This window comes from Stenotrophomonas terrae (genome assembly GCF_039674165.1).
Classification (GTDB): domain Bacteria; phylum Pseudomonadota; class Gammaproteobacteria; order Xanthomonadales; family Xanthomonadaceae; genus Stenotrophomonas; species Stenotrophomonas terrae_A.
In genome coordinates, this window is record NZ_JBDJMY010000024.1 from 1 (window position 1) to 57,671 (window position 57,671).

General features: G+C 65.4%; 42 protein-coding genes and 2 pseudogenes (1 of these 44 running past the window's edge). 20 read left to right on the plus strand and 24 right to left on the minus strand.

Annotated features, from left to right (window positions below; genetic code table 11):
• Positions 1–255: 255 nt before the first annotated feature.
• Positions 256–2,202 carry a transglycosylase SLT domain-containing protein gene (locus ABE493_RS11785; RefSeq protein WP_346499105.1) on the minus strand — a complete coding sequence of 649 codons (1,947 nt, stop codon included), beginning with the start codon at positions 2,200–2,202 and terminating at the stop codon, positions 256–258.
• Positions 2,203–2,384: 182 nt separating this feature from the next.
• On the opposite strand from ABE493_RS11785, the gene ABE493_RS11790 reads away from it, so the two are divergent.
• Both ABE493_RS11790 and ABE493_RS11795 read left to right on the plus strand, forming a co-directional pair.
• On the plus strand, positions 2,385–2,795 hold the full coding sequence (locus ABE493_RS11790) for an ExbD/TolR family protein (RefSeq protein ID WP_346499106.1): 411 nt from the start codon (positions 2,385–2,387) through the stop codon (positions 2,793–2,795).
• A gap of 139 nt (positions 2,796–2,934) precedes the next feature.
• Positions 2,935–3,810, plus strand: coding sequence for an EamA family transporter (locus tag ABE493_RS11795; protein WP_346499107.1), 876 nt, complete (start codon positions 2,935–2,937; stop codon positions 3,808–3,810).
• An 8-nt stretch (positions 3,811–3,818) separates the two neighbouring features.
• Here ABE493_RS11795 and ABE493_RS11800 read toward each other — a convergent pair whose 3' ends face one another.
• The 4 genes from ABE493_RS11800 to ABE493_RS11815 form a co-directional block, all read right to left on the minus strand.
• Positions 3,819–4,556: an endonuclease/exonuclease/phosphatase family protein gene (locus tag ABE493_RS11800; RefSeq protein ID WP_172837775.1), complete on the minus strand. Its 738-nt coding sequence runs from the start codon at positions 4,554–4,556 to the stop codon at positions 3,819–3,821.
• A gap of 71 nt (positions 4,557–4,627) precedes the next feature.
• Positions 4,628–5,437 (minus strand): thiol:disulfide interchange protein DsbA/DsbL, encoded by an 810-nt coding sequence (locus ABE493_RS11805; RefSeq protein ID WP_346499108.1) that lies wholly within the window; start codon positions 5,435–5,437, stop codon positions 4,628–4,630.
• Between the two features lie 120 nt (positions 5,438–5,557).
• The gene (locus ABE493_RS11810) at positions 5,558–6,205 is read right to left on the minus strand and encodes a thiol:disulfide interchange protein DsbA/DsbL (protein ID WP_346499109.1); all 648 of its coding nucleotides are present in this window, start codon (positions 6,203–6,205) and stop codon (positions 5,558–5,560) included.
• Positions 6,206–6,298: 93 nt separating this feature from the next.
• Positions 6,299–7,084: a c-type cytochrome gene (locus ABE493_RS11815; RefSeq protein WP_346499110.1), complete on the minus strand. Its 786-nt coding sequence runs from the start codon at positions 7,082–7,084 to the stop codon at positions 6,299–6,301.
• Positions 7,085–7,256: 172 nt separating this feature from the next.
• On the opposite strand from ABE493_RS11815, the gene yihA reads away from it, so the two are divergent.
• Positions 7,257–7,907, plus strand: a complete 651-nt coding sequence (gene yihA, locus ABE493_RS11820; protein WP_346499111.1) for a ribosome biogenesis GTP-binding protein YihA/YsxC — start codon at positions 7,257–7,259, stop codon at positions 7,905–7,907.
• Between the two features lie 367 nt (positions 7,908–8,274).
• On the opposite strand, the gene ABE493_RS11825 is transcribed toward yihA, so the two are convergent.
• The 3 genes from ABE493_RS11825 to ABE493_RS11835 all read right to left on the minus strand — a co-directional run bounded on the left by ABE493_RS11825 (position 8,275) and on the right by ABE493_RS11835 (position 10,885).
• The gene (locus ABE493_RS11825) at positions 8,275–9,249 is read right to left on the minus strand and encodes an MBL fold metallo-hydrolase (protein WP_346499112.1); all 975 of its coding nucleotides are present in this window, start codon (positions 9,247–9,249) and stop codon (positions 8,275–8,277) included.
• Positions 9,250–9,349: 100 nt separating this feature from the next.
• Complete coding sequence (locus tag ABE493_RS11830) at positions 9,350–10,183, minus strand: helix-turn-helix transcriptional regulator (protein ID WP_346499113.1); 834 nt, start codon at positions 10,181–10,183, stop codon at positions 9,350–9,352.
• 3 nt (positions 10,184–10,186) lie between these two features.
• Positions 10,187–10,885, minus strand: a complete 699-nt coding sequence (locus tag ABE493_RS11835; protein WP_346499114.1) for a VIT1/CCC1 transporter family protein — start codon at positions 10,883–10,885, stop codon at positions 10,187–10,189.
• A gap of 203 nt (positions 10,886–11,088) precedes the next feature.
• Between ABE493_RS11835 and ABE493_RS11840 the strand changes: the two genes are divergently transcribed.
• The 3 genes and pseudogenes from ABE493_RS11840 to bla form a co-directional block, all read left to right on the plus strand.
• A complete protein-coding gene (locus ABE493_RS11840; protein ID WP_346499115.1) occupies positions 11,089–12,453 on the plus strand; it encodes a glutamate--cysteine ligase in 1,365 nt (454 codons plus the stop codon).
• A 229-nt stretch (positions 12,454–12,682) separates the two neighbouring features.
• Positions 12,683–13,321: a glutathione S-transferase family protein gene (locus ABE493_RS11845; RefSeq protein WP_346499116.1), complete on the plus strand. Its 639-nt coding sequence runs from the start codon at positions 12,683–12,685 to the stop codon at positions 13,319–13,321.
• A gap of 495 nt (positions 13,322–13,816) precedes the next feature.
• Positions 13,817–14,593, plus strand: a pseudogene (bla, locus tag ABE493_RS11850) (subclass B3 metallo-beta-lactamase); the annotation flags it as partial.
• A 210-nt stretch (positions 14,594–14,803) separates the two neighbouring features.
• Here the strand turns inward: bla and ABE493_RS11855 are convergent.
• Positions 14,804–15,505: a LytR/AlgR family response regulator transcription factor gene (locus ABE493_RS11855; protein WP_346499117.1), complete on the minus strand. Its 702-nt coding sequence runs from the start codon at positions 15,503–15,505 to the stop codon at positions 14,804–14,806.
• Complete coding sequence (locus tag ABE493_RS11860; protein ID WP_346499118.1) at positions 15,493–17,202, minus strand: histidine kinase; 1,710 nt, start codon at positions 17,200–17,202, stop codon at positions 15,493–15,495. The genes ABE493_RS11855 and ABE493_RS11860 overlap by 13 nt, the downstream gene beginning before the upstream one ends.
• 176 nt (positions 17,203–17,378) lie before the next feature.
• On the opposite strand from ABE493_RS11860, the gene ABE493_RS11865 reads away from it, so the two are divergent.
• Together ABE493_RS11865 and ABE493_RS11870 are read left to right on the plus strand one after the other, a co-directional pair.
• Complete coding sequence (locus ABE493_RS11865; protein ID WP_346499119.1) at positions 17,379–18,968, plus strand: alpha/beta hydrolase; 1,590 nt, start codon at positions 17,379–17,381, stop codon at positions 18,966–18,968.
• A gap of 277 nt (positions 18,969–19,245) precedes the next feature.
• Positions 19,246–20,349: a serine hydrolase domain-containing protein gene (locus ABE493_RS11870; RefSeq protein ID WP_346499120.1), complete on the plus strand. Its 1,104-nt coding sequence runs from the start codon at positions 19,246–19,248 to the stop codon at positions 20,347–20,349.
• Here the strand turns inward: ABE493_RS11870 and ABE493_RS11875 are convergent.
• The gene (locus tag ABE493_RS11875; protein WP_346499121.1) at positions 20,333–21,934 is read right to left on the minus strand and encodes a winged helix-turn-helix domain-containing protein; all 1,602 of its coding nucleotides are present in this window, start codon (positions 21,932–21,934) and stop codon (positions 20,333–20,335) included. The two genes, ABE493_RS11870 and ABE493_RS11875, sit on opposite strands and share 17 nt — an antisense overlap.
• 879 nt (positions 21,935–22,813) lie before the next feature.
• On the opposite strand from ABE493_RS11875, the gene ABE493_RS11880 reads away from it, so the two are divergent.
• The 7 genes from ABE493_RS11880 to ABE493_RS11910 all read left to right on the plus strand — a co-directional run bounded on the left by ABE493_RS11880 (position 22,814) and on the right by ABE493_RS11910 (position 39,625).
• Positions 22,814–24,160: a DUF11 domain-containing protein gene (locus ABE493_RS11880; protein WP_346499122.1), complete on the plus strand. Its 1,347-nt coding sequence runs from the start codon at positions 22,814–22,816 to the stop codon at positions 24,158–24,160.
• Between the two features lie 350 nt (positions 24,161–24,510).
• Entirely contained in the window at positions 24,511–33,936 is a 9,426-nt protein-coding gene (locus tag ABE493_RS11885) for an SdrD B-like domain-containing protein (protein WP_346499149.1), read from the plus strand.
• A 10-nt stretch (positions 33,937–33,946) separates the two neighbouring features.
• Positions 33,947–34,960: an OmpA family protein gene (locus ABE493_RS11890; RefSeq protein ID WP_346499123.1), complete on the plus strand. Its 1,014-nt coding sequence runs from the start codon at positions 33,947–33,949 to the stop codon at positions 34,958–34,960.
• A gap of 471 nt (positions 34,961–35,431) precedes the next feature.
• Positions 35,432–35,707, plus strand: a complete 276-nt coding sequence (locus ABE493_RS11895; protein WP_346499124.1) for a metal/formaldehyde-sensitive transcriptional repressor — start codon at positions 35,432–35,434, stop codon at positions 35,705–35,707.
• Positions 35,708–35,758: 51 nt separating this feature from the next.
• Positions 35,759–36,868 carry an S-(hydroxymethyl)glutathione dehydrogenase/class III alcohol dehydrogenase gene (locus ABE493_RS11900; protein WP_346499125.1) on the plus strand — a complete coding sequence of 370 codons (1,110 nt, stop codon included), beginning with the start codon at positions 35,759–35,761 and terminating at the stop codon, positions 36,866–36,868.
• An 89-nt stretch (positions 36,869–36,957) separates the two neighbouring features.
• Positions 36,958–37,785: an S-formylglutathione hydrolase gene (fghA, locus tag ABE493_RS11905; RefSeq protein ID WP_346499126.1), complete on the plus strand. Its 828-nt coding sequence runs from the start codon at positions 36,958–36,960 to the stop codon at positions 37,783–37,785.
• A gap of 403 nt (positions 37,786–38,188) precedes the next feature.
• Positions 38,189–39,625 carry a GGDEF domain-containing protein gene (locus ABE493_RS11910; protein WP_346499127.1) on the plus strand — a complete coding sequence of 479 codons (1,437 nt, stop codon included), beginning with the start codon at positions 38,189–38,191 and terminating at the stop codon, positions 39,623–39,625.
• A 120-nt stretch (positions 39,626–39,745) separates the two neighbouring features.
• Here the strand turns inward: ABE493_RS11910 and ABE493_RS11915 are convergent, their stop codons facing one another.
• The 3 genes from ABE493_RS11915 to ABE493_RS11925 all read right to left on the minus strand — a co-directional run bounded on the left by ABE493_RS11915 (position 39,746) and on the right by ABE493_RS11925 (position 41,781).
• Complete coding sequence (locus tag ABE493_RS11915; RefSeq protein ID WP_346499128.1) at positions 39,746–40,423, minus strand: ATP-binding protein; 678 nt, start codon at positions 40,421–40,423, stop codon at positions 39,746–39,748.
• A 3-nt stretch (positions 40,424–40,426) separates the two neighbouring features.
• Positions 40,427–40,765, minus strand: coding sequence for a hypothetical protein (locus ABE493_RS11920; RefSeq protein ID WP_346499129.1), 339 nt, complete (start codon positions 40,763–40,765; stop codon positions 40,427–40,429).
• A gap of 71 nt (positions 40,766–40,836) precedes the next feature.
• The gene (locus ABE493_RS11925; protein ID WP_346499130.1) at positions 40,837–41,781 is read right to left on the minus strand and encodes a DegV family protein; all 945 of its coding nucleotides are present in this window, start codon (positions 41,779–41,781) and stop codon (positions 40,837–40,839) included.
• A gap of 243 nt (positions 41,782–42,024) precedes the next feature.
• On the opposite strand from ABE493_RS11925, the gene ABE493_RS11930 reads away from it, so the two are divergent.
• Positions 42,025–42,564, plus strand: coding sequence for a DUF924 family protein (locus ABE493_RS11930; RefSeq protein ID WP_346499131.1), 540 nt, complete (start codon positions 42,025–42,027; stop codon positions 42,562–42,564).
• A gap of 311 nt (positions 42,565–42,875) precedes the next feature.
• On the opposite strand, the gene grxD is transcribed toward ABE493_RS11930, so the two are convergent.
• Positions 42,876–43,802: a Grx4 family monothiol glutaredoxin gene (gene grxD / locus ABE493_RS11935; protein WP_346499132.1), complete on the minus strand. Its 927-nt coding sequence runs from the start codon at positions 43,800–43,802 to the stop codon at positions 42,876–42,878.
• 60 nt (positions 43,803–43,862) lie between these two features.
• Here grxD and ABE493_RS11940 point away from each other — a divergent pair, with 60 nt between their 5' ends.
• Together ABE493_RS11940 and ABE493_RS11945 are read left to right on the plus strand one after the other, a co-directional pair.
• Complete coding sequence (locus ABE493_RS11940; protein WP_346499133.1) at positions 43,863–44,642, plus strand: polysaccharide deacetylase family protein; 780 nt, start codon at positions 43,863–43,865, stop codon at positions 44,640–44,642.
• A gap of 41 nt (positions 44,643–44,683) precedes the next feature.
• A pseudogene (locus tag ABE493_RS11945) lies at positions 44,684–45,934 on the plus strand (DEAD/DEAH box helicase); the annotation flags it as partial.
• Positions 45,935–46,074: 140 nt separating this feature from the next.
• Here ABE493_RS11945 and ABE493_RS11950 read toward each other — a convergent pair.
• The 4 genes from ABE493_RS11950 to ABE493_RS11965 all read right to left on the minus strand — a co-directional run bounded on the left by ABE493_RS11950 (position 46,075) and on the right by ABE493_RS11965 (position 49,101).
• A complete protein-coding gene (locus ABE493_RS11950; protein WP_346499134.1) occupies positions 46,075–46,404 on the minus strand; it encodes a DUF6172 family protein in 330 nt (109 codons plus the stop codon).
• A gap of 79 nt (positions 46,405–46,483) precedes the next feature.
• Complete coding sequence (locus ABE493_RS11955) at positions 46,484–47,182, minus strand: class I SAM-dependent methyltransferase (protein WP_346499135.1); 699 nt, start codon at positions 47,180–47,182, stop codon at positions 46,484–46,486.
• Positions 47,179–47,820 carry an SGNH/GDSL hydrolase family protein gene (locus ABE493_RS11960; protein WP_346499136.1) on the minus strand — a complete coding sequence of 214 codons (642 nt, stop codon included), beginning with the start codon at positions 47,818–47,820 and terminating at the stop codon, positions 47,179–47,181. Before ABE493_RS11960 ends, ABE493_RS11955 begins: the two co-directional genes overlap by 4 nt.
• A gap of 9 nt (positions 47,821–47,829) precedes the next feature.
• Entirely contained in the window at positions 47,830–49,101 is a 1,272-nt protein-coding gene (locus tag ABE493_RS11965) for a pyridoxal phosphate-dependent aminotransferase (protein ID WP_346499137.1), read from the minus strand.
• Positions 49,102–49,412: 311 nt separating this feature from the next.
• Between ABE493_RS11965 and rsgA the strand changes: the two genes are divergently transcribed.
• Both rsgA and ABE493_RS11975 read left to right on the plus strand, forming a co-directional pair.
• Complete coding sequence (gene rsgA, locus ABE493_RS11970; protein ID WP_346499138.1) at positions 49,413–50,510, plus strand: ribosome small subunit-dependent GTPase A; 1,098 nt, start codon at positions 49,413–49,415, stop codon at positions 50,508–50,510.
• A gap of 338 nt (positions 50,511–50,848) precedes the next feature.
• The gene (locus ABE493_RS11975) at positions 50,849–52,105 is read left to right on the plus strand and encodes a flavohemoglobin expression-modulating QEGLA motif protein (RefSeq protein ID WP_346499139.1); all 1,257 of its coding nucleotides are present in this window, start codon (positions 50,849–50,851) and stop codon (positions 52,103–52,105) included.
• 6 nt (positions 52,106–52,111) lie between these two features.
• Here the strand turns inward: ABE493_RS11975 and ABE493_RS11980 are convergent, their stop codons facing one another.
• The 5 genes from ABE493_RS11980 to ABE493_RS12000 all read right to left on the minus strand — a co-directional run.
• A complete protein-coding gene (locus ABE493_RS11980) occupies positions 52,112–53,353 on the minus strand; it encodes an FAD-dependent oxidoreductase (protein ID WP_346499140.1) in 1,242 nt (413 codons plus the stop codon).
• Between the two features lie 85 nt (positions 53,354–53,438).
• Complete coding sequence (gene gltS, locus ABE493_RS11985) at positions 53,439–54,644, minus strand: sodium/glutamate symporter (RefSeq protein ID WP_346499141.1); 1,206 nt, start codon at positions 54,642–54,644, stop codon at positions 53,439–53,441.
• A 370-nt stretch (positions 54,645–55,014) separates the two neighbouring features.
• Positions 55,015–55,410: a RidA family protein gene (locus ABE493_RS11990; RefSeq protein WP_346499142.1), complete on the minus strand. Its 396-nt coding sequence runs from the start codon at positions 55,408–55,410 to the stop codon at positions 55,015–55,017.
• A gap of 34 nt (positions 55,411–55,444) precedes the next feature.
• Entirely contained in the window at positions 55,445–56,884 is a 1,440-nt protein-coding gene (locus tag ABE493_RS11995; RefSeq protein WP_346499143.1) for an N-acyl-D-amino-acid deacylase family protein, read from the minus strand.
• 3 nt (positions 56,885–56,887) lie between these two features.
• Positions 56,888–57,671: the 3' portion of a MurR/RpiR family transcriptional regulator gene (locus tag ABE493_RS12000; RefSeq protein ID WP_346499144.1), read on the minus strand. The gene runs 92 nt beyond the window's last position; only the last 784 of its 876 coding nucleotides appear in the window; its start codon lies off the right edge, out of view; the stop codon is at positions 56,888–56,890.

Below are 57,671 nucleotides of genomic sequence, written 5' to 3' on the forward strand. Positions count from 1 at the left end.
CTTTTCTGGCTCCGCAGGGGGCGGCGGCGTTTTGCCCTTTCGCGCCGCGGCGGTGCTGGGCGCGGCACTACATCAGCTGCGTGTGGGAGCGGTGCAAGCCGCGAAGCTGACAATGTTGGAAGGCCTCAAAAGCTCACCCCTCCCCAGCCCTCCCCTTGGCCTTCGGCCAAAGGGAGGGGGCATCTGCCGAGCATGGCTCGGCACTACATTGGTAAGGCCTCTGCCGAGCATGGCTCGGCACTACGGTGCTGCGTTTCAGGGGGTTTGCTGGCAGTTGAAGGCTTTGCGGGCGCCTTCGGTTTTGCCGACCATGCGGTCGCTCAGGGTCAGGGCGTTGCCGTTGAGGCGCCAGTCGTAGATCACGCTGAAGGCCAGCACCCGTGCTACGTATTCGCGGGTTTCCTTGTAGCTGATGGTCTCGATCCAGAAATCCGGGTCGTAGTTCGGGCGCTGGCTCTGCCAACGTGCGGTCGGCGTGGGGCCGGCGTTGTAGGCGGCGATGGTGACGTAGGGCAGGCCGTTGTACTTGTCCATCAATTGGCGCAGATACGCAGTGCCGATGGCGATGTTGGTGTCCGAGTCGTACAGGCTGGCCGCGCCGCCGTAGCCACTCAAACCGATACTCTTGGCAACGCTGGCGCCGGTGGCTGGCAATACCTGCATCAGGCCCATGGCGTTGGCCGGTGAACGCGCGTTCGGATTGAAAATACTCTCGGCGCGGATCTCGGCGGCGATCCAGGCCGGGTCCAATGCGTTGCGTGCGGCTTCGCGGCGGATGCTGTCGTCGTGGTGCAGCGGGAAGCGCAGGTTGTACAGGCGCATTTCCTGCGGGCCCTTCAATGCGAATACGGCGCGATCAAACCAACCGTTGTTGCTGGCCACTTCCACTGCCAGCCGGCGCTGGCTGTCGTCGAAACGGGTCAATGCGTCGGCCCATTCGCGTGCGGCCCAGCTTGGGCGCTCGATCTTGAACAGCTCGATGGCTCGCACCAGTGCCGGCTCACGTGCCACGGCGCTTTTTGCGCTTGCGCTGTCGCCCGGATTCCACGGGCACAAGGTGTAGGGCTGCTTGAGCTTGTCCGCAGCCAGAAAGCCGTGGAAGGTAGGTTCGCTGGCGGCGGCGCGATACAGCGCGGTGGCTTCGGCGGGCTTGCCGGTCTTTTCCAGCAGACGGCCTTCGAACCAGCGCCAGCGTGAATCGTTGCGCTGGCTTGCAGGCATTTTGCGGATGGCGGTCAACGCTGCCGGCCAGTCGCCACGTGCCATCGCCTCGCGGGTGCGCCATTCGTGCAGACGGCCGTCGTAGGCCGACTCGGGCACGGCCGCCAGGCGGCGTGCGGAATCGGGCAGGTAGGAGGCAACGGTCCACAGCGCGATTTCGTACAGCACCTGGCCTTGCTGGTCTGCGTTCAGGCCGAGACTTTGCGCGTATTGCGGCAACTGCAGCTCGGCGGCACCCGGGTCGGCCTTGGCCAGTTTCTGCAGGCCATCGACGGCGATGCGGCGGCTGCGGTCATTTTTCGGCCAGTTCAAGGCGCGGGCGTCGGGTTTGTCGACAAAGGCGGCGTAGTCGTTGGCCTGCGCCAGTTCGCCGGCCGGCAAACCGCGTGCGGCGGCTCGCATTACCGCCGGTTGCTGCGCATCGGCAGCGGCATCAATGCGTTCCCAGCGCAGTGCTGGGGTCAATCCGCCACGGCTGGCGAGTACCGCAAACACGGGGTCACAACCATCGGGCAGCGACTTGCCGGCGCTGCGCCACAAGGCTTGTGCATCGCTGGTCCATTGCGCGTCGGCCCTGCCGGTAGCCTGGCGGGCATTGAGTTCGGCGCAGCGCAGGCCCGGATCGTTGCTGGCCTTCCAGTTGGCTTGGAAAGTCGGCCAGTCCTGGCGGCGGGCCAACGCCGGCAACCACGCCGAGCGGAAGCTCTCGGCCACGGCCTGGCCCTGATAGCGCTTGAGGAAATCCTGTGCCTGCGCGGAGGGCAGGGTGTCGATGTTGCGGCGCAGGGCACTGAACTCCAGCCAGCCGTACAACGGATGGTTGCGCAGTGCGCTGGCAGCGCTGGCATCGAATTGCCCGCGCTCGGCATTGTCGATGGCGGTGCGCATTGCGGTGCGCTGGGCATCCAGGTTCTGGGCATGGGCACCGGCGCTGAGCAGCGCGGCAACGGCGGCCAGGGGCAGCAGGAGAAATCTGTTCATGGCCGAAGGATAACGGCCACGGCGTCAACGGCCGAGCGCCAGCCCAACCCGCACATGAACGGGCCCGTCCGCTGCGTGCGTATCAACCAAAGCTGAACGAGCCTTCATGCGGTAGCTGGAAAGCGAGCGGGGCTGGCGTAGCTTCGGCCTTGAGGCAGCCGGCCTCGCCCTGGGGAACTGGAATGGCATTCAGTGCAGCAGGCAATAGCGGACGTCCACTGGCCGATATCAACGTCACCCCGTTGGTTGATGTGATGCTGGTGTTGTTGATCATCTTCATCGTGACCGCACCGATGGTATCGGTGCCGATCCCGGTGGATCTGCCACAGCGCAGCGAAAAGGTCCTGCCCAGAATCGAGCCGCCACCGCCGATCGAGTTGCGCGTGGATGCGGCCGACCAGCTTTACTGGAATGGCGAAGTGCTGGCGATAGGTGACCTGCAGGCGCGGCTGCAGGCACAGGCCGATCTGCATGTGGGTAACCTGCCGGAGCTGCGCATTGATGCCTCACCCGACGCGCAGTACCAGGTGATGGCCAAGGTGCTGGCGGCCGCCAACAACGCGAAGATGGAACGCATCGCTTTCATCCAGTAAGGCACTGGCTGCGACGGCATCGGCCACCGGATTCGGTGGCTGATGCTGCAGCGTCGTGATGGCCTTTCGCGGCGTCGGATCGGATGCGGAAACTGTTTCGGCACAAGCGTTCGCGCGGTCGGCCGAATACACTAGCGGCATGCAAAATTCCCGATTCGCATCGCTGTTGCCGGTGCTGGCGGTGCTCGGCTCGGTGACGTCGTTGTCGATCGGTACCTCCTACGCCAAAAACCTGTTTCCCGTCATTGGTGCGCAGGGCACCAGCGCGTTGCGCGTGGGTTTCTCGGCGCTGTTCCTGTTGCTGCTGTGGCGGCCATGGCGCTGGCATACCAGCCGTGCCGATGGTGCGGCAATCCTGCGTTACGGCTTGACGCTGGGGCTGATGAACCTGCTGTTCTACATGGCGCTGCGGACGATTCCGTTCGGGATTGCCGTTGCCATCGAGTTCACCGGTCCGCTGGCGGTGGCGATGTTCTCCTCGCGGCGGCCGATCGATTTCGTCTGGGTGGGCTGCGCGCTGGTCGGGCTGGTGCTGTTACTGCCACTGGATGGCGGCCAGGCGCTGGACCCGGTTGGCGTGCTGTATGCCCTTGGCGCGGCATTCTGCTGGGCGCTGTACATCATCTTCGGCAAGCGGGCAGGGCACCTGCATGCCGGCCACAGCGTGTCATTGGGTTTGCTGGCGGCGTCGCTGGTGGTGGTGCCGGTGGGTGTGGCGCATGCGGGCATGGCGCTGCTGGAGCCGAAGATCCTGCTGGCCGGGTTCGTTGTTGCGGTGGTGTCCAGCGCCATTCCGATGTCGCTGGAAATGATGGCGCTCAAGCGCCTGCCCAAGGAAACCTTCGGCATCCTGATCAGCATGGAACCTGCGGTGGCTGCGCTGTGGGCGCTGCTGTTGCTGCACGAACACCTGACCGGCCTGCAATGGCTGGCGATCGGTTGCACGGTGTTGGCATCGGCGGGCAGTACCTTGACCGCGCGGCGGCGGCCGGCGCAGGCAATTGCCGCCGGCTGAGCAAGCGCTCAGCGCAGGCTGTTGGCCGGTACTTCGACTTCCATTTCCACTGCCAGGTGGTCCGAATGCGCGGCGGGAACGGCGCGCGTATCCAGCATCTTCATGGTGTCGGAAATCAGGATGTGGTCGATGGCGCGGTCCGGGCCCCAGCTGGGGAAGGTCGGCACCAGGCAGCTGGGCGGCTGCAAGCGGGTCTTGTGGTACAGCACGCGCATTTCCGGGCGGTCGGCCTTGCAGTTGAAGTCGCCCATCAGCACGGCGTTGGGGTAGTCGGCCAGTACGTCGGAAATGAAATCCAGCTGCGACAGCCGCGAGCCGGTGCCCAGCGATAGATGCGCCACCGCCACGGTCAGGCCTTCGTCGCCATCACCGTAACGGGCCACCAGCAGGCCACGGCCACCGATGCGGCCGGGCAGGGCGTGGTCCTGTACTTCCACCGGCTCCAGCCGGCTCAGCAGGCCATTGGCGCTGGAGGCCACCCCGCCCATGCGGCGGTTGGGCTGGTGGGCCCAATAGTTGAAGCCGGCACGTTCGGCCAGGTAATGGGTCTGGTTGGTGAAGCCCGAGCGCAGGCTGCCGGGGTCGGCCTCCTGCAGGCCGACGATGTCGCGGCCGCTGGCGAGCTTGGCGATCGCGTCCAGGCTGGAGCGCTTCTGCCCGGCAGGCAGGGCATGCGACCAGCTACGGGTTACGTAGTCGCTGTAGCGGCGGGTGCTGGAGCCGGCCTGGATGTTGGCGGTCAGCAAACGCAATGTCTGGGTAGGGGATTTCACGGTGGGTCGAACTCAAGGGCCTCGTTGCCGAGGCCCTTGATACCTCACTTGGCGTTGGCGGCGCGTTCGCGCGCGATCAGGTGGTCGGCAATGCGGAGCATGTCTTCATAACCCTTGCCCTTGACCAGGTACTTGCCGTTGACCACCAGCGACGGGGTGCCGGTGATCTTGCTGCGCTGGGCGAACTGCTTGCCACGGTTGACCTTGGCGGCGACGCCGAAGCTGCCCATGGTGTCGGCGAAGGTCTTGGGATCGACGCCGTACTTGCCGTAGAAGTTGGCGATGTCCTGCACCGAATCGTTACCGCGCTCACCCTTCAGGGTCTGCTCGATGTGGATGGCCGAGTACAGCGCGTCGTGGGTCTTTTCCTGCACGCCCAAGGTTTCAGCGGCGTAGTAGGCACGTGCGTAGTTGTCCCAGGTGCCGCCAAAGGCCGCCGGCACGTAGACGAAGCTCACGTCCGAGGGCAGGCCGGCCTTCCACGAGCTGATCAGCGGCTGGAAGCGCGCGCAGGCCGGGCAGACGTAGCCGAAGATCTCGGCCACTTCCACTTTGCCGGTGGCCGGCTGGAATGCCTGGCCGCCTTCGATCACAACGAAGTCGGTGCCAGCAACCGGGTCCGGGCCGACCAGACGGGCCTGGGCCGGAATCGGCGGGGCGACGGGGGCATCGGTAGCGGCGGCGGCCGGTGCGCCGGTTGCTGCCTCGGCAGCCGGTGCCGGGGTTGCGGCCGGAGCGGCTTCGGTAGCGGCCGGGGCTGCCGGAGCGGCGGTATCAGCGGTGCCATCCTGGGCTTTGCAGGCAACCATCAGCGGCAACAGGGCGGTCAGGGCCAGGGCGAAGCGGATATTCATCGGGAGGGATCTCCAGCAGGGTTTTGTTGGGGTGCCGGGCAGCGATGCCACGGCCGGCGCGCGCAGGGACGCATTATGGGCGTTGTCGGCTGAACCGGTAACCCGGATTCAGCCGGTGACTCAGCGGCGGTTGCCGCCGCTGCGTTCGCGTGCCAGCAGGGCGTCGGCGATGCGCAGGTTGTCGTCAAAGGTTTTGCCCTTGACCAGGTATTTGCCATTGATGATCAGCATCGGCGTGCCGGTGACCTTGACCCGCATGGCGAAAGCGCGGGCGTTCTTGACCTTGTCATCCACCTGCTGGCTGCGCAGCGCTTCGATGTAGCGCTGCGGCTGCACGCCGTACTGGGAATAGAAGGTGGCCAGCTCGTCCGGTGAGACGTTCTGTGCCGGCAGGCTGCGCTGTTCGTGCAGGGCCTTGAACACGTCGGCATGGCTGCGCTTGAGCACGCCTACCTGTTCGGCCGCATAGAAGGCACGGGCGTAGGAATCCCAGTAACCACCAAAGGCCGCCGGCACCGGGGTGAAGCGCACGTCTGCCGGCAGCTTGGCGGCCCAGGCTGCCAGCTGCGGTTCGAAATGGGCGCAATGCGGGCAGGTGTAGCCAAAGACCTCTACGACTTCGATCTTGCCGGCCAGCGGCGCAAACGGGCCGGGCTCGGCGATGAGCTCGTAATCCTGGCCTTCCACGGGCGCGGCAGCGGGAGCGGCCCAGGCCAGCAGCGGGGCTGTTGCCAGCAGCATCAGCAACAGTCGGGGGAACAACTTCATCGTGGTGATTCTCCGTTGGAAAAACAGACGCCGACCTTGCGGCCGGCGTGTCTGCGTGGGCAGTTGCCGGGTCGCCGGAGCGACCGGCGGGTGTCAGGGTTGCGCGGCGGCGGTGGCTACCGTTGCGTCGTTGGCTCGATCATGCAGACCTTGGATGTAACTGGCCAGCGCCTGGATCTCCTGTTCGGTCAGCGCGTGGCTGATCTGGGCCATGATCTTGAACTGGGCGGCATCGGTCTCACCGGTCTGACCGGCCTGGTAACGCTGCAGGCGCTGGGCCACATAGCCGGCATGCTGGCCGCCGATATGCGGATAGGCCGGGCCCGGGTTGCCGGCGCCGGTCGGGCCGTGGCAGGCAATGCAGGCCGGGATGTTGCGGCTGCTGTCGCCGCCACGGTAGAGCTTCTGGCCCACTTCGAAGAATTTCATGCCCTGGTACGGGCCCTCGCTGACGACGGCGTCATCGGCCACACCGGCCCCGGACTTCTGGGTGGCGAAGAAGGCACCGACATCGCGCATGTCCTGCGGGGTCATGCCCTGCACGAAGGGCAGCATTGCCGCCACCGCGCCTTCATTGCGCTGGCCGCTGGCGATCAGCGCCAGCTCCTTGGCGATATAGCGCTCGCTCTGGCCGGCCAGGCGCGGGTAGATCTCCACCGCCGAGTTGCCGTCGGCACCGTGGCAGGCCGCACAAGTGGACGCCTTGGCCTCGCCGGCCTTGGCATCACCGGGCTTGGTCTTGCTGAAGTCGATCTCCAGCGAAGCGGTCTGGACAGGCGCATTGTCCGGCGCGGGAGTGACCGAGCTCTGGGCAAAGGCGACGGCGGCGATTACAGGGACTACCAATGCAGCAACGGCAAGAACACGAGCATGGCGCATGCTGAAGCTCCGTGTGGACCGGGCCGGGCGGGGCTTTCCGCCGGCATCGACCGGATTATCAACGGCGTTTCGCGGCACGGTCAACGCAGCAGTGCAGCAAAATCGGCCGGCAGGGCCGCCCGGAAGGGTACGGAAGCCGACGCGCGGCGCCGCAACATGCGATCCTATGCACATGTCATTGCTCATAGAACGCGCCCGTTACCACCTTTCCGCCCACAATTCCCGGCAGTTGCCGCCGGATCTGGGGGCCGAAGTGGCATTTGCCGGTCGCTCCAACGCCGGCAAGTCCAGCGCGCTCAATGCGCTGACCCGCCAGAACGCCCTGGCCCGTGTCTCCAAGACGCCCGGCCGTACCCAGCAGCTGGTGTTCTTCGAGGTGACGCCCGAGGCGCACCTGGTCGATCTGCCCGGCTACGGCTACGCCAAGGTGCCGCTGGACCTGCAGGCCCATTGGCAGGCCTTCATCGACCAGTATTTCCGCACCCGCAATGCCCTCAAGGGCTTGGTGGTGGTGATGGACATCCGTCATCCGCTGCGCGATTACGACCGCCAGATGCTGGGTTATGCGGTACAGCGCGGCCTGCCGGCGCATGCCTTGCTGACCAAGGCCGACAAGCTGGGCCGTGGCCAGCAGATGCAGACCCTGAAGAAAGTACGCAGCGACCTGCACTCGATTTTCGGTGAAACGGTCAGCGTGCAGACCTTCTCCGGCGAATCGCGCCAGGGCGTGGACGAAGCCCGCGGCATCATCGGCGGCTGGCTGGGCCTGAACCCGCCGGCAGCAGACGATGCAGGGAAAGCCGGGGCTGCGGGAGCGCCGTAAGCCGCAAGGCCGACAATGCATGGCTTGTGGGAGCGGCATAAGCCGCGAAGCTGGCAATGCCAGGATTGTAGGAGCGGCGTAAGCCGCGAAGCTGCCAATGCCAGGATTGTAGGAGCGGCGTAAGCCGCGAAGCTGGCCAACCATCAGGCCTGAGCGCATAGAAAACGCCGCCATATCAGGGCGGCGTTTTGTTTTTCGGCCCGGTTGTTGTGAGAGCTGAAGCAAAAGCAAAAGCCAGAGCCAGAGCAAAAGCCAGAGCTCCCCTCACCCCTACCCCTCTCCCGTAAACGGGAGAGGGGACTGCAACTGCAACAGCAACAGCAACAGCCAAGCCAACAGCCAAGCCAACAGCCCAAAGCCGCCCTGCTTACCGCTTCAACGGCGAAAATTCGCCCGGCACCCACGCAAACGCCTCGCCTTCGCGACGTACATGCCCCAGGCCCGGGAATGGCAGGTGCGCGCCGGCTACCCACCAGCCCTGATCGGACGCTTCCGCCATCAAGCGGCGACGGCTGGCAATGGCGGCGGTGCGGTCGCTGTCGGCCTCGAAGGCGGCGTCAGGACGGGCGAACTGGACGGCGTGGAAATGTACGATGTCGCCCCACACCAGCAGCTTCTGGTCGTTGCCGCCGTCCAGCAGGTAGGAGACATGGCCGGGGGTGTGGCCGTGGCTGTCCACTGCGGTGATGCCCACCGGCAGGCGCTCGCCGGGGGTGAACCTGTGCAGTTTGCCGGCGGCGACATACGGGGCCACCGCATTGCGTGCCATGCCGAAGGCCATGCGCAACTGCTGCGGGGCGGTGGCTTCGCTGGCCGGGTCCAGCCAGTAGCTGGCGTCGGCCTGCGACAGCCACACCGTGGCATTCGGGAACGCGGTCTTGCCCTGCGCATCCAGCAGCCCGCACATATGGTCGGGGTGGGCGTGGGTCAGCAACACGTCATCAACCTCGGCCGGGTCATGGCCGGCAGCGCGCAGATTGCCCAGCACCTGGCCCAGACCCGGGCCGAAGCATTGGGCGGTGCCGGTATCGATAAGGCTCAGGTGATCGCCGCGCTGTACCAGATAGGCGTTGACCGCGGTCTGCAGGCCCTGTGCGTCTTCCGGCACATAGCGGTGATCCAGCAGGCGGGTGACCGTGGTTGGATCAATACCCACCAGTTCCTGCCGGCCCAGCGCCACCGCGCCGTCGAACAGTGCGGTGACCTGCAGTTCGCCGATCTGCTGGTGATACACGCCGGCGACCTGCTGCTGTGCATCGTGCGGGCTGCGCGCCTGGGCACCGCAACTGAGGGCTAGCATCAGCAGGGCGGTGGCAATCGTGTGTGGGGGGCGGATGGGCATGGGGGTTCCTGCAGGGGCGGCTCTGCCGCGGGACCTTCATGCTGCGCCGGTTGCCCGCCGCGATCCGCTCATAATGGCGCGCGAACTGCTCGCCCTGCGGTCAGCTATTGCCGATGGCCGCAGGCTCCAGCCCATAGCGCGCGCTGAAACGTTTGTTGAAACTGCTCAGCGAGCGGTAGCCGGCGCGCGCTGCCACGGTCTTCAAGGGCAGCCGGGTGGTGTAGAGCAGCTGCATGGCGTGGGCGAGGCGGGTATCGGCGACCAGCCCGCGCACGCTGAGCTGTTCGCCGGCCAGGCGCCGCCGCAGGGTGGCACCGCTGAGGCCCAGGTGTGATTCGAAATCACGTGATTGCCAATCGCGCTCCGGTTGCGCGGCCACCAGGTCACGGATGCGATCGCCCAACCCGGGTTCGGGTGCGACCAGCAGGCTGCCGTGGCCGCGCCGGCAGAACGCCACCACCAGCGTCGCCAGCGCCAGCCGTGCTTCAACGTAGTGACCCTGCTGCAGTGCCTGCCGCCATTGCAGCAGCGCGGCCGCGTGCTCGACCAGCCGCAACCGCGCCAGCGCAGGGCCGGCCTCGGGCAAGGGCTCGCTCCACAGGGCACGGGCTGCGCCCAGTACTTCCGGGCACAAGGGCACGAGGGCGGTCAGATACAGGCCGCTGTGCGGGTCCGGGATGTTGACCACGTCGATGCGGCAGCGGCGGCTGATCAGGAACAGATCGCCGGGCGCGAATTCCAGGGCCTGCTGTGCGGTACGTACCTGCTTGCGCCCCTGCAGCAGGATGGCGAACTGCGGCTGTGGGATTTCCACCGAACTGGCGCCATGCTCGGCGCGCGCGGTGATGCAGGCATAGCCTTCGGCACGTTGGCACTCCACCAGCGAGGACAGCTGGGCCAATACGCTGAGTGTGGCGTCCGTTTCGGCGTTCATCACTTACACGGTGATCTGGAACAGGTGACCGATGGCCGAGGCCGCGGCCATCGCCAGCGCGCCCCAGAACACCACCCGCAGCGCGCCACGCAGGGGCTGCGCGCCACCGGCGCGGGCCGCCAGTGCGCCGGTGATGCACAGCCCGACAATGGTGGCGGCGGTGGTGGTTTCCGCCACCCATGCGGGCGCTGCCAGCAACGCAGTCAGTACCGGCAGCGCGGCGCCAACGATGAAGGCGCTGGCTGACGCCGCTGCGGCTTGCAGGGGGCGGGCGCGCAGTTGTTCGGTGATGCCGAGCTCATCGCGTGCATGGGCGGCGAGGGCATCGTGGTCGGTGAGCTGCTCGGCAACCTGCCAGGCCAGATCCGGGCTGAGCCCGCGCCGGCGATAGATGGCGGCCAGTTCTTCAAGCTCGCTGTGCGGGTCTTCGTGCAGTTCGCGCTGCTCCCGCACCAGTTCGGCGCGTTCGGCATCGGCCTGGGACATCACCGAGACATATTCCCCGGCCGCCATCGACATGGCACCGGCGACGGTGCCGGCGACGCCGGTGGCCAGGATGGCCGAGGGGCTGGCACCGCCTGCGGCGACGCCAACCACCAGGCCGGCGACCGAGACGATGCCGTCATTGGCCCCCAGCACGGCGGCACGCAGCCAGCCGATACGCTCGGAACGATGGGTTTCACGATGATGGCTGCGGCTCATGTGCACAGTGTAGGGCCGGCGCCCGGCCAATCGCGGAATGACTCGCAGGCGCAGTCCCGCAGGCGGTCAAGTCTGCTTTTATAGGATGCTGAAAACTGTTGCCGTGACACGATGGCAATCTAGGCCGCGATATAGTGCGCCCTTGCGATGGCGGGGGCTGGCCCCCACCTTCCCGCCCTGACCAGAATTCTGCGAGTCTGCCCTTGTCGAGCCCGAGCCACGTCGCTGATACCCCCATCTCCCACCGCGACCAGCTGGTCGAGAGCATTGCCTCGGGCGAAAAACCCAAGTCGCAATGGCGGATCGGTACGGAGCACGAGAAGTTCGGCTTCCGTCTGGATGACCTGCGCCCGCCCACATTTGATGGTGAGCGCGGCATCAATGCGCTGCTCAATGGCCTGACCCGCTTCGGCTGGGAGCCGGTGCAGGAGGATGGCAACACCATTGCCCTGCTGCGTGATGGCGCCTCGGTGACGCTGGAGCCTGCCGGGCAGCTGGAACTTTCTGGCGGTGCCTTGCTGACCCTGCATGACACCTGCATGGAAACCGGCAGCCACCTCAATGAAGTGGCGCAGGTGGCCAGCGAGCTGCAGCTGGGTTTCCTCGGCATGGGTTTCCAGCCCAAGTGGGCGCGTGCCGACATGCCGTGGATGCCCAAGGGCCGCTACCAGATCATGAAGAACTACATGCCCAAGGTCGGTTCGCTCGGCCTGGACATGATGACCCGCACCTGCACGGTGCAGGTCAACCTGGATTACGCCAGCGAAGCGGACATGGTGAAGAAGTTCCGCGTGTCGTTGGCACTGCAGCCCATTGCCACCGCGTTGTTCGCCGATTCGCCGTTCACCGAAGGCAAGCCCAATGCCTACCTGAGCTACCGCTCGCACATCTGGACCGATACCGATCCGGACCGCACCGGCATGCTTGATTTCGTGTTCGAGGATGGCTTCGGCTACGAGCGCTACGTCGACTATCTGTTGGATGTACCGATGTACTTCTCCTACCGCGACGGCATCTATCACGATGCCAGCGGGCAGAGTTTCCGCGACTTCATGCAGGGCAAGCTGCCGGCCTTGCCGGGCGCGATGCCGACCCTGCGTGACTGGTCGGATCACACCACCACGGCATTCCCGGAAGTACGGCTGAAGAAGTACCTGGAAATGCGCGGCGCCGACAGCGGCCCGTGGAGCCGGATCTGTGCCTTGCCGGCGTTCTGGGTCGGCCTGCTGTACGACGAGACCGCGTTGAACGCCGCCTGGGACCTGGTCAAGGATTTCAGCCTGGCCGAGCGCAACGTGCTGCGCGATGGCGTGCCCAAGCATGCGATGAACCTGCCGTTCCGCAACGGCACGGTGCGTGACCTGGCGCGTGAGGCCCTGGCGATTTCGCGCGATGGCCTGCGTCGTCGTGCCGCGCTCAATGCCGATGGCCAGGATGAAACGCGCTTCCTGGATGTACTGCAGGAGATCGTGGATTCGGGCAAGACCGCGGCCGAGCGCAAGCTGGAGCTGTTCCATGGCCGCTGGAATGGCAGCGTGGATCCGTTGTTTGCCGAGTTTGCGTACTGATTGATGCGGCTTTAGGAAATGGGCCTGGGTATTGGCCCTCGCCTTGGTTTCGCCTTGGCACTGTTTCTGCCGTTGCCCTTTTGCAGTCATTCCCGCCTTGGCGGGAATGACTGAGCAGGAGCGGTTCCCGTCTTCGGGGGAATGACGCTTTGAAGAGCCGAGGCGCTCGAATAGCGTCCTGACCTAGGGCGCTTGCTAGACTGCCGGCCTCATCTCTGGAGTCACACGCATGGGCAGCACGGCAGAAGAAATCGTCTTCTATACCAATCCGATGTCGCGCGGTCGCATCGTGCGCTGGATGCTGGAAGAACTGGGGCAGCCGTATCGCACCGAGGTGCTGGAATTCGGCAAAAGCATGAAGGCGCCCGCGTTCCTCGCCATCAACCCGATGGGCAAGGTGCCTACCATCGTGCATCGCGACGTGGTGGTCAGTGAGGCGGCGGCGATATGCACCTATCTGGCAGATGCATTCCCCGCTGCCGGCCTGGCCCCGGCGTTGGACGATCCGCTGCGGGGCAGCTATCTGCGTTGGATGTTCTTCGCAGCCGGCCCGGTGGAGGCGGCAGTCAGCGCCAAGGCACTGGGCTTGCTGGCGCCGGCGGACAGGGCCGGCACGGTGGGCTATGGCAGCTTCGATCAGGTCGTCGATACGCTGGAGCAGGTGGCCGGCAACGCCTCACCGTGGTTGCTGGGCGAGCGCTTCAGCGCGGCGGATGTCTACGTCGGCAGCCAGGTGCTGTGGGGACAGATGTTCAAGACCCTGCCCGAGCGTGATGCATTCAACCGCTACGCGGCGCAGTTGCGCACGCGGCCGGCATGGGCGCGCGCCGCCGCGTTGGACGACGCGCTGATTCCGCCGAGCAGCTGAGCAGCGCGCAGAGGAGCGTGGCAAGTCGGTAACGTGCCGCGCTCAACGGGGCATCGGCCCATTGCCAGGCCGGCGCCTGTTGCCGGGCGGTTTCTGCCGCCTGGTTCCGGCCCAAGGCCCGCTGCGCCGGAGCCAGTGCCACGATGCAGGCAACCGAAGTTTCCAGCAGCGGCAGCTCGGTAGGATTCGCAGTTGGTACTGCTGCGGAAACCGCGTACGTCTGTTTGAAGAACCGCCGCCGGCCGGTGCCCAAAGTGCCGGGTGGTTGTGCTTGCAGGCCAGGGCCAGGCGACCCTTAAATAATTCATGCGTCGGCGCAGTTCTACGCATTTGTCGCACGGTCACCTGCAGCGCACAGTTCCTGCAGATATCAACCAAGGTGCGGTGATGAAACCAAGGCAGGGAGTTCGTTGGGGGTTGCGGGTGGCTGCAACGTTGGTTGCGGGAGTGACTGCAGCAAGCGCGTAGGCAGGCGAGCCGGCGGAATGGACGGCGCCGATCAAACCGTTCCGAATCGTCGATAACATCTACTACGTTGGCACCGAAGGGCTGGCCGCGTATCTGATCGTGTCAAAGCATGGTGCGATCCTGCTCGATGCCCCGATTGCCGCCAACGCCGAGCAGATCGAACGCAACATCGAAAACGTGGGCGTGCCCTTGCGCGACGTGCGACTGCTGATCAGCAGCCACGCGCATGCCGATCATGTGGGTGCGATGGCCGCACTCAAGCACGGCAGCGGTGCGCGCGTACTTGCCAGCGCAGGTGACCGCTGGGCGCTTGAGAACGGCAGAAACCAAGGTGACAACAATTACGGTGTGATGCCGTTTGCGCCGATCAAGGTGGATGAGGTCGTCAGCGACGGGCAGCAGGTGCGGTTGGGTGAGGTTGCGCTGACCGCGCATCTCACTCCCGGACACACCGCCGGCTGCACCAGTTGGAGCATGACCGTGAATGATCGCGGTACGCCGCGTGAGCTGCTGTTCCTGTGCAGCATCACGGTTGCTGGCAATACCTTGATTGGCAATCGCAGCTATCCCCGCATCGTCGAGGACTTCCGCGCGACGTTCGTGAAGCTGGGGGCGATGCATGCAGATATCGTACTGAGTGGCCATCCCGATACGGCCGGTGTTCTGCAACGGCAGGCGCGACGCGCGGGCGGTGACCTTGAGGCTTTTGTGGAACCCGGTCTTCTCGCAAGCTTGGTTGGTGAGCACAAAGCGGATTTCGAAGCGGCGCTGACCAAGGCGAGTGCGCCGGAAAAGGGGCGATGACAGGCAGCCGAGATCTTGAGTTTCCTCTTCGCTCGTGGCCATCGGTCGTCGTGTCTCAACAGCATGAGGCAATGACCTGGCCCGGTTGAGCGCAGCGACCGGATGAAGTCGTCGAACCTGCAGAACAAATCTCTCATCGACACCCGGTAGAGCTGCCGGGTGCGCTGTGCTTAGCCGCGTTACGCTTGCTTCGGTCGTGTCACTGGCTGTTTACTCAAGGGCAAGTGCCTGCCGCAGGCCTGCAACATGTGCACGGCCGACAGGCAGCTCGGCGCCACCGTTCAATACCAGCCAGTAACGGCTGCCAGTGCCGGCATGCAGCGTGCTGATATGGCGCAGGTTGACCAGATAGGAGCGATGGCAGCGCACGAAGTCCGGCGGCAGCACAGCGCTCAGCCCAGCCAGTGATTTGTCGTGCAGCTCGCTGCGGCCATCGCGCATGCGCAGTTCGCTGTAATCACCATCGGCGCGGATCCACTGCACATCGGTCAGTTCCACCAGAGCCGTGCCTTGTGCGCGCCAGATGCCGAGATAGCGGGCGCGGCCGGCGCTATAGCGGCCGACATCCAGCAGGCGCTCCAATGCCTGCCCCAGGCGTTCGCGCGAAAAGGGTTTCGGTACGAAATCCAGCACGCCGTGCTCGAAAGCCTGCAGGGCGCGTTCGCGATGGGCCGAAACGACCACGCAGTGGTAGCGGCCGGCGACGGCGCGGCGCAGCAGGTCGAAACCGTCTTCGCCGCCGAGGTTGAGGTCCAGCAACAGGCCGTCGTAGACGCTGCGCTGCAGGCGATCGCCTGCAGTGTCCAGATCGGCGACGGCATCGAAGCGCGCGCGGGTTCCTGCAAGCTCAGCGCACAGGCGCAGCAGGCGCTGTTGCACCAGCGGTTCGTCTTCGACAATCAGGATGCGCATGTCAGCTCGATGCGGCTGCACCAGTCGGCGCCATCGGCGCCTTGGCTGTACTGCCAGCGGTTGGGATGGGAGGCGGCCAGGCTGGCCTCGATGTAGCGCGTGCCAGTGCCCTGGCCACGGTGGGGGGCGCTGCCGCAGGCGCTGCGCAGCTCCAGAATCCAGCGTTGGCCATCGCGTTGCACGCGCAGCCGGAAGGGATGCTGTGCGCAGGCCACCGCGCCGGCGTGGGTCAGTGCGTTCTCGACCTGCGCGTGCAGCACGCCGGGCGGCAGCGACAGTCGCAGGTCATCGGCATCGACATCGAGTGTCATTGTCTGGTCCAGTGCCTGGCCGACGATATCCAGATGGTTGCGGCACAGCGCCAGTTCTTCAACCAGGGGCACGCTCTGGCGGCTGCTGCTGTCGCGCAGGCGGTCGAACTGCTCGGCCAATGATTCAACCAGACGGCTGGCGCGTGGTGGTGCCTGTTCGATCAGTTCCTGCAGGCAGGTGAGGGTGTTCATCAGCCAATGCGGTTGGATACCCCGCTGCAGCAGCTGCAGTGAGAGGCTTGCACGCTCTTCGCGCAGGCGTGCGTTGTGCAGGTCCAGGGCGCGTACCTGTGCTGCGTGGCAGAGCAGCAGGAAGCCCATCAGCACGGCAAGCAGCAGGAAGTACGGGCCGTCGAGGAAGGCGCCGGGCGCGACCAGCAAAGCCAGCACGCCGGCCAGCAGCAAGGCCAGGATTGGCCAGCGTTCCTCGCGCTCGCCATGGGTACGCAACAGCAGCGCCGCCGAGGCAAGCAGGCTCAACAGCAGCACCACCGCCGAGCGGATATCAAAACCGGGCAGCGCGATGACGGTCACCAGCAACACCAGTACGTAACCGATGCGCAGGCTTCTGTGCACGCTGACATTGAAACGTCGTGCAAGGTAGGCGGGCAGCAGCACGGCCGCCGCCACATGCAGAACCAGCAAGGCGTACAGGCGCGGCCCATGCCATGGATAGGGATAGCCCAGCACCGGCCGCCAGGCTTCTATCACCGGCAATGCCATGCCGACCGCGCACAGGGCGAGCAGCAAATGACCGCCCGGCATCTGCGGGCGGCCACGCTGCAGCGCAAGGAAGTACAGGCACGCGGCTGCAAGTGCGCCGGTGGCAAAGGCGGCGATCAGCCACGGCAGCACGCCGCGCTGGTACAGGACCTGCGCTGGCGCCACCGCCACCAGTGCATCGGCGCTGTGCAGGCCAAACTGCTGGTGGTGGCTGGAGGCCAGCACCCGCAGTTCGTCGACGGTATCCGGCGCAGACGGTGGCAGCACGCGGGTGATGTCGACCTGGCCGGGACGTTCCTGCGCGGCCGTCATGCCGACGCGGCCGTTGCCTGCCAGCGGCTGGCCGTTCCAGTACAACTGGCTGGCGGCGCGTAACGAAAGACGCAAGGCACGCCCGCCATCGTCGGCTGCCGTGCCTGCGGGTGAATGCCAGCGCAGCCAATAGGGGCCGCGCCAACTGGCCAGTGCACCCTGATCGATGGGTTGCCAGTCGAGCGTGGGTGGCGGTGATGTCGGCAGGCCGCCTGCGGCGCTGATGCTGGCCGGCGCCATTTCCCCGTCCAGCAGATGCAGCGTTGTTGCATCGCGCAGCAGCACGGCCAGCCAGGCGGCGACCGCAAAGACCAGTACGGCCAGTACACTCAAGGTTCGTAGGATCGGCATGGCGCTATCGTATCGGCTGGACGGAGACGCTGGGCGGTCCGCCGGAGCTGTTGGGCGGACGCACGCCACGCAAGTGCGGTGCGCGGGCAGATGCTGTTGATGTGGCGAAGGCAACCGGAGTTCCGGCGATGCCAAGGCCATGGCAACACCCACCTTCCCGCCCATCGGAGCCGGCCATGTCCAACATCTCTCTTTCCGTTACGCGTACCCGCCTGCAGTTCACCGCGACGCCTGCCAATACGGCGCTTGCTCGTATGTCGTTGGATACCGCGAAACCTGTCGCGGTGGCGCGCAAGCGCAGCGCACGGCAACTGCTGCCGGTGGCCGCAGGCCTGCTGGCGCTCGGTCTTGCGCTGGCCTCTACCTCGCCGGCGCTGGCCAGTGATGGGCCGGCGCCGCTGGTATTCACGCCGTATGCAATGCAGACCAAAGGCAATGGCACCATCGCCACCGAAGAAGCTTTCCTGGAAGTGCCGCGCCGGCACAGCGAACCGAACGGGCCGCGTATCCGCCTGCGCGTGGTGCGGTTGCCGGCGACGGGGGGCGATGGCCATGCCGCGCCGGTGGTGTATCTGGCCGGCGGCCCGGGTGGCTCCGGTTTCGGCACCGCGCTTGGCCCGCGTTGGCCGGTGTTCGACCAGATCCGGCGTGAGACCGATGTGCTGTTGCTCGACCAGCGCGGCACAGATTTTTCGCAGATGCCGCCGGAATGCCCGCACGAGCAGAAGTTCGATGATGCCCAGCCGCTGCAGCGCGAGGCAGCGCTGGTCGCGTTGAAGGCCACCCTGGCCCAGTGCATGGCCTTCTGGAAGAACGCCGGGGTGGACATGGGCGCCTACACCACGGCCGAAAGTGCCGACGACATCGAATACCTGCGCCAGGCCATGCGGCTGCCACGGCTGAGCCTGTGGGGCATGAGTTATGGCACGCATCTGGCGCTGGCCACCGTGCGCCGCCACCCAGACAGTCTTGAACGCGTGGTGTTGATGGGCAGCGAAGGGCCTGACGACACGATCAAACTGCCACTGGCCGCTGATGCCTTGTTGGCCGACCTGGCGGTGATCGCCCGCAAGGACGGCTTCGATGACCTGCAGGGATCGGCACAGCGTGTGCTGGCCAAACTGCGGCAGCAGCCGGGGCAGGGCAGCAGCCCGATGCATGACGGCAGGAAGGTGACCATCGGCGCCTTCGATGCACAGCTGGCGATTGCGATCGCGCTGGGGCGGCGTTCCACCCAGCGCATGCTGCCGCTGGCACTGCGCGAGGCCGAAGCTGGCAATTACGATCTGCTTGGTGCCATCGCCTTGATGGTGCGCGAGGGCCTGGGCGGGTTCCGCGCCATGCCCACGGCGATGGATGTGGCGTCCGGTCAGAGCCCGCAGCGCAGGGCGCTGGCCGCTGCGCAGGCGCGGCAAAGCCTGCTGGGTGATGCGCTGAACTTCCCGTTCCCGGAGGTCGCCGACGGCAGTGGCCTGCTCGATCTGGGCGACGCATTCCGCGCTCCGCTGCGCAGTGATGTGCCGGTGTTGTTCATCAGCGGCACGCTCGACGGCCGCACCCCGCATGCCAATGCCCAGGCGCTGCTGCCGGGTTTCAGCAAGGGTAGGGAGCTGCTGCTGCGAGGGGCCAGCCACGACAACGAGATGTGGCTGGGCAACCCTGCTATCGCCAGCAATATCGCCGGCTTCCTGGCCGGGCGTCCGCTGAGCGATGCGGTACTGGATGTGCCGTTGCCGGTCTTCATCGGCAGCCGCACCGAGCTGTAAGCACGCGCATGCAATGGCGGCCGGGGCGGTGCGCAGGCAGCGTGCCGCTCCGGCAAGCCGGGTGATGTCGTCAATGAAACGGTGCTGCAGGCAGCCGTAATCGGTGTGGTTCCACGGCGTCGCCCAGCCCGGGCGACGTTCTGTGTTGCGGTTGCGGCGGTGCCGGTGGTGGCAGGTAAGTAATTGATTGGTATCGGCTTCATTTATCTTCATGCAGACATCAGGCGCTTCATTCGGCTGCATGTTTGTCTGCTGGCTCCTTACCTGGAGCACCGTGATGACACTGCTGAGCCGTTTCCCCGTGTTTGCCTTCCTGCTGTTGGCTGCCGCTTCCGTGGCCGCCGCGCCGCCGCCCAGCGAGCACTGGACACTTTTCGATCCGGCCACGCATGGCTTGGATGCGGCCAGGTTCAGCGCCCTGGATGCCGCGATCAACAGCGGGCAGGCGCCGGACACCACCAGCGTGCTGGTCGTGCATCGCGGCCAGCTGGTGCACGAGGCCTACTTCAATGGCGCTGACCGCAGCAGCCTGCACAACACCCGCTCACTGACCAAGACCGTGACCGCGATGCTGGTCGGCGCGGCCATCGACCGCGGCATGATCAGCGGCGTGCAGGCGCCCGTGTTGGGCTTCTTTCCGGACCGCCATCCCGCCCACCCGGGTGCCTTCAAGAACGCGATCAACATCGAAGACCTGCTGACCATGAGCGCGCAGTGGGAGTGCGACGACAACAATGAGTATTCGGCCGGGCACGAGGAGCGCATGTACGTCAGCGCCGACTGGACCGGCTTCACCCTGGATCTGCCCGAGCGCGGTTATGCGCCGTGGATGAAGCGCCCGGCCGACAGTCCGCATGGACGCGCGTTTGCTTACTGCACGGCGAACGCCTTCCTGTTGGGCGCCATTGTCGAGCGCGCCAGCGCCATGCCGTTGCAGCGCTTTGCCGCCGAGGTACTGGAGCGGCCATTGGGCATTGCGGCATCGGTCTGGAACCGCTCGTCCGAAGGTGTGGGCATGGGCGGTGGCGGCACGGAATACCGCAGCCGTGACCTGGCCAAGCTCGGCCAGCTGCTCATCGACGAGGGGCGCTGGGATGGCCGCCAGGTACTGCCCGCCGCCTGGGCGCGGGCGATGACCCAGGTGCACGCGCAGACCCCGTTCGATGCCGACTATGGCTACCAGATCTGGCGCTTCCCGTTCACTGCGGGTGGCAAGCCGGTACACGCCTGGGCGATGTCCGGCAATGGTGGCAATGCGGTGTTCGTGGTGCCGGAGAAGCAGCTGGTGATGGTGGTGACGCGCACGCACTTCAACCAGCGCGGCATGCACCAGCAAACCCAGAAGCTGCTGCAGGACTACGTGCTCAGCGCGTTGCCGTAACGGCCTGCGCATCGGCCGGCAGCTGGCCGGAGGCGATGATACGTGCACGTTCGCTGGCCACTGCTGTCGCCATCGTGTCCAGCAGCTGCGCGAAGCCTTGGTCTTCGCGCAGCCTGGCGAACAGCGGTGACACCCGCAGATAGCCGGCGTTGCGATAGCCGGCGCTCACAGCTGCCTGCATTGCCGCCAACGCCGCCTTGTTGTCACCGGCCAGGTTGGCCAGCAATGCGGCATCAATACCATCGAGCGGGTCGCTGCCTTGTGCCAGCCCCGCGCGCAGCGAGGCGGCATCCTGCAACAGTACCGCTGAGGCGGGTGCCGGTTCTGCGCCCGCCAGCCAGGCGAGGGTTCTGGGCAGGCTTGCATCGGCTCTCAACACGCGTGCGCGTTGGGCAGCTGTGCGCGCAGCAGCTGTGTCGCCACGTTGGAGTGCCAGCTCGGTGTCCAGCAGATACAGCTGCGCGTGTTCGGTGCCGCGCGCATGCGCTTCGTCCAGCGCCGCCTGTGCTTCAGCGGGGCGGCCATGTTCATAGAGAAAGTTCGGCCAGGCGATATTGGAGAACACGTTGTCCGGGTAAAGCTGGAAGCTGCGCCGGTAGCGTGCTTCAGCGGCCGCGCTGTAGCCGAGCAGATCCAGATTGGAGGCAACCTGCAACTCCCAGAAGCGGACCTGCTCGGGATGGCGCACCGCCAGGTTGGCCGCCAATGCGTCGGCCAGGCGCCCCTGCCGTGCATACAGATAGGCGGCCGAAGCGCGGCTGCCATCGGCGTCCGGGTCCAACTGCACCGCGCGCTCATAGGCGGCGAGTGCTGCATCGACCTGGCCACGGCAATCATGGCTGTAAGCCAGCACCGCATAGGCGGCAGACGATTGTGGTTGGCGCGCGATCACTGCTTCGGCCAGGGTCTGTGCCTGCGCTGCATCCTCGGCAGTGCAGTTGTACAGGCAGACGCGCGCGGCCTGTGCACGGGCCACCCCCAGTTGTGCCTGCACATCGTCCGGGGCCTGCTGCAGATGTTGCCTGTACAAGGCAAGCGCGCGCTCATTGTTGTCGTGCTGGCCGATGCCTGCGTAATAGTCCGCGCGTTGCAGCAGGGGCGACACCGCCGCAGCATCGGCAGGCCATCGCCACCAGACCAGAGCGCCGACGAGCAGCAGGGCAGCGGTCAGCGGGATGGCAATACGCCGCGATGATGCACTTGCCGGTGCCGGGTCGGACACTGCCGCCGTTGCGGTCTGGGGAGCCTCGGCCACCGGCTCACTGCACAGCTGGTAACCCTGGCCGCGCACCGAGCGGAGGTAGCGCGCCTTGCGGCCGTCATCGCCCAGTGCCTGGCGCAACAGCCGCACCCGTTGGGTGACCGTTTCCTCGTTGACGATTGCTGGCGCCCAGATGTTGGCGATCAGCGCGTCAAAGCCGACCACCCGCGTGCCCTGGGTCAACAGATAGTGCAGCAGGCGGAAATTGAGCCCGGCGACATCCAGCAGTTGGCCGTCATCGCGCAGCACACGTTGCCGGGCCACATCGATGCGCAGGTCGTCCAGGCGGTAGTGCAGGGGCGTGCTGTCGAGGGGATCGGACATGGCAACGATGGTGGTGGGCGGCACTGGCTTGGGTGGGCAAGATTAGCAGGCGGCGCCGGCCGCACTGCGGCATGCCTGCGGCTGCAGCTCAACAGTGGGGTTGGCGTGGTGGACGAGCGCGCCTGCCGCGTTAGCGCTGTCTGGGCGGCTTGGCCCTGTGGCAGGCAGTGCCGTCAAAAGGCTGCCGACGAGGTCACGGAATTGGAGTTCTGCGCAAAATGCCGGAATCCGCCCGCCGGACCCGCAGGCAACCACGCTCTGGTCAGTACGCGGTGAGCGCACGCGGATGCAACCCGAGATCGGGCGCGCGGACAACGACGCAGTCAGGCGCGGAATATCGCCTGTGAAATTCAGGTGTCATGTAGTGGCTGCATGAGCGCTGCGTTGCAGCCGTGATGTCCGACCGCGACATTGCCGGCAGGACATCGCCAAGTGTTTGTTTTTTTTGGGGATGAATGCGATTTCGACTATTGCAGCTGACCTGTCCGCTGCATGGCTGCGTGGCTCGGAGCCGCGGGGCGCGCGTTGCAGATTTTTGCTGCAAGTCTCAGTTCGGCGGGGGCCGGGTTTCATAGGCGAAACAGCTGACTTTCGGGAACGCGGATTACCGATACCCGTGGAGGCCGCCGTAACAATCCCGACGCACGTTCACATGCGTGTTCAGGCAGATCTAATGCCATCAATCTTGACGTGGTTTTCACAGGAACGATTGCATTTTCCGCATCGGGGTATGCAGTGATCCTCAAAAGCTTCGGAGATGCCGACACCGCCTGTAGGTGTTGCGCGCTCCGGGCTGTAGTCCTTCATGACGTGTAGCGCCGTGCATAGGGGCGATGCGCAGCGATTTCCCCGGTGGGATGGGTGTTCTGGAGAGGTGCGATGTCGCAGTTGCTTGTGGCTGGTGCTCCGGTACGGCGTAAGGGTGCTGCGCGGAATTTGGCCAGGCATGTTCTCGGCCCGATCTTCCTGCTGTTGCTGCTGGGCTGGGTGCCGGTAGCCGCTGCGGCCAATCTAGGAATCAGCAGCCTCACCGAACTTGTCGATCCGGTGCCTGCGGGCGGCGTCATCGATTACAGCTTGGTCATCCAGAACGGTGGTCCCGAAGCGGTAGCCGATACCGTCGTCGCATTTGATCTTCCAGCAGGTACCAGCGCGATCAATCTGCCGGCCTACTGCAGCGTGGACGCGGTTGTGAGCACGCGCGTTGTGTGTGTGATTCCGCAGGCGCTGGCCAATGGTGATTCGTTTCAGATCGATCTGCAGGTAAGCACTGCGGGCCTCGGCCCCTCGACCGTTGGCATCACCGCCGCGCTCGGCCGCCAACCCCCGCCGCCGGCTGGCACCCCGCTGGGTAGCTTGCCGCCGAACGATCCGTTCTTCGCCGGTGACTCCAACATTGTCGACAACCTGGCAACCCAGAACACCACCTTGATCCAGGCCGGTGACCTGGCGCTGAGCAAGAGTGCCACGCCCGACCCGGTGGCGGCCGGTGGCGAAGTGACCTACACCATCATCGTCACCAACAACGGGCCGAGCGTATCGACCAATTTCAATGTTGCCGACACCTTGCCGAGCGGCGTCACTTTTGTGGCCGGCAGCGCGCAGGCTGTGACCGGCAGCTGGACGTTCGCCGCGCAGGACGGTACCTATCCCGGCAGCCTCGCGGTGGGCCAGAGCGCAAGCTATACGTTCAGGGGCAAGGTCAATGTGGCCAGCGGCAGCGTGGTCAACACCGCCACGGTCATCGCGGTGGGTACACCCGATCCGATCCCCGGCAACAACAGTGGCAGTGCGTCGGTGACCGTTGCGGCCGGCGCTGACCTGGCCATCGACAAGACCGCAGCGCCTGCACCGGCGCTGCCAGGCGAGCTGATCACCTTCACCGTTACCGTGACCAACAACGGCCCCAGCCCAGCCGAAAACGTGTCCTGGACCGATCCGATGCCGAACGGCTTCCTGATCGAAAGCACCGCCGATGCGCCGGGCTGGACGTGTACAACCAATGGCGCCAACACGGTACATGGTTGCACCTTGCCAGCCCCGCAGACCTTGGCGGTGGGCGCCAGCGCAACCTTCACCATCACCGCGCGGGTGCCACTGACAGGACCGGTAGCAATGGCGCGGTCTCCAATACCGCCACGGTCTCCGGCAGCCTGCCTGACAGCAACGCCACCAACAACGACAGCACCGCGAACTTCACCGTGCTGCCCAACGGTGCCGACCTGAGCCTGAGCAAGAGCAAGGCACCGCAGCTGGTGCCGATCTGGCCTGGCCCTGGCGCGCCTCCGGCCGGCAGTGGCTACATCATCACCTCAACCATCAATGTGCAGAACCAGGGGCCTGCGCCGGCCACCAGCGATGTGCAGGTGGTGGATGAGCTGGCCTTGGGTGAAGAGTATTTCCCCTCCGTCACCACGCCGTGGACCTGCACCGCCACCCCGTATGCGGTGAACTCGCGGCAGATCGTCACCTGCAACTTCGACGGCCCCTATCCGCTGGCCGCTGGCCAAGCCACGCCGCCATTGAAGCTGCTCAGCTTTGCCCACCCGGAGGCCGAAGGCACCAACTTGACCAACATGGCCTGCGCCGGCGGCAGTGGCGGTTCGACGGAGCCTGGCACCGGCAGCGGCCTGGGCGACCCGAACAACACCAATGACTGCAATGGTGCGGGCATCCGGCCTTCGCTCGAGCGCGCCGACCTGAGTATTGCCAAGCGCACCAATGGTGTGGGCGCGGCCGACAACACCTTGCCGATCGGCTACACCGGCATGAGCTACACCATCACGGTGAGCAACGCCGGCCCGGATGCCACCACCGGTGTGGTGGTGGAAGATTCGCTGCCGGGCTTCCTGCAGGGGCGTACCAGCGCCACCGTGCAGGCACCGGCGAACTGGACTTGCACAGTCAGCGCGTCGGGCACGCTGCATTGTGAATCCGGCACGACGCCGCTGCCGGCCAACACGCCTACCGATATCGTCGTGACGCTGACCGGGCCGCTCGCAGACAGCGCCTCACGCCCAGCCGCTGCCTGCGGCGCCGTTGCCGCACCGGCGGGCGCATGGTGCAACACCGCCGGCGTTGGCATCGACCCCTCGGTGGCCGGTGCTGCCGGCGAGGTCAACCCGGGCAACAACACCGGCTCGGACTATGTGCGCGTGCCGCGCGTTGCCAACGTCAAGACCGAGGCCAAGACCATCACCTCCGGCAACCCGGGTGGAGTGGGCCTCGAGACGACCTACCGCATCGAATACCGCAATGAAGGCCCGTCGCTGGCGCCGGCCGTGGTGTTCCGCGACGTGATCAATCTGCGCGATGATGACCCCGGCTTTACCCTGGTGACCGACAACCGCAACGGTGGCGGCAGCCAGGAATGCGTTCCCACCGTTACCGGTGGGGTGACGCTGACGCCAGGCACCGGCGGTGTACAGAACGTCACCTCCAACGGCGCGGCAGCCGGCACGCTGGTAATCACCTGCACCCCGTTGGACATGCCAGGTGGCCAGCAGAACACGCTGACTGTGGTGATCCGGCCGCTGGACGATCCAATCGCCGGTGGCCGGCTGCGCGAGTACATGAATACCGCCGACTTCTTCTTTGATCGTGATGGTGATGGCACTGCTGACGCAAGCGGCGGTGTCGATGCCAACGGCGAGTATGAGTACAACAGCATCGCCACTCCGGCCGATGACGAGAAGTCGGCCACGCTGACGGTTTCCGACGGTGATGTGGACCTGGTGATGAACAAGGAGGACACCGGCTTCACCGGCGGCGTCGATCCCTTGCCGTATGACCCCAACGACCCGGCCGGCAACTTCATCAGCTACCGGCTGAGCGTGCAGAACCTGGGGCCGTCGGTGGCCAGCAGCGTGACCATCACCGATACCATCACGCCAGAAGCAGGCAAGACGGTGCGCTTCGTGGGTGCTTCGCCATCGCCTACCGGGCCGTTCAGCCCGATCAGGTGCCCGCTGACCGCAGGTAGCAACCCGACCACCGGCAGCCCGCTGACCGTGGAATGTGAAGCGCCGGGCGCGGGTTTCGACGGCAGCAACACCGAAGGCGTGATTGCCCCCGGCGCAACGTCGATCCTGTATCTGCGTTACCAGTACCAGTCGCAGCCTGGTGCCGGCGGCGATACGATCAGGAACGTGGCAGAGGCCCTGGCGGCCGAGCCTGAAAGCAATCCGGCCAACAATACCGAAGACGAAACGACTTCCATCCGCAGCAAGGTGGACCTGGCCATCGTCAAGCAGGCCGTGTCCAGGGCCACGCCGCCAAATCCCGATCCCAGCGTTGCGCTGCCGCCGGTGCTGAGCACGGTATCGATCCGCGAGCCGTTCTTCTGGGTGTTCGACGTGGAGAACAACGGGCCGGGCAACAGCCTGTCGCGCGATCGCACCGGCAGCAGTCCGCTCAATGGCACCGGTACGGTGATCACCGATACGCTGCCGCCGGACATGGTGGTCACCGGTACGCCGATCACCTGGCAGAAAATCGGCCCGGACATTGCGACCCTGCCTGATGACCAACCCAACGGCACAGGCAGCTGCACCCAGAACGCACAGGTCGTCACCTGCAATGTCGGTGACGTGACCTCCGAAGGCAACAACCATGGGCGCGTGCGGGTGATCATCCCGGTGCGCTGGGATGTGCTGCCGCCCGGTGGCAGCGCCATCAACAGCGTGGCTGTCGGCACCGAGCAGGTGGATACCAATGCCGGCAACAACACCGCCACCGCACCGATCAATGTCACCGCCTCAACCCTGGCCGGCACCGTGTTCCAGGACCGCGACCGTACTGGCAGCAATGGCGGTGTACCGCAGGCTGCCGGGGTGGAACCGCGCATCGCGGCCGTCACCCTTACGCTGAGCGGTACTGACGAATACGGCAACCCCGTCAACGCCACAGCCACCACCAATGCCAGCGGTGATTACAGCTTCGGCAATCTGTCGCCGTCCAATGCGGCTGGCTACAACATCGTGCAGACGCAGCCGGCCGGCTTTGCCAATGGCCCGGTCGACCCGCCCAGCAGTGGACTATTGGCGCCGTCGTTTGGCGGCACCTATGCCGTCGGTACGCCCGATTCAAGCTACAGCGCGATTCCGGTGCCGGTAGCCAGCGATGGCGTGCGCTACAACTTCCCCGAGTTGATCAATGCGCGCCTGGCCGGCTTTGTCTATGTGGATGCCGATGCCAACAATGTGCGCACGGCAGGCAGCGATCCGGCCATCGCCGGCGCGACCGTCGAGCTGCTGGATGCGGCCACCTCCGCTGTGCTGCAGACCACCACCACCGATGCGACCGGTGCCTACCAGTTCACCAACCTTGATCCGGCCCGCATCTATACGTTGCGTGAGCCTTTGCCGTCAGGCCTGTACCGCAACCGTTCCACCGCGATCAACCCGGGCACCATCAACGGCGCGGCCTGCAGCAGCGGCTGCGTGCCGGGCACGGCGGTGGCCGGCGACAGCAACACCACCGATCGCATCAGCGATATCAACCTGAGTCTGGGCATCGGCGCCAGCGAGGGCCTGAACTTCAACTTCGGCGAGGATGGAATAAGCGGGTCCCTGGCCGGCCGGGTGTGGCTGGATGTCAACAACAACGGTCTCATCGATGGCAGCGAAACCGGCATTGCCGGGGTCGATATCGTTCTTGATGGCGTCGATCTGGACAACCGCACCGTCTCACTGAGCCAGTCGACCGACGCCAATGGCGCCTACCTGTTTGCAGGCCTGTTGCCGGGCACCTATACCGTCACCGAGCCCAACCAGCCCACCGGCACGCGCAACGGCATCACCGTGCCCGGCAGTACCGGTGGCACCGCCACTGCGGTGAGCGTCACCCCCTCGACGATCAGCGGCATCGTGTTGGCAGCCGAGGCGGTCAGCATCGACAACAACTTCGGCGAGATCGCCAGTTCGTCCATTGCCGGCCGCGTGTATTACGACAACAACAAGAACGGCATCATCGATGCGGGTGAATCCGGCATTGCCAATGTCACCCTGCAGCTCACCGGCAACGATGACCTGCCGGCAGGCAACCTGCGCGCCATCGTGCCGCCGGTCAGCGTGGTCACCGACGCCAACGGTGCCTACCTGTTCGACAACCTGCGGCCGGGCACCTATACCGTCACCGAGCCCACGCAGCCGCCGAACACCACCAACGGCATCACCACGCCGGGCACCGTCAACGGTGCCACCATGGGCGTTGCCACGCCCGTTGCCACCGTGCCTTCGGCGATCAGTGCGATCACCTTGACGCTGGGCCAGATGTCGATTGAACAGAACTTCGGCGAGATTGCCGATACGCCGGACCTGGTGGTCAGCAAGAGCGCCGAGCCGACCCGCTTCACTGTCAACAACCCGGCCAGCTACACGCTGCGGGTGCGCAACATCGGGCCGCAGCCGAGCGTGGGCGTATACAAGGTGGACGATCGCCTGCCCACCGGCGTGACCTTGGCGGCAACGCCGACCGGCAACGCCTGGAGTTGCGATGGCGCGCCCGGCGCCGACCGCTTCAGCTGCACCAGCAGCACCGTGATCGGCAGTGGTGCGACCTCGCCGGATGCGATCAGCGTGCGCGTTGCGGTAAGTGCGGCGGCGGCTGCCGCATCGCCCATCCACAACGCGGTGATCGTGCGCGGTGGCGGCGAAGATGCCGATCACGCACCGTCCCCTGAAGAACAGGGCGCCTTTGATGGTGACGTGACCCAGCTGCCGGTCTGTGACCCGGCCATCACCCAGAACGCCTGCCAGCTGGTCACCCAGGTGCAGGACGCCGCCTCGCTGTCGGGCACGGTCTGGTTCGATATCGGCAGTGACGATGCGCTGCTCGATGGCGGCGACATCCGCCTGCAGAACTGGACGGTGGAGTTGTTCGACCCGGCCACCAACACCGTCATCCGTACCGCCAGTACCGGCGCCGATGGCAGCTACCGCTTCGTTGATCTGCTGCCGGGCACGCGCTATTCGGTGCGCTTCCGCCACCCGCAGAGCGGGGTGCTGTGGGGCTTCCCGGTGACCGGTGAAACCGCTGCAGGCCCGCCGGCGCCGTGCGACTCAAGCACTGCCATTGCCAACGGCACCAGCAGCACCTGCCGCATCGACAGCGACGGCATGACCCAGCTGGAAGTGGTGCTGCGTGCCGGTGAGAACCTGCCGCAGCAAAGCCTGCCGGTGGATCCCAGTGGCGTGGTGTATGACGCGGTGACGCGCAATCCGGTGCAGGGGGCGATAGTGACCCTGGCGCCCAACGGCGTGTGCGCCGGTTATGACCCGGCCACCAGCGTGCTCAATGGCGGGCAGGGCGGTTACAACATCAGCGGCGACAGCATTTCGATGACGGTCGGCAGCGATGGCTACTACCAGTTCCTGTTCGGGCCAGCGGCGCCCAGCCGTTGCGAGTTCCAGCTGACGGTGACGCCGCCGGCCGGCTATACCTTCCGTTCGGCGATCATTCCGGCCGATGCCAGCAGCCTGTCGCCGCCGGGTGCATCCGGCACCACCTTCAAGGTGCAACCGCAACCGACCGCGCCGACTGCACCGGTTGGCACCGGTACGCAGTACTTCCTGGCGCTGTTTGCCGGTTCGGCCACCGCCAACATCGTGCACAACCACCTGCCGCTGGATCCGGCGGTGGCACCGGGGCTGGTGATCAGCAAGACCGGCGACAAGCAGGTGGTCGAGATCGGCGACACGCTGCTGTACACCATCAGCATCCGCCAGACCGCAGGCGAGCCGCTGCAGACGGTGAACATCATCGACAACCTGCCGCCGGGCTTCACCTACATCAACGGCACCGCACGAGTGGACGGCGGCGGCATTGCCGATCCGTTCGGCAAACCCGGCCCGCGGCTGGTGTTCAACGTCGGCAGCATCCGCCAGGGCCAGCAGAAGCTGCTCACTTACCGCGTACGCATCGGCGTGGGCGCAATGCAGGGCGACGGCATCAATCGCGCGCAGGCGCACGGCTGCTCCACCGAAGGCGGCTGCGTCGATCCCGGCACCTTGTACCCGTACCCGGGTGGGGTAACGTCGAACCCGGCGCAGTACCGTGTGCGTGTCACCGGTGGTGTGTTCACCGATGAGGCCTGCGTGCTGGGCAAGATCTTCGTGGACAGCAACAACAACCACCTGCAGGACCGCGAGGAGCTGGGCATTCCGGGCGTACGCCTGTACTTCAACGACGGCACCTGGATGGTGTCCGATTCGGAAGGCAAGTACAGCTATTGCGGGCTGCCGCCGAAGAGCCACACGCTGAAGGTGGATGCCAGCACCTTGCCGCGCGGGTCGCGCCTGACCACCAGCAGCAACCGCAATCTCGGTGATGCCGACAGCCTCTTCATCGACCTGAAGAACGGCGAGCTGCACCGCGCCGACTTCATCGAAGGCAGCGGTTCCAACGAGGTGTTGGAGCAGGTCAAGGCACGGCGTACCCAGGGTGAGATTGGTGCACCGGAAACCGAACTGCCGGGCCTGCCGTTGAGCTTCCAGGCGCAGCCGCTGCGTGCACCCACCGGCGCCACCGATACCGCAAACCAGATGCCGGGCATCGTCGCCCCGCGTGGCACCGTGCGGCCGGAGCCGGCGCAGCGTGGTGTTGGTACTACGCTCGAGCAGCCCGCCAGCATGACGGCTGGCGCCACGACGGAGAGCAGTGTGCCGACAGCTGCGCCTGCTGCCAGTGCGCAGGTGGGCCCTGGCGCCGGAGATGTCCCGACGCTGGGAGACAGCCATCGTTTCGACGGTGCACTGAGCGCCGGCCCGATTGCCAACCCGCAATCGCTGGCCTCGACCGACACACCGCCGCAGGCGATCAACCTGCAGTCCGGAGCGGTCGACTACAGCGTCAATGCGGATGTGGACACGCTGCGGGTGGATGTGGACCGCGATGGTGTGCCAGCCGATGGCCAGTCGCCGGTGCATGTGCGGGTGCAACTGTTGGGCGCCGATGGCAAGTTGCTGCCAGGCAAGCGCTTCGCCACCATCGAGTACAGCGGTGGCCGCGTGCGCTTGATCGGCGGCCGCACCGACGAGCTCGGGCCAGGTCGTCTGGATGCCGACCGCGGCACACCGGGCATCCAGTTGCCGGTGGAAAATGGCAGCGCCGAGTTCGACCTGCTGGCACCGGATGTGCCGCAGGACGTGCTGGTGCGCATCACCGCCGGCGGTGTAACCGCCGAGAACACGGTCAGCTTCCTGCCGGAGATGCGCGAATTGCTGGCGACCGGCCTGGTCGAAGGCATCGTCAATTTCCGCAACGGCGCCACGCTGGATACGGCCCGTCGTGACGATGGCTTTGACCGCGACATCCGCCGCTGGGAGCGAAACTTCAACAGTGGCAAGGCCAACGCCGCCGCGCGTACCGCCTTCTTTGTGAAGGGCAAGATCAAGGGCGAGTACCTGCTCACCGCTGCGTACGACTCGGACAAGGAAGTGCGTGGCAGGCTGCTGCGTGACATCCAGCCGGAAGAGTTCTACCCGGTTTATGGGGACTCCTCGCTGCGCGGCTTCGATGCACGCTCGGCCGAGCGCCTGTACGTACGCATCGACAAGAACCGCAGCTACATGATGTACGGCGACTTCCAGACCGGCGACACGCTGACCACGCAGACCGGCATCAGTGCCAGTGGCAAGGCGGTGATGCGCAGCCTGGGTACGTATAACCGCACCGCCACTGGCTTCGGTTGGCACTTCGAAGGCAAGCGCGTGCGCGGCAATGTATTTGCGATGGAGGATTCGCTGCGGCAGGTGATCGATGAGTTCCCCAGCCAGGGCAGCGGCCCCTATGCGCTGCGCAACAACGCCGTGCTGGAAGGCAGCGAACGGGTGGAAGTTATCACCCGCGACCGCAACCAGCCCAGCCGCATCATCAATGTGCGTGGCCTGGGGCGGCTGATTGATTACAGCTTCGAGCCGTTCTCCGGGCGCATCCTGCTCAACAGCTTCCTGCCGGCATTCGACAGCGAGTTGAACCCGATCTCGCTGCGGGTGACCTACGAGCTGGACCAGGGCACGGAGAAGTTCTGGGTGTACGGCGTAGATGCGCAGTTCCGCGTCAACAAGTACATCGAGGCCGGGGCTTCCTATGTAAAGGACGAGAATCCGTTTGCTCCGTTCAAGATGGGCAGCGCCAACCTCGGCTTCCGCTTCGGGCCCAACACCTGGATGGTGCTGGAGGCCGCGCGTACCGAAAGCGAGGTCAATACCAACTCGATCAACCAGTATGCAACGCCGGGGCTGCAGAACCTGAGCGGCGATGTGCAAGGCAATGCCTACCGGCTCGAGTTCGCCCACGATGGCAAGGCCTTCGATGCGCGGCTGTTTGCCGGCCGTAGCGACCCGGCCTTCAACAATCCGTCCTCGCCGCTGTATGGCGGGCGAGGGGAGTACGACCTGGAGCTCAACTGGCGGGTCAATCCGCGCTTCGAGGTATATGTGGAAGCACTGCGCAGCGAGGACCGCAACCCCGACGGCGGCGACCGCGACGCGGCCGGTGCAGGTGTGCGCATCGACGCGACCAAGCGGCTGACGCTGGATCTGGGCGTGCGCAGCATCCGCGAGACCATTGGGGCTTATTCGCCGTGGTCTTCACTGGCACCGTTCGGTAGTACGGGTGGTCTCAGCGGTGGCTTCGCCACCGGTTCGGCGGGCGGTGCGTTGGGCTATGGCCAACAGCCGCTGGATCCATTGACCGGGCTGCCGGTGATACGCAGTGGTGGCACGGTGCCCACCAGCAGCCTGCCGGTCGGCACAAAGCTGGAGTCGGACAGCGTGCACGTCGGTGCCGGCTACAAAGTCACCGACAAACTGGTGCTGGGCGCCGAGTACGAGCAGGACGTCAATGGCGAAGACCGCAACCGCGTTGCCCTGGGTGCCGACTACCAGCTGCGTGAGCGCAACCGCCTGTACGGCCGCTACGAGAAGCAGACCGGCCTGACCAGTGCGTACGGCATCACCACCACCGATCGCGAAAGTGATGCGCTGGTGTTTGGTGTGGACAGCACTTACCTCAAGGACACCCAGGTGTTCAGCGAGTACCGTCTGCGTGATGCCATTGCCGGCCGCGATGTGCAGATGGCATCGGGCATCCGCAACGATTGGAGCGTGCGCGAAGGCCTGCGCCTGAGCACCGCCGCCGAGCACGTCAAGATCTACGACGGCGACACTGGCGATTCCACCGCACTGGCCCTGGGCCTGGACTACAGCGCCAACCCGCTGTGGCGCGGTGCGATGCGGCTGGAATACCGGATCTCCGGTGATGTGGATGGCACGCCTGCCACTAACGAGGAGTTCAATACCACGCTGTTCCAGCTGCTATGGGCGCGCAAGCTCAATCGCGACTGGACCTTGCTGGCCCGCAACTACCTGCTGGCTACCGACTACAAGGCCCGTGGCGATGTGATGCAGGACCGGTTCCAGCTCGGCGTCGCCTACCGTGACACCGACCGCAACCGGATCAACGCGCTGGCCCGCTACGAGTACAAGTTGGAGTCGGACAAGAGCGGCATGGGCGTCGATGGCAGTTCGTTGCAGGATGTGGGCCAGGATGTCCGCACCGCTGCGCACATCGTCTCCACCCACGCCGATTGGCATCCGTCGCGGCCATGGTGGTTGACCGGGCGCATTGCCGCCAAGTGGCAGAAGGATCGCTTCGCCTATAACGACGGCAGTCGTGTCGACGACAGCTTCCGCGGCGTGCTGCTGTCGGGCCGGGTGGTCTACGACATCACCGAGAATTGGGATGTCGGCGTGCTCGGCACCACTTTCCGTGGCGACTACGGCAGCAACCAGTACGCCTACGGCATGGAAATAGGGCGGCTGCTGCGGCAGAACCTGTGGCTGTCGGCCGGCTACAACTTTGTTGGCTTCGAGGCCGATCCGGATCTGGCCGGCTACGAGTACACCGACGAAGGCGCCTTCATACGTCTGCGTTTCAAATTCGACGAAGATCTCTTCCGTCGCGACGACAACCGCTACCGCAAGCCGGCGCAGCATTGAGGACCCTGACATGACACCTCGTCGCACGCGATTGATCACTGCACTGCTGCTGGGCGCGGCATGCTCGGCACCTTCGTGGGCACAGCAGCCTGGCGCCGGGCAGCGGACCGAACTGCTGCCGCAGAAGGCGCGCATCACCGACGAGGCCCTGTACGCGGACCATTCGCGCTACCAGGCTACCCAGGACCGCATCCAGGCACTCAACGACGGCGGTCGCCCGGTACGGGACTATCACCTGTCCAAGGCGCAGTGCTGGCTGGACGTATCCTTCCACGAGTACAGCCGCAACGACCGCAGCGATTTCCCGCAGCTGGCATTGGATGAGTCGGTCAAGTTGATCGATGGCATGGAGCGGAACGTGTCGCCGATGCCGACTGACACGCCGCTGGTGAATGACGCGCGCTACCTGCGCGAGGACTTGTGGAAGCGTCTACGCGTCATCCATGGAACCCCCGGGTTTGAATGCGCGCAGCAAGCGGTAGCCTGCGGCGAAGTGGAGCTGGTGCATGCCGGCAACGAATTCAACCAGCAGCAATGGCGGCATGCCAAGCCATATATCCAGATGGCCGAAGACCTGACCAACGATGCGGAAGCGCTGGCGCGTCAATGTGCCGTGGAGCCGGCTGTTGTGCCGCCGCAGCAAGCGGTTCTCACCGCAAACGTGGTGTTCGATTTCGACAAGGACACCCAACGACACATCCGTCCGGAGTCGCTGCGAGCTGTGGACGATGCACTGCGCCGCGTCAGCGAAGAGAAACGCAGGATTACCGGGGTGCAGCTGATCGGCCACGCCGATCGCCTGAAGGGCCCAACGGATCAATACAACCAGGGCCTGTCCGAACGCCGCGCACAGACCGTGCGCCAGTACCTGATAGGTAAGGGCATCGCTGCCGATATCATCAATTACGAATGGCGCGGTGACACTGAGCAGGTGCAGGCTTGCGACGGCATGAGCGGGGCGAAGCTGCGCGAATGCCTGCTGCCCAATCGTCGGGTGGAGGTCAAATTCACCACGGAGCGCTGAAATCACCTTCGCGGCTCCCCCCGTCGCCGCACCAGCCCGGTAGTGCCGAGCCATGCTCGGCAAAGGCACTACCCGTATAGCACCAGCCGCCGAGCAAGAGCATAAGGTAGTGCCGAGCCATGCTCGGCAAGGGCGCTACCCATACAGCACCAGTCGTCGTGCAAGAGCGGTAGGCCGGGCCATCAGCCGCCGCGCGCCCGACCAACCAACGACTACTTTTTTGTCGGCAACGCGACGTCACGTCCATAAACAGTCTCCGCGATGGCTTCCAGGAACCTCCTGAACCTGGCCAAGGGCATCTTTCGAGCGAAAGCTGTCATCCGCAGTCCCGTTGGCTGAGCTCAGCAGAGGCTTTCGAACTGCCGCCGGTTCCGGGCATATTTGCTTGTTATCCGTACGAGTACACCGACGGATAGCAAATGCCGAAGTTCGCAAATATACTATCCCCCAGTACAGGATGTGGGCGCAGCCATGCCGCACTCCCCCGCAGAGAAAAAGAAGGTCCTGGCCCGGGTCAAGCGCATCCGTGGCCAGTGCGATGCGCTGGAGCGGGCGTTGGAGGCCGGTGCTGATTGCAACCCGGTGCTGCAGCAGATCGCGGCCATCCGTGGTGCGGTCAATGGGCTGATGTCCGAAGTGATGGAAGCCCACCTGCGCGAGGAGTTTGGCCAGCCCGCGCGCTCCGACGCGCAGCGCGCCACGCGTGTCGCCGAGATGTCCAGCCTGATCCGTTCCTATCTCAAATAATTCCGGTCGGCGCGTTGCGTCGTCCTTCGTCATTCCCGCAGGAGAAACCACATGAAATCACGTGCCGCCGTTGCCTTTGGTCCGGGCCAGCCTTTGCAGATCGTCGAGATCGATGTCGCACCGCCGAAGGCAGGCGAAGTGCTGGTCAAGATCACCCATACCGGTGTCTGCCATACCGATGCCTTCACCTTGTCCGGTGATGATCCGGAAGGCCTGTTCCCGTGCGTGCTGGGCCATGAAGGCGCCGGCATCGTGGTGGAAGTGGGCGAGGGCGTTACCTCGGTGAAGGCCGGTGATCACGTGATTCCGCTGTATACCGCCGAGTGCGGGGAGTGCCTGTTCTGCAAGAGCGGCAAGACCAATCTGTGCACGTCGGTGCGCGCTACCCAGGGCAAGGGCGTGATGCCAGATGGCACCAGCCGCTTCTCGTACAACGGCGAGCCGATTTACCACTACATGGGCTGCTCGACCTTCTCCGAGTACACCGTGGTGGCCGAGGTGTCGCTGGCCAAGGTCAACCCGGAGGCCAACCCGGAGCATGTCTGCCTGTTGGGCTGCGGCGTCACCACCGGTATTGGCGCCGTGCACAACACCGCCAAGGTGGCCGAGGGCGACAGCGTTGCGGTGTTCGGCCTGGGCGGTATTGGCCTGGCGGTTATCCAGGGTGCGCGCCAGGCCAAGGCGGGCCGCATCATCGCCATCGACACCAACCCGTCCAAGTTCGAGCTGGCCAAGCAGTTTGGCGCCACCGATTGCGTCAATCCGAAGGACCACGACAAGCCGATCCAGCAGGTGGTCGTTGAAATGACCGGTTGGGGTGTGGACCACAGCTTTGAATGCATCGGCAACACCAACGTGATGCGCGCGGCGCTGGAATGTGCGCACCGTGGCTGGGGCCAGAGCGTGATCATCGGCGTGGCTGGTTCCGGCCAGGAAATCTCCACCCGTCCGTTCCAGCTGGTGACCGGTCGCAAGTGGATGGGCACCGCATTCGGCGGCGTGAAGGGCCGCAGCCAGCTGCCGGGCATGGTTGAAGATGCGATGAAGGGTGATATCGAACTGGCACCGTTCGTGACCCATACGATGGAGCTGGACAAGATCAACGAAGCCTTCGAGCTGATGCACGAAGGCAAGTCGATCCGCTCGGTCATCCATTACTGAGATCAGTTTGTAGGAGCGGCGTCAGCCGCGAAGCACACACTCCATCAGCTGCACTAGATCCAGCAACCCAGCATCAAGGATTCCGAACCATGCAACGACTCGAACACCGCGCCTGCTTCGGCGGCTGGCAGGACGTGTACCGGCACGATTCCAAGGTGCTGGGCTGCGAGATGACGGTGGGCGTGTACCTGCCGCCGCAGGCCGAGCATGGCCCGTGCCCGGTGCTGTATTGGCTTAGTGGCCTCACCTGCACTGAGCAGAATTTCATCACCAAGGCCGGTGCACAGCGTCATGCGGCCGAGCACGGCATCATCCTGGTGGCGCCGGATACCAGCCCGCGCGGTGAATCCGTTGCCGATGCCGACGGCTACGACCTGGGCAAGGGCGCAGGTTTCTACCTCAATGCCACACGTGAGCCGTGGGCGCGGCATTACCGCATGTACGACTACATCGTTGATGAGTTGCCGGCATGGGTGGAGGCCAATGTCCCGGCGAGCGGGGTGCGGGCGATCAGCGGACATTCGATGGGCGGGCACGGTGCCTTGACGATTGCCTTGAAAAACCCGGGGCGGTATCGCAGCGTGTCGGCGTTCTCGCCGATCGTGGCGCCGTCGCAGGTGGCTTGGGGGCAGAAGGCGTTTGCAGCCTATCTGGGTGAGGATCGCGAGGTCTGGAAGGCCTATGACGCGACCGAGCTGGTGGCACACGCGCAGGAAAAGCTGCCGCTGCTGATCGATCAAGGCGGTGCGGATGAGTTCCTGCAGAGCCAGTTGCGCCCGGAGCTGTTGCAGGCCGCGTGCGAAGCAGCGGGGCATCCGCTGGAGCTGCGCATGCAGCCGGGGTATGACCACAGCTATTACTTCATCAGCAGCTTCATTGGTGAGCATATCGCGCACCATGCCGAGGCGATGCGCTGAGCCGAGCTGATTTTTGTAGAGCCGAGCCATGCTCGGCTGGGGCTTTACGGGTAGAGCCTCTGCTGAGCATGGCTCGGCACTACGGGAATTGCTGCTAGAGCTTCTGCCGAGCATGGCTCGGCATTACAGGGGATTGCTGGTAGAGCCTCTGCCGAGCACGGCTCGGCACTACAGGGGATTGCTGGTAGAGCTTCTGCCGAGCATGGCTCGGCACTACGGGATTGCTGGTAAGGCCCCTGCCGAGCATGGCTCGGCACTACCGCGCGGTCATGCTCTTGATCGCGTGCTGTCCTGAAGCGGCAGAAGTACATCTGCCCGGTCATGCAGGGCGGGGTCTGGGTCACGTTGTCGCCGCATCGCCCGCGTTATCTTGCCGGTATACGGGTTGGCGATAAGGGAATGCATGCCGCTGCTGCTGGTCCTGCTTTTTCTGGTTTGTCATGGGGTGGTGCTGGCGTTGGGGGCTGGCCCGGCCGGTGTGGGGTCCTTTGTGTTTCTGGTGGCTGCGCCTTTGTTGGCCGGGGCTGCTTGTCTCTGGCGCGCGCGGCGTGGCCGCGCGGCGTTGGACTGGTATGCGATCGCGCTGTCGATGCTGCTATGGGCCGGCGGCATGGCGTTCAACCTGGTCGATGCCTTGGGCGCCGGTCGGGCCGACCTGACGCCACGCATCAGTCTGCTGCTGTATGTGCTGTACGCCGTGCCACTGGTGTTCATTCTTGCCCGTGCACGCCATGAGCGCCTCAGTATCAGCCTGATCGATGCGGCCATGGCTGCGCTTCTGGGGGTGTTGTTCTTTGCGCACACCCTGCATTTCTCCGCCCGTATCGATGTCGATGCATCGGCGATGTCGAGCATGCGTTACATGTTCGACATCCAGAACCTGTGCATTGCCGTTTTTGCCCTGGTGCGTTGGCTGGCCACGGATACGGCACAACGACGTGGTTTTTTCCGCGTGCTGGCGCTGTACGCCACGGCGTATCTGCTGGTGGCCAGCTACATCAATCATTTTGCATCGGAGGATGCTTTCGGCACGTACAGCGACCTGCTGATTGACCTGCCGTTCCTGTTGCTTGCGGTGCTGGCGCTGCGGCAGACAGCACCTTCCCCGGTGGTGCCAAGTCCGCGTCTGTCGCGGTTGGTGCAGGCGGGAGGACCGATGATCCTGCCGCTGCTGTTGCTGGTGGTCGGCACCTTGGTGGTGGACCACGCGCGGCCGCTGGCGGTGACCGGTTTCGTGGTCGCCACGCTGGGCTTTGGCCTGCGCAGTACGCTGCTGCAGATCAGTCTGCTGGAGCGGCAGGCGGCATTGGATGAGCTGGCGCGCAAGGACGCGTTGACGGGCGTGGCGAACCGCCGTCAGTTCGATACGGTGCTGCAGGCCGAATGGAACCGCATGCGCCGCAGTGGCGCCGGCCTGGGCCTGCTGCTGGTGGATATCGATCACTTCAAGGCCTTCAACGATGCGCACGGGCACCCGGCCGGTGATCGCTGCCTGCAGGCGGTTGCGGCGGGTCTGCAGGCGAATGTAAGGAGGGCCGGGGATTGCCTTGCACGCTATGGCGGCGAGGAGTTCGCGGTGGTTGTGGCCGACGCTACGCTGGAGGATACGGTCTCTCTCGCCGAAACCCTGCGGGGCGCGATGGAAACACTTGTGTTGCCGGAGGGCGCGATCACCATCAGCATTGGTGCCTCCTTCCAGCACAGCTCGGCGCTGGTTGATATCGAGACCTTGCTGGCCGAGGCGGACGCCGCGTTGTATGCGGCCAAACATGCAGGCCGCAACCGCGTAGCCGTGCGTGCCACGCAGGCCGCCCAGCTGGATACCGATGCAGTGCCCTGATCCTGCCGTGCGCTGGCGCTGGCGTTGTAGGCTGCGGGGCGCCATGGCATGTATCTGCCGCCATGCGCGCGAGTGCATGCAGGAGCGCTTGTCATGGCAATCCTGCGGTGTGCGTTGAGTCTAGCTGCGCAGGCTGAAATCGGTATACGCGTAGCGGGAATCGCGCAGCACGGTGTCCCCTTGTTCAAGCGGCAACGGCGCGCGGAACATGGGGCCAGCGCTGACACAGGTGTGGAACTCGCCGTTTTCGCCGCAGGCGTCGATGCCGGCGGGGAGTTGGTCGATCAGCGTGTTGTCGAAGGCGCGTCCGCTGAATTCTGCATCCAGCAGCGTACTGTCCACGCAGCACAGGTGGGCCTGCAATCCTTGCCTGATCATCTGCCGGGCCAGCGCCGTGGTATCACGGCCGAACAACGGAAACAGCGTGCTCCAGCCCTGGGCCGCGTACTGCTGTTCGCGCCAGGCGCGGATATCCTGCAGCAGCAGATCACCGAATGCGATGGTGCTCAGGCCGGGCCAGCGTCGCTGTGCCTCGGCCAGGGCGGCGTTCATGCGCTGCAGGTATATCGCGTTGTCGCAGGCCTGCGGTATCCAGGCTTCCAGCAATGGCACCGCGGCAGCGGCGGCCTGCGCCTGCAGCACTTCGCGGCGTACCCCCTGCATCGAGGAGCGTTCATAGCCTTCTGTCAGTGTGCTCAACAGCGCGACAACCTCTATGTCATCGCGCTGCTGCAGTTCGTATAGCGCCCAGGCGGCGTCTTTGCCGCCGCTCCAGGACAGGAGAACCGCCGTGCTCAAGACTCAGCGCACATCGCGCAGTTCCCAATGGCTGCCGGCGAGCATGCGCAGACGCTGCTTGAACAGGTCGCCGGGCAAGCTGGTGCTGGCAACCAGGTCGATGCGCAGGTCGGATTGCTTGCCGGTCACCGTGGCCTGCGGATCGGTTGCACCCAGCCCCGGATCCACATCTTCCGGCTCGTCCTGGGTGGCTTTCCAGCGCTCGAACAGTTCTGGTGTGCGCAATGCGGCCTGCAGCTGCTCGGCGAAGGCGTCGGCGCCGCTGGCGGTAAACGACAGGCGGGGGTCGTTGCCGCGCGCCTTGGCAGGATCAGGCAGTGAAATGGAGTAGTGCACGGTCATGGGGGCCTCCTTGATGGAATGTCAGGTTAGCGCTTCAAACGTAGTCATGTTGTCCACGTCGTGTGCGCTTGTCAGCTGCCGAAGGTATGTGGGCCATCGGCAAAGCCAATGGTCACCGCGCCCTTGCCGACGTTGACCATGCCGGTCAGGCTCATCACCGCTTCGGTCAGCTGCACGCCATGGCTGTCGCAGATCTGGCGCAGCTGCGCATAGCCCGGCAATGCGCGCAGCTCGTCCAGCGGGCCGCCGTAGCTCACGCACACCACCGGCGTCAGCAGGCCGGCGCCAACGCGCTTGCCGACGAAGCCGAACAGGGTCTGTACCGCGTTGTCGAAGCCCTTGATCTTGGCCACCGGCTCGGTATTGCCACGGTAGCCATGCAGCACCGGCTTGATGTCCAGCGCGCTGCCCAGTGCGGCACTGAACAAGCCGACGCTGCGGTCACCCTTGTGGCGGGCGCGGGCGCGCATGTAATAGAGGTCACGGGTCACCATGTAGCCGTGCACGTTGCTGGCCACATGCTCCAGGCGCTCGCGCATCTGCGGCACGGTGGCGCCGCTGTCGCGCAGCCGCACCGCCTCCACCGCGCTTACTGCCTGCGCGGCGAACAGGTTCTGGGTGTCGATGACGCGCAGGCTGAAGGGAGAGTTGTAGCCGGCGGCCTGGCGGACCGGCTTGTACTCGTTGAGGATGCTGTAGCCGGCCTGCACCGCGTTGTCGTGCAGGGGGCTGCGGGTGCGGGTGATGGTCAGGCAGAACACCTGGTCGAAATCGGTGACCAGGCGGCTCAGGAACAGTTCGCGGATCTGCTCGGCGCTGTAGGGGATGGTCTCGGCCTCGGCGCTCTGGTCACTGAGCGGGCCCTGCAGGAAGGCCAGGGTGGCGGCCTCGTCGCGGTGGTCCGGCAACAGGGTCTCGCCGATCCGTACGGTGATGGGCAGCAGCACGACATTGTTTTGCTGCAAGTAGCCTGCGGGCAGGTCACAGGCTGAGTCGACCACAATTCCAATACGCATGCGGTTGTATCCCCTGGGTCGTAACAGTGTCGAAAGATCAGAACCCTATCGCAAATTCAGGTGCCCAAAGATGGTTTCTGCGGCCATCTTCGCAATATAGGTCAACTTTTTTCACCATTTCCTCATTTCATCCAGCGCGGCTGGCTATTAAGCTACTGCCAAGCAACTGCGGCCAGCTCCCCGGGTGCGACGGCATGGGTGGGAGTTCACCGCCTGACGGTGGTGGTGAGCCAGGAATCAGTAATGGAAACGGCAAGTTCGGTAGTTGAGTTCTGGCGCGCGGCGGGTCCGCAGCGTTGGTTTGAGCGTGATGCGGGCTTTGATGCACAGTTCCGCGAGCGATTCCTGGAGGCGCACCATCAGGCGGCGAGCCGTGCCTGCGAGGGTTGGCTGGAAAATGCCGAGGGCGCCCTGGCGCTGCAGATCCTGCTGGACCAGTTCCCGCGCAACTGCTTCCGTGGCACCGCACACTCTTACGCTACCGACGGGCTCGCGCGGCATTACGCCATCCGCACCATCGAGGAAGGTTGGGACCGGGAGTTGCCGCTCAAGCTGCGGGCTTTCATCTACCTGCCGTTCGAGCACTCCGAAGATCCGCACGACCAGGAACGCGCGGTGGCGATGTTCGAGGTATTGGGTGACCTGGAGTACCTGAAGTACGCCGAGCTGCACCGCGATATCATCCGCCGCTTCGGCCGCTTCCCGCACCGCAACGCCGTGCTTGGCCGCATTCCCACGGCCGAAGAGCTGCATTTTCTTGCTGAAGGCGGCTTTGCTGGCTGAGGGCTGTGGTGCGCTTGCTGCCGGATCTGGTTGAAACGCTCCCCCGATCCAGCACCTAATCACGGACAAGAAAAATACCGCTGAAGCGCGGGCCTGGTGTTTGTCTGTGGGAGCGGCGTGAGCCGCGAAGCTGGTGGTGCTTGAAGCCAGGGCAACGCTGATATCTGATGATCAGCGTGCTTCGCGGCTGACGCCGCTCCCACAAGAATCCGAAGCAAGAGCTCTGGCATCGCGTTCGTGTGACTCAAATGCCTGAAATGAAAAACGCCGGCGATGCCGGCGTTTTTATTTACTGCTGCAACGTAGCCCGATCAGTACTTGGGAACGCTGTTGTCCACGTTCTCCGACCAGGCATCAATGCCGCCGGTGACGTTGAACACATTGGTGAAGCCCAGCGCCAGGAACTGCGCGGCAGCCTGTGCGCTGCGGCCGCCACGGTGGCACAGGAAGGCCAGCGGGGTGTCCTTGGGCAGGGCTTCGAGCTTGGCGCGGTTGTCACCGTCGAAGGTTTCGAACTTGCCGTTGATGGCGGCGATGGCGCGTTCGTCAGCCGGACGCACGTCCACCAGGGTGATGGCACCGGCACGCAGCTGGTCGTCGGCGGCGCGCACGTCCAGTTCCTGCACCGGCTTGGGCGCGTTCGGGTTGTTGATCGCCAGGCCCTGGCCGCGGATGTCGTCGACCCAATCGATGGTGATGCCATCGGCGCGACGTGCGCTGGCGCTGTCGAACTGCACGCGCAGGCCGTTGGACTCGGCAGCGATGGCGTTGTCGTCGCGCGGGGCCAGCTGGAAGTTCGGCTGGAAGCTGGCGTCGATGCTCAGCTGCAGGGCCGCGCCGGGGGCGTCAGCCAGTGCGCCTTTGAGCATTTCAACCGCCGCCGGGGTGACGGTGATCGACGGCGGGGTGCGGTCGGGTGCGGCCAGGCCGAGCAGGCTGCTCAGTTCGCCGCTGCTGGCCATCTGCAGGATGATGTCGCTGCCGCCGATCAGCTCGCCGTCCACGTACAGCTGCGGAATGGTCGGCCAGTCGCCGTAGGCCTTGATGCCTTCACGGATTTCCTGGTCGGCCAGCACGTTGACGTGGCCGAACTGCACGCCCAGGTCCTGCAGCGCGCCAACGGCCTTGGCCGAGAAGCCGCACTGCGGCATGGCCGGCTGGCCCTTCATGAACAGAACGACGCGATCGGCGCCGAGGATGGATTCAATGCGCGAACGCAGGGCGGGGTCCAGGGACATCGTGAACTCGTATAAGTGGTCGTAGACCAGCTGATTCTACGCTGCATGGCATCATGGGGAATGACTGCCCCGGAAACCCTGCATCGCATTCCCGTACGCCCCTGGCGCTGGCTGCCCTGGCTGCTGATCTCACAATTGCTGGTGGCCTTGTTGTGGTGGCGGCTGGGCTGGATGTGGGGCCTGCCGGCGCTGCTGCTCAGCCACGCGCTGTTCATCGTGCCGGTCTTCCTGCCCAACAGCCGCTTCTATGCGCCGGTGGTGAGCCGCGCGCCCGGGCAGGACGTGTGGCTGACCATCGACGATGGCCCGTCCGCGGAGACCCTGGCGGTGCTGGACCTGCTCGATCAGCACGACGCCAAGGCCACCTTTTTCATGGTGGGCGAGCGGGCGCAGGCCCGCCCGGAGCTGGTACACGAGGTGTTGCGGCGCGGCCACGACCTGGGCAATCACAGCCATTCACACCCGCAGGCGCGCTTCTGGGCGCTGGGCCCGGCGCAGATGGCAAAGGAAATCGGCCAATGCCAGCAGGCGCTGGCGGCGATTGCCGGCGCGCCGCCGCGCTGGTACCGCTCGGTGGTGGGCATGACCAATCCCTTTGTAGCGGCGGCACTCAAGCGACATGCGCTGGCGCGGATCGGCTGGAGCGCCCGTGGCTATGACGGTGTGGACTGCACGCCGGAGGGCGTGGTGGCACGGATTGCACCGGATCTGGGGCCAGGTGCCATCGTCCTGCTGCACGAAGGTGCCGCCCACGGCCATAACCTGGCCATCATCGAAGCCGTGTTGCAGCAGCTGCAGGCCCGTGGCCTGCGCGCCCGCCTGCCGCAGCCAACAGCGTAGACTCGCCTCCCCGCCGTTTTGGCGGTTTCTGGACCCGCACCATGCCCTTCTCCCAACTCGGCCTGTCTCCCTACGTGCTGCCTGCGCTGCAGCAAGCCCTGCAGCAGGCCGGCTATCTGGCGCCGACACCGATCCAGCAGCAGGCCGTGCCGTTGTTGCTGAAAGGGCGTGATGTGGTGGCGCTGGCGCCTACGGGTTCAGGCAAAACTGCTGCCTATGTGCTGCCAGCGCTGCAACGCTTCTTCATGGCAACGCCGCGCAAACCACGCGTGCTGGCGCAGCTGATCCTGGTGCCGACCCGCGAGCTTGCCCAGCAGGTGAGCGATGTATTCACCACCTTGGGGCGGGAGTTGCCGCGCCGGCCGCATCTGGTCTGTGCGGTGGGCGGGGTGTCGATCAACCCGCAGATGATGTCGCTGCGGGGCGGTGCCGACATCGTCGTGGCCACCCCGGGGCGCTTGTTGGATCTGATGGCACACAACGCCCTGTCATTGAAGCAGGTGCAGCTGCTGGTACTGGATGAAGCCGACCGCCTGCTGGAACTGGGTTTCGGCGATGAGTTGCGGCAGATATTGGCGCAGCTGCCGGCACAGCGGCAGACGGCCTTGTTCTCGGCCACGTTTGCTGCGGATATCGAAGCCTTGGCAGCAGCCGGCCTGCGTGAGCCGCAGCGCCTGGAAATCGGCGAACAGTCCGCGCCGGCCATCGAACAGCGCACCATCCATGTGGATAGCGCTCGCCGTGCCGAGTTGCTGCTGTCCTTGCTGGAAGACCCGCAGTGGCAACAGGTGCTGGTGTTTGTCGGCAGCATCCGTGACGGTGACCGTCTGGCCAGGCTGCTGCGCAAGGCCGATATCAACGCGCAGGCCCTGCATGGCGAACTGTCGCAAGGCCGCCGTTTCCGCATGCTGCAGGATTTCAAGGACGGCGAAGTACGGGTGCTAGTCGCGACCGACCTGGCGGCGCGCGGCATCGACATCACGCGTCTGCCGGTGGTGGTGAATTACGACCTGCCGCGCGCGCCGGCCGATTACCTGCACCGTATTGGCCGTACCGGCCGGGCAGGGGAAAAGGGCTTGGCGGTGAGTTTTGTCGATTCGGCGGCCATGCCGCATTGGCGTCTGATCTGCAAACGCCATGGGCTGGACAGCGCCACGCAAGTGCTCGAGGGCTTTGAGCCGACGCAGGCAGCACCGGCAGCCACGGTGGTGGCTGACGACAAGGGCGGTATCAAGGGCCGCCGGCCCAGCAAGAAGGACCGGGCGCGGGCTGCGGCGGCGGAAAAAGCCGAGCCGTGCCCGCCCCCGCCCCACCTGGAGCGCCTACCCTTGCGCGGCTGGGGCTTTACCAGTAAAGCTACTGCCGAGCTGGGCTCGGCACTACAACGGCAGGTCGCTGCCGAGCATGGCTCGGCACTACGGTGCTTCGGTGATCAATCTTCGAAATCGGTTTCCGCTGCCGGGGCCGGCTCGGCTGCCGGGCGCGGGGTGCGCTTGGCCGACTTGCTCGTCACTTCGACGTAGAACTGGGTGTTGCCAGCCGCTACCAGCGCGTCAATGGCGCGGAACAGCTCGTCATAGGCCACCGGCTTGGCGGAGGCTTCGTCCACACCCAGCTTGCTGTCGAAACCCCAGGTGTCGGCGCCGGCCGGCAGGGCCTTGCCGCGCTCACGCTTGGTGTACTTGCGGATGTCGTGCTTGCTGGCTTCCAGCAGACGGTCGGGGTGCTTGCCTTCGATGGCGAGGCTGTAGGTCTTCTTCACGGGAATCTCGTTGCTGCGCCAGCCCGGTTGGGCCGGCAGGGAATGGCGCCATTATCGGCGCAAAAGGCTGGACCGTGCTTCAACCGCGGTGTGCGACCAGCAGCCAGTTGTTGAACGGGGTGTTGCCGTACAGCGGGCGCAGGCTGACCTGCAGGCCGCATTGCTGCAGCAGGGCGCGCAATGACTCGGCATCCGGGTAGTGGCGGGGCCGGAACTGCATCCAGCCGATCAGGTTGGCTGCGCGGTCGCCGATGCGCGAAATGCGCCCGCGGCGGCTGCTATCGGCCAAGGCCATGCGCATCACCAGACGGCCATCGCCCTCCAGCATCGCCGCTGCGTTGCGCAGCAGTGCCTGCTGGGCTTCGGCGTTCAGATACTGCAATACATCCAGAATGGCGACACTGCCACGGTGGACGGGCAGCTGGGTGCCCAGGTCCATGACCTCGAAACTGCTGGCGGCCAGCCCGGCGCGCGCCGCGACCTTGCCGGCGCGGGCAATCTTGGCCGCGTCGTTGTCGACCCCTCGGTAGGGCATGGACTGGCCGTCGTGGCGCAAGGCGTGCGCCAGCAGACCCAGTCCGCAGCCCATATCCAGCACGGGGGCGCTGCTGCCACGCAGGGCGTCCAGCACGCCGGGGTAGAGCGGGTCGCTGCGCAGTTTGGCAAGCGTGTAGCAGTAGTCCCAGCGGTTGCCCCAAGGCTGTGCCGGGGCGAACGCGCCGGCGATGGCACGTGCGGCATCCCTGGGAAGGGCCTGGTTGTCGGCGCCCGCCGTCACGCGGCCGGGGCTGCCAGCAGCAGTTCGGCTGCGGTCGGCAGTGCTGCCTGCATCCAGCGCTGGTACATCAGGGCGGAAGGATGCAGGCCGTCTTCAGCCAGCATCTGTGCGTCCTGGCCGTTGTCGCGGCTGATCGGGGTGATGTCGACGAAGGCCACGCCATAGTCGCCGCAGCAGGCCTGGGCGGCGGCGTTGAAATCGTCGATTTCACGCGCCACCTGGGCCGCATCGCGGCCGTGCTGCTGCGCGTACGGGGTGAAGCCCCAGTCCGGCGTGGACAGTACCAGCACCCGCCGCGGGTCCTCGCCGGCCAGCGCAATCGCGCGCTGCAGCAGCTGTTCGAACTGCTGGCGGTATTCGGCCAGCGGGCGCCCGCGGTACTGGTTGTTCACGCCGATCAGCAGGCTCACCAGCGCATACGGCCCCTGCGGGGCTTCGGCGTCGATGGCTGCCGCCAGTTCGTCGGTGGTCCAGCCGGTGGTGGCGATGACCTGCGGGTCGGCAAGTTGGATCCTCTGCGCACGCAGTGCCGAAGCCAACTGGAACGGCCAGCTGCCGGCTTGTGGAACGCCTTCACCGATGGTGTAGGAGTCGCCCAGTGCCAGGTAGGACGTGGTGGTGGCTGCGGTTTCGCTCATCAAGGCCGGTCAGCCCACCGCGCTGCGCGGCTTGAGCTGCACGACTTTGGTGACGGCTTCGGCGCGGCGGCTGAGCAGCTTGTCGATGCGGCCGAACACCTCGCGCATCACGCTGGCCTCGGGCAACAAGGTGACGCGGAAGTGGTTGCGGTAGGGCACGTTGAAGCTCGAACCCGGCACCACCAGCACGCCTTCTTCTTCCATCAGCTGCAGGGCGAAGTCGTGGTCATCAAAGCCCTGTGCGGCCGGCCCGATCACTGCCGGGAAGGCGTACAGCGCCCCCGCCGGAGCGACCAATGACAGGTGTTCGCTGGCCGCGCAGGCCTCGATCACCGCGCGGCGGGTTTCGTACAGGCGACCACCGGGGCTGCACAGCTCGGTGATGGTGTCCGGGCCGTTCACCGCGGCTTCGATCGCGTACTGGCCGGGCACGTTGGCGCACAGGCGCAGCGCGCTGAGCAGATCCAGTGCGGCGCGGAACTCGCCCAGCTGTTCGCCAGCGCCGGACAGCAGCATCCAGCCCACGCGCCAGCCGCAGGCGCGGTGCACCTTGCTCAGGCCGCTGAAGGTCAGGCAGGGATGGTCGCCGGCCAGCGGAGCTACCGGCTGGAACTGCGCACCGTCGTAGAGGATCTGGTCGTAGATTTCGTCCACCAGCAGCAACAGGTTGTGCTTGCGGGCGATGGCGACGATTTTTTCCAGCAGTTCGCGCGGGTAGCTGGCGCCGGCCGGATTGTTCGGGTTGATCAGCACGATGGCGCGGGTGCGCGAGGACACCAGCGCTTCCATCTCCACCGGGTCGGGCAGGAAGCCGTTTTCCGGGCGGCAGCGGTAATACACCGGGCGGCCGTCATTGAGGATGGTGGCGGCCGACCACAGCGGATAGTCCGGCGAGGGGATCAGTACTTCGTCGCCCGGGTTGAGCAGGGCACGCAGCGACAGATCGATCAGCTCGGACACGCCGTTGCCCAGGAATACCCGGTCAGCCACGGCATCGGGTGCGCCACGGCGTGCGTAGGCGGCTGCGATGGCTTCACGCGCGACCGGCAGGCCTTGCTGGTGGGTGTAGGGATCGGTGCGGCCCATGTCATCGGCGATGGCGTGCTGCAGATGAGCCGGCGCACGGAAGCCGAAATTGCCCGGATTGCCGATATTGAGCTTGATCAGCTTGTGGCCCTGGGCCTCCAGCTCCCGCGCTCGTCGGGCCAGTTCACCACGGATCTCGTAGCGGACTTCAGACAGGCGTTCACGGGTGGCTAGCGGTTTGACAGGGCTTGACATTTTCTCAGGGCCATCAAGGGCATGGATTTGGCATGGTAGCCGAATTGTTGCGCTGCGGGGCGGGGCTTGGGGGCGGATGAGAGGAATCGGGATTGGGGATTGGTTGCAGGTAAAAGCAAGCGTTCAAGCGAGGGCAACGGCACCCCTCCCCAACCCTCCCCTGCGCTGCGCGCAAGGGAGGGGGCGCTTGGCTCCCTCCCTTTGCCGCAGGCAAGGGGAGGGTCGGGGAGGGGTGCTCCTGTTCTGCTTTGATTCCGGCCCCGACAAACCCACATTCCCGGCGGCAAGCGCTACCCCGGTAGAATCGGCCAATGACAGATTCCATCGATTTCGATTCGCTGCGCCATATCGGCTGGCCCTGGCCCGGTGCTCCTGAGGATCCGGCCTGGCAGGCGGCCTTTGCCGAGCATCCGCAGGCGCGCCCGGGGCGGGTGATCGAGCAGCACCGTTCCGGCTACGTGGTTGCCGATGCGCCCGATAACAGCCTCAAGACCGAGTCGCCGCCGGAGTGGCAGCGTCCGCGCTTCCCCAGCCATGAGCGGGCGGCGGTGGGTGACTGGGTGCTGCTGGAAGGCAAGCGCATCGTCGCGCTGCTGCCACGGCATACCTCGATCAAGCGCGGCGCCGCCGGTGAGCATTATCACCAGCAGGTGATCGCGGCCAATATCGATACGGTGTTCATCGTCTGCGGGCTGGATGCGGACTTCAATCCGCGTCGTATCGAGCGCTATCTGCTGCTGGTAGGCGGTGGTGGCGCGTCGCCGGTGGTGGTGCTGACCAAGGCCGACCAGACCGACTACAGCGAAGATGCACTGGCGGTGCTGGAAGACCTGGCCGCGCAGCAGATTCCACTGCTGGCGATCAACGGCAAGGACCCTGAAAGTGTTTCCGCCTTGCTACCGTGGCTGGGTCCAGGCAATACGGTGGTGCTGGTGGGTTCCTCCGGTGCCGGCAAATCCACCTTGACCAACACGTTGTTGGGCGAGGACCGGATGAAGACCAATGAAGTGCGCGGCAATGATTCGCGCGGCCGCCATACCACCACCCATCGCGCGCTGATGCCGTTGCCCTACGGTGCCTGCCTGATCGATACCCCGGGCATGCGTGAGCTCAAGCCCACCGGCGAGGAAACCCTGTCCGAGGGCGGCTTTGCCGATATCGAAGAACTGACCACGCAGTGCAAGTTCCGCAACTGCTCGCATAACAGCGAGCCGGGATGCGCGGTGCAGGAAGCGATCGAGCGCGGCGACATCGATGAAACCCGGCTGGAGAGTTACCTCAAGCTGCGCGAAGAAGTTGCGCTGGCGGCGGCCAAATTGGCGCAGCGTCAGGCCGAGCAGGCGACCGAACGCAAGCACACGGGGCGCGGTGCGCAGTGGCGGCCAATCAACAAGGGCAAGCGGCGCTGAGCGTGGGGCCGCTTTTGCTTCGACTCCCTCCCTTTTGCGTAGCAAAGGGGGTGAAGAAGGCTGCTTGCGCGCCACTGGCGCGCGGCCTGATGAACGACCGAAGGCTATGCCTTCGGGCCGGGCGGGTTGGGGAGGGGTAGGCTGTTCGCAGCATTGATGCGGGTTTGGCTTCGCGGCTTACGCTGCTGCTTCAACTCCCTCCCTTTTGCGTGGCAAAGGGGAGGGTTGGGGAGGGGTAGGCTTTCGCAGCGCTGATGGGTTTGTGGCTTCGCGGCTTATGCCGCTCCTACATAAAGCGTGCAGAGGCTGCGCGTTATATCGATTTGAACGAGGCGGGCATGGACACGGTTGATACCCACAACGATCCAGCCATCAGCCATCACGCCGCGCTCGATGCGCGCATGGTGGCGGCGGTACGTGGTGTCCGTTTGCTGGGTCTGACCAGCTGGCCGGCCACCACCCAGGCGCCGTTCCTCGACAGCGTCGCACGTGGCAAGCCGCTGCTGCCGCAGGTGGAATACCCGAAGCAGGATTTCAGCGATACGCGGCGCGAACTGGCCGCGATCATGGCCGCCGCCGATACCTCGCATCCGCTCGGCGTTTACGTACACGATTCGGCCCACAGCTGGGACCTTGCCGCCGGTCTGCTGGAAGCACTGGGCACGCGCGCGGTGAATGATTATTCCGCGCAGTTGTTCGGCGTGCCGGAGCAGCCCATGCCGGGCAATGGCCCGACCACCCGCGATGCCGCGCGGCATTTCATCCAGATCGCCGAAGAACTCGATCACGAACTGTTGGCACCGGAAGAGCAGGTGCCGGTGTCGGCCACCGCGCTGCAGCTGATGCTGCAGAGTGACCTGGATGATTTCTTCGATGGGCGCCTGATCACGGTGGAACTGGACCGCGAACTGATCGCCAAGGCCGCCGCTGGTGCCACCCGCATCCGCCTGCGCACCAGCGCCACATTCAGTGCCTACGACCGCGCCCAGCTGTACCACCACGAGGCGCTGGTGCATTCGTTGACTGCCCTCAATGGCCGTGAGCAGACCTTGCTGCCCAGCCTCGCGTTGGCCTCTCCGCGTATCACTGCCACCCAGGAAGGCCTGGCCACCTTTGCCGAACAGATCACCGGCAGCATCGACATCCAGCGCCTGAAGCGCATCAGCCTGCGCATCGAGGCGATCGCGATGGCGCGCGACGGTGCCGATTTCATCGAGATCTTCAATTTCTTCCGTGCTGCCGGGCAGACCGCCGAGGAAAGTTTCTCCTCGGCCCAGCGCGTGTTCCGTGGCGTGCCCACCAGCGGCGGTGCCGCCTTCACCAAGGACACCGTCTACCTGCGCGGGCTGGTCTCGGTGCACACCTTTTTCCGGCAGATGCTGCGCGATGAAAAACTGCAGACCTGCCGCTGGCTGTTTGCCGGCAAGATGACCCTGGGCGATGCAGTGGCGCTGACGCCCTTGTTCGAAGCCGGCGTATTGGCGCCGCCACGCTGGTTGCCGCAGTGGATCAACCGCGCCAACGGCCTGGCCGGCGCCTTGGCGTTCTCGCTGTTCGCCAACCGCATCCGCATGGACCAGATCAGCGAAACCTGAGCGGGCTCAGGGCGTGTCGAGCAGCTGCTGCACCGCGCGTTCGCCACTGCCCATTGCCAGCGTCCAGCCGAGCATGCCGTGGCCGATGTTGCAGGCCAGGCCATCGCCAAGATTGCGGATGATAGGCGACGACCACGGCGTGACCGGTCGCAGCCCGGCCCAGCTGCTTTCGATGTGATCGTAGTCGGCCGCCTCGGGCAGCGAGGCGCGTGCCTGTGCGATCAGGGTGGCAAGCCGCGCCGGCTCGGGGGTGGGATTCCAGTCGTTGAGATCAGCCAGCCCTGCAACGCGGATGCGATCGCCCAGGCGGCAGAACACCAGCTTGCGCTTGGTATCGGTGAGGCTGACCCGTGGCGCGTTGGCGCCCAGCGGTGCGGTGAACGAATAGCCCTTGATCGCCATCAGCGGCGTGCGCAGGCGCAGCGGTTTGAGCAGCGCGGCGCTGTCGATGCCGGCACAGACCACCACGCGCGCGGCCTCAACGCTGCGGCCATCGCCGGCCTGCAGCTGCCAGCGGCCATCGGCATGGCGCAATGACCGGGTGTCGAAGCCGAAGCACGCCTGCATGCCGTAGTGCTGCTGCAATACCTGCAGCAGGCCCTGGCTGAAACGGTAGGGGTCGCCGGCTTCTTCCTCGGGCGAGTAGACCGCGCCGCCCAGCCATGGCGCGCCAGCGAGCGCAGGTTCGATGGCACGGGCTTCGGCGGCATCCACCAACCGTTGCTGCACGCCACTTGTGCGCTTGAGCGCGATCATCGCGGCGGCACCGTGCATCGCCTCGGCCGAGGGGTACAGGTGCAGTTTGCCGGAGACCTGATGATCGAAATCGATGGGGTGCTGCTGCAGCAAGGCCTGCATGGCGGTGCGCGATTGAAGCGCAAGTTCCAGCGTGGCCAGGGTATTGCGATGCAGGCCGCCGCTGCTGGCCTGGCGCAGGAAGGCCAGCCCCCAGCGCAGGAAACCCGGGTCCGCCGACCAGCGCGTGCGGAACGGCCCGTTGCGGCCGAAGGCCATTTCCGGCAGTTGCGCCCAGGTGGCGGGGCCGGCCATCGCGTCGGTATAGGCGTAGCTGAGCTGTGCGCCATTGGCGAACGAGGTGCCCAGCGCCGGGCCGGCATTGCGGTCCAGCAGCAGCACCGAGCACCCCCGCTTTGCGGCGGCATACGCCGTGGCCAGGCCCACCACGCCAGCGCCGATGACGATGAGGTCATGGCCAGAAGAAACCGGGGGCGCAGCATTGGGGGTCATCAGCGGAGCAACACGGGACAGGTGAGTGCCCATTGTCGCGCCAACCCGCGCGCAAGGCACGGGTGTGGCGCACGGAACAGCCCGATCAGTGCGGCCAGAAGTTGAGGAAGCCGGTAATGATCAAGGCGTTGATGAAGTCGATGAAGAACGCGCCGACCAGTGGTGCCACCAGGAAGGCGCGCGGCGCCGGCCCATAGCGCTGCGCCAGCCGCCGCATCACCGCCATCGCATTGGCGGTGGTGCCCAGCATGAAGCCGATGAAGCCGCCACCCATCACTGCCGCGTCGTAGTCGCGGCCCATCAGCCAATAGATCGGCACCGCGAACAGCGCGACCACCGCCACCTGGATGATTAGGTTGACCAGCAGCGGGAAGCCCATTCCAGCCAATTCCCAGAGTTTGAGATCCATCAGCGCGATGGCCAGGAACAGCGCCAGGCAGATATTGCCGATCAGGTCGGTGGTGGGCACTGACAGTTTGATCCAGCCGGTGTAGTCATCGATGTTGCGGATCACCGCGCCCACCAGCATCGCGCCGATATACGTCGGCAAGGTCAGGCCCAGGCCTTCAAAGCCCTTGCCTACCCAGACGCCGAGCCACATCGCCATCAGCAGCACGACGATGCTCTTGAGCGCATCGAACTCGCGTGCCGATTCGCTGGGGTAACGCACGGTGACGGCTTCGTCTTCGCCGAGCTGCGCGCCGGTGGCCTTCTGGCTGGGGTGCTGCACCTTGAAGCGCTGCATCAGCACGGTGATCACCGGGCCGCCGACCAGGCCGCCACAGATGATGCCGGCCATGGCCGCAGTCACCGCCAGGCTTTCCGCGCCGACCAGACCGGCCTGTTCAAAATGCCCGGCAAAGGCCAGGCCGGTGGCCGGGCCACCGGTGAGCGTGGCCGAGCCGGCCAGCACACCGAACATCGGGTTCAGGCCGAACATCTTGGCCACGCTGATGCCGATCAGGTTCTGCAGCACCGCGAAGAGGCTGCCGATCAGCAGGAACAACATCACCTGCTTGCCGCTGACCCGCAGCAGCCGCACGCTGGCATTGATGCCCAGGGTGGTGAAGAAGGCCACCATCAGCGGTGTCTTGAGGGTGGTATCCAGTGTGAACAGGGTGGTCTGCTGGCCATGCGCCCACCACACCGCCAAGGCCACCAGCAGGCCGCCAACCACCGGTTCGGGCAGGTTGTAGCGGCGGAAGAACGGAATGGCGCGGCACAATGCGTAGCCGGCAAACAGGGTCAGGCCGGCAAAGGCGACTGTCTGTACTGCGTCAAGTTGGATCATCAGGGCGGGGACCTTGCACCAGCGAAAGGCGAACTTTGTCGTTCCCCCGGCACAATAGCAACCGGGCCTATTGGCACTGGCCGGGCTGTCAGGGTGCGCTCGCCCGCCCCAATGTGGTGCCGAGCCATGCTCGGCTGTCGCATTACCTGTAGTGCCGAGCCATGCTCGGCAAGGGCTTTCCAAGCGGGCGGTAGTGCCGAGCCATGCTCGGCAAGGGGCCTTCCCGGTAAAGCCTCTGCCGAGCATGGCTCGGCACTACAGTTTGGGTCTTGCGGTAAAGCCCCTGCCGAGCATGGCTCGGCACTACAGTTTGGGTCTTGCGGTAAAGCCTCTGCCGAGCATGGCTCGGCACTACGGTGATGCGGCAGGCTCAGCGTTGCGGGCGCTTGTAGGCCACGCAGTCCACTTCCACCTTGCAGTCCACCACCATGCGGCTTTCGACGCAGGCGCGGGCGGGTGGGTTCTCGCCAAAGTAGTGTTTGAACACGCCGTTGAAGGCATAGAAGTCGCGGGCGTCGTCCAGCCAGACGCCGCAGCGCACGACGTGCTCCGGGCCGTAACCGGCTTCGGCCAGGATCTCCAGCACATTGCCGATCACCACATGCGATTGTTCGGTGACCGTGCCGGCGACCAGTTCGCCGTTGCGCATCGGTACCTGCCCGGACACGAACAGCCAGCCATCGGCTTCGACCGCGCGCGAGAACGGCATGTGTTGCTTGCCCTGGCCAACGCCACCTTCGGCGCCGTAGCGTTTGATGTCACTCATCGGTATTCCTCTTCATGGGGTGCAGCGGTAGCAGTCAGGCTGTCGGTGCGGGTTCTGGCCGCACAAAACGGCCAGCGCGGGCGACGACGCGACTGCCGTCATAGCTCAGGCAGCCGTTGACCCAGACGGCGTTGATGCCTTCGGCGGCGCGGATCGGATCGTGGAAACTGGCGGTGTCGCGTACCCGCGCCGGATCGAACAGCACCAGGTCGGCGCACCAGCCGGCACGGATCAAGCCGCGCGCGCCCATCGCGAAACGCGAGGCCGGCAGGCCGGTCATCTTGTGCACGGCAGTGTGCAGCGGGAACAGCTGTTGATCGCGGGCGTAGTGGCCCAGCACGCGCGGGAATGTGCCCCATAGGCGTGGATGCGGGCGCGGATCGCGTGGCAGCCCATCGGAACCGATCATGGTCAGTGGATGGCTCAGGATGCGGCGCACGTCGGCCTCGTCCATGCCGTGGTACACCGCGCCGGCAGGTTGCAGGCGTATCGCGGCATCCATCAACGGGACCTTCCAGTCGGCGGCGATCTCGGCCAGCAGGCGGCCGCCCTGGCTGGGTTCGGGCTCGGACCAGGTGATCAGGATGTCGTAGGCCTCGGTGACCTGCTTCAGGTCCAGGGTCGAGGCGCTGGCCGCATACGGGTAGCAGTCGCAGGCCACATCCTGGCTGGCCGAGGCCGCATGCAGGCAGTCCAGTACTTCGCCGCTGCGGCCCCAGTTGTCGACACCGGCACACTTCAGGTGCGAAACACGCACTGCGGCCTGTGGCGCACGTGCGGCGTAGAAGGCTTCTTCCATCGCATCGAGGATGCCGCTGAATTCATCGCGCAGGTGGGTGGCATACAGGCCGTTGCGTGGCAGCTCCTTGGCCAGCGCGTCCACTTCCGAGGACGGTGCGCTATAGGCCGAGGCATAGGCCAGACCGCTGCTCAGGCCCAGTGCGCCCTGTGCCAGGCTGTCGCGCAGCTGCGCCCGCATCGCGCTGATTTCCTCGTCGGTGGCGGCACGGTCCAGGCGATCCATATGGTTCTGCCGCAAGGCGGTGTGACCGACCAGGGCTGCCACATTCACGGCCGGGCCGGCATGTTCGACGGCGTCGCGATAACTGGCGAAATCCGCATAACGGAAATCCTCGGCATCACCGAGCAGGTTCATCGGGTCCGGCACCTGCGCATGGATCCTCACAGGGCTGGCGCTGATGCCACAGTTGCCAACCACCACCGTGGTCACGCCCTGCGACAACTTGCTGAGCATGTCCGGGTTGCGGATCACCTCCAGGTCGTCATGGGTGTGCACATCGATGAAGCCCGGCGCCAACGCCAGGCCCTGCGCGTCGATGACATTTGCAGCCGCAGCCTTGCCCAGCGCGCCGACAGCAGTGATGCGCCCGGCATCGATGGCGACATCGCCGTGCTCGGCCGGTTGGTCACTGCCATCGAAGATCAGCGCGTTGCGGATCAGGAAATCATGCATGGATCAATCACCCAGCGGAAGGCGCGAATCACCGCCACGGTGGCGGTCCAGCGCCAGCTTGATGCGGCGCAGGTGTTCATGGTTGGCGTTGGCGTCGTTGAGCGCGGTGGTGGTGGCAAGCACGTCGATGGCCAGCATCATCGCGTAGCGCGAGGCCGAGGGCTTGAACACGAAATCGGTTTCCTCGATCTGGATCGGCAGCAGCCAGTCACTGCGCTCGGCCAGCGCCGTGTTGGCCTGGGTGATGGCGCCGATGCGGGCGCCATAGGTGCGGGCGATATCCACCGCTGAGATGATTTCCGGGGTGATGCCGCTGACCGACAACACCAGCACCAGATCCTGCGGCCCAAGTGTGGCGCCGATGATCTTCATCATCAACGCATCGCTGCAGGCCGATACCGGCCGCCCGAAACGCACGAAGCGGCTCTGCAGCTCCTGCGCGAAAACGGTGGAGCATCCGCCCAGGCCGAAGATATGGATCATCCGCGCCTGGCAGATTGCTTCGGCCAGCTCCTGCACCACCTCTTCCTTCAGGTTGGCGATGTTGTGACGCAGGCTTTCCTGGATGTCATCGCAGATCTGCGCGTACAGCGCGGATACCGGCGGTGCGTTCTGCTGTTCCAGGAAGCGCTTGCCTACCGCGCTGGCCGAGGCCAGCCGCGCACGCAGCTCACGCACATGCTCGCAGCCCAGCGCCTTGGCAAAACGCGAGATGGCGGCGGCGCTGACTTCGGCGCGTTCGGCCAGCTCGCTGACCCCGTACTGCGCGGCGGCATCCACGTCGGCG

Excerpts from the sequence above, each read along its gene's own strand:
- ABE493_RS11785 (WP_346499105.1), bottom strand. The coding sequence starts at position 2,202 with ATGAACAGATTTCTCCTGCTGCCCCTGGCCGCCGTTGCCGCGCTGCTC.
- ABE493_RS11790 (WP_346499106.1), top strand. The coding sequence starts at position 2,385 with ATGGCATTCAGTGCAGCAGGCAATAGCGGACGTCCACTGGCCGATATC.
- ABE493_RS11795 (WP_346499107.1), top strand. The coding sequence starts at position 2,935 with ATGCAAAATTCCCGATTCGCATCGCTGTTGCCGGTGCTGGCGGTGCTC.
- ABE493_RS11805 (WP_346499108.1), bottom strand. The coding sequence starts at position 5,437 with ATGAATATCCGCTTCGCCCTGGCCCTGACCGCCCTGTTGCCGCTGATG.
- ABE493_RS11810 (WP_346499109.1), bottom strand. The coding sequence starts at position 6,205 with ATGAAGTTGTTCCCCCGACTGTTGCTGATGCTGCTGGCAACAGCCCCG.
- ABE493_RS11815 (WP_346499110.1), bottom strand. The coding sequence starts at position 7,084 with ATGCGCCATGCTCGTGTTCTTGCCGTTGCTGCATTGGTAGTCCCTGTA.
- yihA (WP_346499111.1), top strand. The coding sequence starts at position 7,257 with ATGTCATTGCTCATAGAACGCGCCCGTTACCACCTTTCCGCCCACAAT.
- ABE493_RS11825 (WP_346499112.1), bottom strand. The coding sequence starts at position 9,249 with ATGCCCATCCGCCCCCCACACACGATTGCCACCGCCCTGCTGATGCTA.
- ABE493_RS11830 (WP_346499113.1), bottom strand. The coding sequence starts at position 10,183 with ATGAACGCCGAAACGGACGCCACACTCAGCGTATTGGCCCAGCTGTCC.
- ABE493_RS11835 (WP_346499114.1), bottom strand. The coding sequence starts at position 10,885 with ATGAGCCGCAGCCATCATCGTGAAACCCATCGTTCCGAGCGTATCGGC.
- ABE493_RS11845 (WP_346499116.1), top strand. The coding sequence starts at position 12,683 with ATGGGCAGCACGGCAGAAGAAATCGTCTTCTATACCAATCCGATGTCG.
- ABE493_RS11855 (WP_346499117.1), bottom strand. The coding sequence starts at position 15,505 with ATGCGCATCCTGATTGTCGAAGACGAACCGCTGGTGCAACAGCGCCTG.
- ABE493_RS11860 (WP_346499118.1), bottom strand. The coding sequence starts at position 17,202 with ATGCCGATCCTACGAACCTTGAGTGTACTGGCCGTACTGGTCTTTGCG.
- ABE493_RS11865 (WP_346499119.1), top strand. The coding sequence starts at position 17,379 with ATGTCCAACATCTCTCTTTCCGTTACGCGTACCCGCCTGCAGTTCACC.
- ABE493_RS11870 (WP_346499120.1), top strand. The coding sequence starts at position 19,246 with ATGACACTGCTGAGCCGTTTCCCCGTGTTTGCCTTCCTGCTGTTGGCT.
- ABE493_RS11875 (WP_346499121.1), bottom strand. The coding sequence starts at position 21,934 with ATGTCCGATCCCCTCGACAGCACGCCCCTGCACTACCGCCTGGACGAC.
- ABE493_RS11880 (WP_346499122.1), top strand. The coding sequence starts at position 22,814 with ATGTCGCAGTTGCTTGTGGCTGGTGCTCCGGTACGGCGTAAGGGTGCT.
- ABE493_RS11885 (WP_346499149.1), top strand. The coding sequence starts at position 24,511 with ATGGCCTGCGCCGGCGGCAGTGGCGGTTCGACGGAGCCTGGCACCGGC.
- ABE493_RS11890 (WP_346499123.1), top strand. The coding sequence starts at position 33,947 with ATGACACCTCGTCGCACGCGATTGATCACTGCACTGCTGCTGGGCGCG.
- ABE493_RS11895 (WP_346499124.1), top strand. The coding sequence starts at position 35,432 with ATGCCGCACTCCCCCGCAGAGAAAAAGAAGGTCCTGGCCCGGGTCAAG.
- ABE493_RS11900 (WP_346499125.1), top strand. The coding sequence starts at position 35,759 with ATGAAATCACGTGCCGCCGTTGCCTTTGGTCCGGGCCAGCCTTTGCAG.
- fghA (WP_346499126.1), top strand. The coding sequence starts at position 36,958 with ATGCAACGACTCGAACACCGCGCCTGCTTCGGCGGCTGGCAGGACGTG.
- ABE493_RS11910 (WP_346499127.1), top strand. The coding sequence starts at position 38,189 with ATGCCGCTGCTGCTGGTCCTGCTTTTTCTGGTTTGTCATGGGGTGGTG.
- ABE493_RS11920 (WP_346499129.1), bottom strand. The coding sequence starts at position 40,765 with ATGACCGTGCACTACTCCATTTCACTGCCTGATCCTGCCAAGGCGCGC.
- ABE493_RS11925 (WP_346499130.1), bottom strand. The coding sequence starts at position 41,781 with ATGCGTATTGGAATTGTGGTCGACTCAGCCTGTGACCTGCCCGCAGGC.
- ABE493_RS11930 (WP_346499131.1), top strand. The coding sequence starts at position 42,025 with ATGGAAACGGCAAGTTCGGTAGTTGAGTTCTGGCGCGCGGCGGGTCCG.
- grxD (WP_346499132.1), bottom strand. The coding sequence starts at position 43,802 with ATGTCCCTGGACCCCGCCCTGCGTTCGCGCATTGAATCCATCCTCGGC.
- ABE493_RS11940 (WP_346499133.1), top strand. The coding sequence starts at position 43,863 with ATGACTGCCCCGGAAACCCTGCATCGCATTCCCGTACGCCCCTGGCGC.
- ABE493_RS11960 (WP_346499136.1), bottom strand. The coding sequence starts at position 47,820 with ATGAGCGAAACCGCAGCCACCACCACGTCCTACCTGGCACTGGGCGAC.
- ABE493_RS11965 (WP_346499137.1), bottom strand. The coding sequence starts at position 49,101 with ATGTCAAGCCCTGTCAAACCGCTAGCCACCCGTGAACGCCTGTCTGAA.
- rsgA (WP_346499138.1), top strand. The coding sequence starts at position 49,413 with ATGACAGATTCCATCGATTTCGATTCGCTGCGCCATATCGGCTGGCCC.
- ABE493_RS11975 (WP_346499139.1), top strand. The coding sequence starts at position 50,849 with ATGGACACGGTTGATACCCACAACGATCCAGCCATCAGCCATCACGCC.
- ABE493_RS11980 (WP_346499140.1), bottom strand. The coding sequence starts at position 53,353 with ATGACCCCCAATGCTGCGCCCCCGGTTTCTTCTGGCCATGACCTCATC.
- gltS (WP_346499141.1), bottom strand. The coding sequence starts at position 54,644 with ATGATCCAACTTGACGCAGTACAGACAGTCGCCTTTGCCGGCCTGACC.
- ABE493_RS11990 (WP_346499142.1), bottom strand. The coding sequence starts at position 55,410 with ATGAGTGACATCAAACGCTACGGCGCCGAAGGTGGCGTTGGCCAGGGC.
- ABE493_RS11995 (WP_346499143.1), bottom strand. The coding sequence starts at position 56,884 with ATGCATGATTTCCTGATCCGCAACGCGCTGATCTTCGATGGCAGTGAC.